The 55,717-nt window shown below is 56.0% G+C and carries 58 protein-coding genes and 1 tRNA gene (1 of these 59 only partly in view); 18 read left to right on the top strand and 41 right to left on the bottom strand.

Going from position 1 to position 55,717, the window contains the following annotated elements; all coding sequences use genetic code 11:
* Positions 1–118: 118 nt before the first annotated feature.
* The gene (locus tag RMR21_RS04545; RefSeq protein ID WP_498669526.1) at positions 119–1,156 is read right to left on the bottom strand and encodes an ABC transporter substrate-binding protein; all 1,038 of its coding nucleotides are present in this window, start codon (positions 1,154–1,156) and stop codon (positions 119–121) included.
* A gap of 281 nt (positions 1,157–1,437) precedes the next feature.
* On the opposite strand from RMR21_RS04545, the gene RMR21_RS04540 reads away from it, so the two are divergent.
* From RMR21_RS04540 to RMR21_RS04520, 5 genes are all read left to right on the top strand, one after another.
* Positions 1,438–3,012 carry a VOC family protein gene (locus RMR21_RS04540; RefSeq protein ID WP_498669525.1) on the top strand — a complete coding sequence of 525 codons (1,575 nt, stop codon included), beginning with the start codon at positions 1,438–1,440 and terminating at the stop codon, positions 3,010–3,012.
* A gap of 45 nt (positions 3,013–3,057) precedes the next feature.
* Positions 3,058–5,841: a DUF2339 domain-containing protein gene (locus RMR21_RS04535; RefSeq protein WP_498669524.1), complete on the top strand. Its 2,784-nt coding sequence runs from the start codon at positions 3,058–3,060 to the stop codon at positions 5,839–5,841.
* A 55-nt stretch (positions 5,842–5,896) separates the two neighbouring features.
* Positions 5,897–6,538, top strand: coding sequence for an HD domain-containing protein (locus tag RMR21_RS04530; protein ID WP_498669523.1), 642 nt, complete (start codon positions 5,897–5,899; stop codon positions 6,536–6,538).
* A 7-nt stretch (positions 6,539–6,545) separates the two neighbouring features.
* Positions 6,546–7,388 carry an MOSC domain-containing protein gene (locus RMR21_RS04525; protein ID WP_498669522.1) on the top strand — a complete coding sequence of 281 codons (843 nt, stop codon included), beginning with the start codon at positions 6,546–6,548 and terminating at the stop codon, positions 7,386–7,388.
* 132 nt (positions 7,389–7,520) lie between these two features.
* Positions 7,521–8,747 carry an MFS transporter gene (locus RMR21_RS04520; protein WP_498669521.1) on the top strand — a complete coding sequence of 409 codons (1,227 nt, stop codon included), beginning with the start codon at positions 7,521–7,523 and terminating at the stop codon, positions 8,745–8,747.
* A gap of 4 nt (positions 8,748–8,751) precedes the next feature.
* On the opposite strand, the gene recO is transcribed toward RMR21_RS04520, so the two are convergent.
* From recO to rpoZ, 11 genes are all read right to left on the bottom strand, one after another.
* Positions 8,752–9,489, bottom strand: coding sequence for a DNA repair protein RecO (gene recO, locus RMR21_RS04515; RefSeq protein WP_498669520.1), 738 nt, complete (start codon positions 9,487–9,489; stop codon positions 8,752–8,754).
* 68 nt (positions 9,490–9,557) lie between these two features.
* On the bottom strand, positions 9,558–9,914 hold the full coding sequence (locus RMR21_RS04510) for a response regulator (protein ID WP_498669519.1): 357 nt from the start codon (positions 9,912–9,914) through the stop codon (positions 9,558–9,560).
* A 150-nt stretch (positions 9,915–10,064) separates the two neighbouring features.
* The gene (locus RMR21_RS04505) at positions 10,065–10,817 is read right to left on the bottom strand and encodes a Crp/Fnr family transcriptional regulator (RefSeq protein ID WP_498669518.1); all 753 of its coding nucleotides are present in this window, start codon (positions 10,815–10,817) and stop codon (positions 10,065–10,067) included.
* A gap of 78 nt (positions 10,818–10,895) precedes the next feature.
* Positions 10,896–11,843 (bottom strand): GTPase Era, encoded by a 948-nt coding sequence (era, locus tag RMR21_RS04500; protein WP_498669517.1) that lies wholly within the window; start codon positions 11,841–11,843, stop codon positions 10,896–10,898.
* Between the two features lie 11 nt (positions 11,844–11,854).
* Positions 11,855–12,574 (bottom strand): ribonuclease III, encoded by a 720-nt coding sequence (gene rnc / locus RMR21_RS04495; RefSeq protein ID WP_498669516.1) that lies wholly within the window; start codon positions 12,572–12,574, stop codon positions 11,855–11,857.
* A complete protein-coding gene (gene lepB / locus RMR21_RS04490; protein WP_498669515.1) occupies positions 12,571–13,317 on the bottom strand; it encodes a signal peptidase I in 747 nt (248 codons plus the stop codon). The genes rnc and lepB overlap by 4 nt, the downstream gene beginning before the upstream one ends.
* Positions 13,318–13,438: 121 nt before the next feature.
* Positions 13,439–13,843 carry a holo-ACP synthase gene (gene acpS, locus RMR21_RS04485; protein ID WP_498669514.1) on the bottom strand — a complete coding sequence of 135 codons (405 nt, stop codon included), beginning with the start codon at positions 13,841–13,843 and terminating at the stop codon, positions 13,439–13,441.
* Positions 13,840–14,439 carry a DUF2062 domain-containing protein gene (locus RMR21_RS04480; protein WP_498669513.1) on the bottom strand — a complete coding sequence of 200 codons (600 nt, stop codon included), beginning with the start codon at positions 14,437–14,439 and terminating at the stop codon, positions 13,840–13,842. The genes acpS and RMR21_RS04480 overlap by 4 nt, the downstream gene beginning before the upstream one ends.
* A 124-nt stretch (positions 14,440–14,563) precedes the next feature.
* Entirely contained in the window at positions 14,564–14,710 is a 147-nt protein-coding gene (locus RMR21_RS04475; protein WP_174152532.1) for a DUF3563 domain-containing protein, read from the bottom strand.
* A 190-nt stretch (positions 14,711–14,900) separates the two neighbouring features.
* Positions 14,901–17,135 (bottom strand): RelA/SpoT family protein, encoded by a 2,235-nt coding sequence (locus RMR21_RS04470; protein ID WP_498669512.1) that lies wholly within the window; start codon positions 17,133–17,135, stop codon positions 14,901–14,903.
* 133 nt (positions 17,136–17,268) lie between these two features.
* Complete coding sequence (gene rpoZ / locus RMR21_RS04465; protein ID WP_045231783.1) at positions 17,269–17,664, bottom strand: DNA-directed RNA polymerase subunit omega; 396 nt, start codon at positions 17,662–17,664, stop codon at positions 17,269–17,271.
* Positions 17,665–17,937: 273 nt separating this feature from the next.
* Between rpoZ and RMR21_RS04460 the strand changes: the two genes are divergently transcribed.
* The 3 genes from RMR21_RS04460 (at position 17,938) to RMR21_RS04450 (ending at position 20,844) form a co-directional block, all read left to right on the top strand.
* Positions 17,938–18,510: a LabA-like NYN domain-containing protein gene (locus RMR21_RS04460; protein WP_498669511.1), complete on the top strand. Its 573-nt coding sequence runs from the start codon at positions 17,938–17,940 to the stop codon at positions 18,508–18,510.
* 38 nt (positions 18,511–18,548) lie between these two features.
* Positions 18,549–18,746 (top strand): hypothetical protein, encoded by a 198-nt coding sequence (locus RMR21_RS04455; RefSeq protein ID WP_498669510.1) that lies wholly within the window; start codon positions 18,549–18,551, stop codon positions 18,744–18,746.
* Between the two features lie 61 nt (positions 18,747–18,807).
* Entirely contained in the window at positions 18,808–20,844 is a 2,037-nt protein-coding gene (locus RMR21_RS04450; protein WP_498669509.1) for an HWE histidine kinase domain-containing protein, read from the top strand.
* Positions 20,845–20,871: 27 nt separating this feature from the next.
* Here the strand turns inward: RMR21_RS04450 and smpB are convergent, their stop codons facing one another.
* The gene (smpB, locus tag RMR21_RS04445) at positions 20,872–21,354 is read right to left on the bottom strand and encodes an SsrA-binding protein SmpB (protein ID WP_174152528.1); all 483 of its coding nucleotides are present in this window, start codon (positions 21,352–21,354) and stop codon (positions 20,872–20,874) included.
* 108 nt (positions 21,355–21,462) lie between these two features.
* A complete protein-coding gene (gene dapA / locus RMR21_RS04440; RefSeq protein WP_498669508.1) occupies positions 21,463–22,347 on the bottom strand; it encodes a 4-hydroxy-tetrahydrodipicolinate synthase in 885 nt (294 codons plus the stop codon).
* 384 nt (positions 22,348–22,731) lie between these two features.
* On the opposite strand from dapA, the gene RMR21_RS04435 reads away from it, so the two are divergent.
* Positions 22,732–24,804 carry a transglycosylase SLT domain-containing protein gene (locus tag RMR21_RS04435; protein ID WP_498669507.1) on the top strand — a complete coding sequence of 691 codons (2,073 nt, stop codon included), beginning with the start codon at positions 22,732–22,734 and terminating at the stop codon, positions 24,802–24,804.
* Positions 24,805–24,951: 147 nt separating this feature from the next.
* Here the strand turns inward: RMR21_RS04435 and RMR21_RS04430 are convergent, their stop codons facing one another.
* The 3 genes from RMR21_RS04430 to RMR21_RS04420 form a co-directional block, all read right to left on the bottom strand.
* Positions 24,952–26,067, bottom strand: coding sequence for a porin (locus RMR21_RS04430; RefSeq protein WP_498669506.1), 1,116 nt, complete (start codon positions 26,065–26,067; stop codon positions 24,952–24,954).
* A gap of 409 nt (positions 26,068–26,476) precedes the next feature.
* Positions 26,477–27,577, bottom strand: coding sequence for a porin (locus tag RMR21_RS04425; protein WP_498669505.1), 1,101 nt, complete (start codon positions 27,575–27,577; stop codon positions 26,477–26,479).
* Between the two features lie 283 nt (positions 27,578–27,860).
* Positions 27,861–28,976 carry a porin gene (locus tag RMR21_RS04420; RefSeq protein WP_498669504.1) on the bottom strand — a complete coding sequence of 372 codons (1,116 nt, stop codon included), beginning with the start codon at positions 28,974–28,976 and terminating at the stop codon, positions 27,861–27,863.
* Between the two features lie 590 nt (positions 28,977–29,566).
* Here RMR21_RS04420 and RMR21_RS04415 point away from each other — a divergent pair.
* Positions 29,567–29,657: transfer RNA gene (locus RMR21_RS04415), tRNA-Ser, on the top strand.
* 187 nt (positions 29,658–29,844) lie between these two features.
* On the opposite strand, the gene RMR21_RS04410 is transcribed toward RMR21_RS04415, so the two are convergent.
* The 17 genes from RMR21_RS04410 to RMR21_RS04330 form a co-directional block, all read right to left on the bottom strand.
* Positions 29,845–30,738: a hypothetical protein gene (locus RMR21_RS04410; protein ID WP_498669503.1), complete on the bottom strand. Its 894-nt coding sequence runs from the start codon at positions 30,736–30,738 to the stop codon at positions 29,845–29,847.
* A gap of 52 nt (positions 30,739–30,790) precedes the next feature.
* Positions 30,791–31,273: a hypothetical protein gene (locus RMR21_RS04405; protein ID WP_498669502.1), complete on the bottom strand. Its 483-nt coding sequence runs from the start codon at positions 31,271–31,273 to the stop codon at positions 30,791–30,793.
* Positions 31,273–32,184 (bottom strand): hypothetical protein, encoded by a 912-nt coding sequence (locus RMR21_RS04400; protein WP_498669501.1) that lies wholly within the window; start codon positions 32,182–32,184, stop codon positions 31,273–31,275. The genes RMR21_RS04405 and RMR21_RS04400 overlap by 1 nt, the downstream gene beginning before the upstream one ends.
* A gap of 121 nt (positions 32,185–32,305) precedes the next feature.
* The gene (locus RMR21_RS04395; protein ID WP_498669500.1) at positions 32,306–32,815 is read right to left on the bottom strand and encodes a thermonuclease family protein; all 510 of its coding nucleotides are present in this window, start codon (positions 32,813–32,815) and stop codon (positions 32,306–32,308) included.
* Entirely contained in the window at positions 32,802–33,452 is a 651-nt protein-coding gene (locus RMR21_RS04390) for a hypothetical protein (protein ID WP_498669499.1), read from the bottom strand. The genes RMR21_RS04395 and RMR21_RS04390 overlap by 14 nt, the downstream gene beginning before the upstream one ends.
* Entirely contained in the window at positions 33,445–35,568 is a 2,124-nt protein-coding gene (locus tag RMR21_RS04385; protein ID WP_498669498.1) for a phage tail tape measure protein, read from the bottom strand. The genes RMR21_RS04390 and RMR21_RS04385 overlap by 8 nt, the downstream gene beginning before the upstream one ends.
* On the bottom strand, positions 35,569–35,751 hold the full coding sequence (locus tag RMR21_RS04380; RefSeq protein ID WP_498669497.1) for a helix-turn-helix transcriptional regulator: 183 nt from the start codon (positions 35,749–35,751) through the stop codon (positions 35,569–35,571).
* Between the two features lie 73 nt (positions 35,752–35,824).
* Positions 35,825–36,079: a helix-turn-helix domain-containing protein gene (locus tag RMR21_RS04375; protein WP_498669496.1), complete on the bottom strand. Its 255-nt coding sequence runs from the start codon at positions 36,077–36,079 to the stop codon at positions 35,825–35,827.
* Entirely contained in the window at positions 36,076–36,600 is a 525-nt protein-coding gene (locus tag RMR21_RS04370; RefSeq protein ID WP_498669495.1) for a hypothetical protein, read from the bottom strand. The genes RMR21_RS04375 and RMR21_RS04370 overlap by 4 nt, the downstream gene beginning before the upstream one ends.
* Positions 36,601–36,815: 215 nt before the next feature.
* Positions 36,816–36,989, bottom strand: a complete 174-nt coding sequence (locus RMR21_RS04365; RefSeq protein WP_498669494.1) for a hypothetical protein — start codon at positions 36,987–36,989, stop codon at positions 36,816–36,818.
* A 200-nt stretch (positions 36,990–37,189) separates the two neighbouring features.
* A complete protein-coding gene (locus tag RMR21_RS04360; protein ID WP_498669493.1) occupies positions 37,190–37,387 on the bottom strand; it encodes a hypothetical protein in 198 nt (65 codons plus the stop codon).
* Position 37,388: 1 nt separating this feature from the next.
* Positions 37,389–37,955, bottom strand: a complete 567-nt coding sequence (locus tag RMR21_RS04355; protein ID WP_498669492.1) for a hypothetical protein — start codon at positions 37,953–37,955, stop codon at positions 37,389–37,391.
* A gap of 2 nt (positions 37,956–37,957) precedes the next feature.
* The gene (locus RMR21_RS04350) at positions 37,958–38,335 is read right to left on the bottom strand and encodes a hypothetical protein (RefSeq protein WP_498669491.1); all 378 of its coding nucleotides are present in this window, start codon (positions 38,333–38,335) and stop codon (positions 37,958–37,960) included.
* A gap of 63 nt (positions 38,336–38,398) precedes the next feature.
* On the bottom strand, positions 38,399–38,857 hold the full coding sequence (locus RMR21_RS04345; protein WP_498669490.1) for a hypothetical protein: 459 nt from the start codon (positions 38,855–38,857) through the stop codon (positions 38,399–38,401).
* Between the two features lie 319 nt (positions 38,858–39,176).
* The gene (locus RMR21_RS04340; RefSeq protein ID WP_498669489.1) at positions 39,177–41,948 is read right to left on the bottom strand and encodes a toprim domain-containing protein; all 2,772 of its coding nucleotides are present in this window, start codon (positions 41,946–41,948) and stop codon (positions 39,177–39,179) included.
* Between the two features lie 165 nt (positions 41,949–42,113).
* Positions 42,114–42,311, bottom strand: a complete 198-nt coding sequence (locus RMR21_RS04335) for a helix-turn-helix transcriptional regulator (RefSeq protein ID WP_498669488.1) — start codon at positions 42,309–42,311, stop codon at positions 42,114–42,116.
* Positions 42,312–42,552: 241 nt separating this feature from the next.
* Entirely contained in the window at positions 42,553–43,851 is a 1,299-nt protein-coding gene (locus RMR21_RS04330) for a tyrosine-type recombinase/integrase (protein ID WP_498669487.1), read from the bottom strand.
* 296 nt (positions 43,852–44,147) lie between these two features.
* On the opposite strand from RMR21_RS04330, the gene RMR21_RS04325 reads away from it, so the two are divergent.
* Both RMR21_RS04325 and RMR21_RS04320 read left to right on the top strand, forming a co-directional pair.
* Positions 44,148–44,498: a hypothetical protein gene (locus RMR21_RS04325; RefSeq protein WP_498669486.1), complete on the top strand. Its 351-nt coding sequence runs from the start codon at positions 44,148–44,150 to the stop codon at positions 44,496–44,498.
* Positions 44,499–44,568: 70 nt separating this feature from the next.
* On the top strand, positions 44,569–44,745 hold the full coding sequence (locus RMR21_RS04320) for a hypothetical protein (protein ID WP_498669485.1): 177 nt from the start codon (positions 44,569–44,571) through the stop codon (positions 44,743–44,745).
* An 8-nt stretch (positions 44,746–44,753) separates the two neighbouring features.
* Here the strand turns inward: RMR21_RS04320 and RMR21_RS04315 are convergent, their stop codons facing one another.
* On the bottom strand, positions 44,754–45,548 hold the full coding sequence (locus RMR21_RS04315; RefSeq protein WP_498669484.1) for an aldolase/citrate lyase family protein: 795 nt from the start codon (positions 45,546–45,548) through the stop codon (positions 44,754–44,756).
* A gap of 10 nt (positions 45,549–45,558) precedes the next feature.
* Positions 45,559–46,776 (bottom strand): NAD(P)/FAD-dependent oxidoreductase, encoded by a 1,218-nt coding sequence (locus RMR21_RS04310; RefSeq protein ID WP_498669483.1) that lies wholly within the window; start codon positions 46,774–46,776, stop codon positions 45,559–45,561.
* 281 nt (positions 46,777–47,057) lie between these two features.
* Here RMR21_RS04310 and RMR21_RS04305 point away from each other — a divergent pair, with 281 nt between their 5' ends.
* Together RMR21_RS04305 and RMR21_RS04300 are read left to right on the top strand one after the other, a co-directional pair.
* The gene (locus RMR21_RS04305) at positions 47,058–47,411 is read left to right on the top strand and encodes a hypothetical protein (RefSeq protein ID WP_498669482.1); all 354 of its coding nucleotides are present in this window, start codon (positions 47,058–47,060) and stop codon (positions 47,409–47,411) included.
* A gap of 124 nt (positions 47,412–47,535) precedes the next feature.
* Positions 47,536–48,648: a pyridoxal phosphate-dependent aminotransferase gene (locus tag RMR21_RS04300; RefSeq protein WP_498669481.1), complete on the top strand. Its 1,113-nt coding sequence runs from the start codon at positions 47,536–47,538 to the stop codon at positions 48,646–48,648.
* 292 nt (positions 48,649–48,940) lie between these two features.
* On the opposite strand, the gene RMR21_RS04295 is transcribed toward RMR21_RS04300, so the two are convergent.
* Positions 48,941–49,207: an SEL1-like repeat protein gene (locus tag RMR21_RS04295; RefSeq protein ID WP_174152515.1), complete on the bottom strand. Its 267-nt coding sequence runs from the start codon at positions 49,205–49,207 to the stop codon at positions 48,941–48,943.
* A gap of 506 nt (positions 49,208–49,713) precedes the next feature.
* Here RMR21_RS04295 and RMR21_RS04290 point away from each other — a divergent pair.
* On the top strand, positions 49,714–50,052 hold the full coding sequence (locus tag RMR21_RS04290) for a DUF2147 domain-containing protein (protein ID WP_174152514.1): 339 nt from the start codon (positions 49,714–49,716) through the stop codon (positions 50,050–50,052).
* A gap of 183 nt (positions 50,053–50,235) precedes the next feature.
* On the opposite strand, the gene RMR21_RS04285 is transcribed toward RMR21_RS04290, so the two are convergent.
* Positions 50,236–50,625, bottom strand: a complete 390-nt coding sequence (locus RMR21_RS04285; RefSeq protein WP_498669480.1) for an ACT domain-containing protein — start codon at positions 50,623–50,625, stop codon at positions 50,236–50,238.
* A gap of 233 nt (positions 50,626–50,858) precedes the next feature.
* Between RMR21_RS04285 and RMR21_RS04280 the strand changes: the two genes are divergently transcribed.
* Positions 50,859–52,769, top strand: coding sequence for a PhoX family protein (locus tag RMR21_RS04280; RefSeq protein WP_498669479.1), 1,911 nt, complete (start codon positions 50,859–50,861; stop codon positions 52,767–52,769).
* Positions 52,770–52,835: 66 nt separating this feature from the next.
* On the opposite strand, the gene RMR21_RS04275 is transcribed toward RMR21_RS04280, so the two are convergent.
* Positions 52,836–53,048 (bottom strand): hypothetical protein, encoded by a 213-nt coding sequence (locus RMR21_RS04275; RefSeq protein ID WP_498670070.1) that lies wholly within the window; start codon positions 53,046–53,048, stop codon positions 52,836–52,838.
* A gap of 292 nt (positions 53,049–53,340) precedes the next feature.
* On the opposite strand from RMR21_RS04275, the gene RMR21_RS04270 reads away from it, so the two are divergent.
* Positions 53,341–54,456 (top strand): esterase, encoded by a 1,116-nt coding sequence (locus tag RMR21_RS04270; RefSeq protein WP_498669478.1) that lies wholly within the window; start codon positions 53,341–53,343, stop codon positions 54,454–54,456.
* A 118-nt stretch (positions 54,457–54,574) separates the two neighbouring features.
* On the opposite strand, the gene RMR21_RS04265 is transcribed toward RMR21_RS04270, so the two are convergent.
* Positions 54,575–54,808: a hypothetical protein gene (locus RMR21_RS04265; RefSeq protein ID WP_498669477.1), complete on the bottom strand. Its 234-nt coding sequence runs from the start codon at positions 54,806–54,808 to the stop codon at positions 54,575–54,577.
* Positions 54,809–55,056: 248 nt separating this feature from the next.
* Between RMR21_RS04265 and RMR21_RS04260 the strand changes: the two genes are divergently transcribed.
* Positions 55,057–55,542: an NUDIX domain-containing protein gene (locus tag RMR21_RS04260; RefSeq protein ID WP_498669476.1), complete on the top strand. Its 486-nt coding sequence runs from the start codon at positions 55,057–55,059 to the stop codon at positions 55,540–55,542.
* A 90-nt stretch (positions 55,543–55,632) separates the two neighbouring features.
* On the opposite strand, the gene RMR21_RS04255 is transcribed toward RMR21_RS04260, so the two are convergent.
* Positions 55,633–55,717, bottom strand: the 3' end of a protein-coding gene (locus RMR21_RS04255) for a DKNYY domain-containing protein (protein ID WP_498669475.1). Its footprint extends 1,355 nt past the window's final position; 85 of the gene's 1,440 nt are visible here — the last part of the coding sequence; its start codon lies off the right edge, out of view — the gene reads right to left on this strand; it ends in the stop codon at positions 55,633–55,635.

The following is a 55,717-nucleotide window of genomic DNA, read 5'->3' as shown; positions in this document are numbered from 1 at the left end:
TCCTGACTCTGAATGTCGCAGTCGCCCCTGCTCGTCAGGCGACCTTATTTCCCGTCATACCGGCCCTAAGCCAGCATCCTTCGGTAACGCCTGTGCGGCGTGAAAGCGTCATGCGCGATCAAGGCAGCAAGCGCTCTTCCTTCGGCGGCAGATAGCTTGCGTCGAAAACCTGTTCTGCCTTCACATTGCCTTTGAGGCCGACGGAAACTTTCAGCGTTTCCATGGAGGCTGCCAGACGCGCCGGATCGACACCGCCCATGCCATTTGCCACGACGTAGGGCGTCTTGATGTTCATGGCGTTGGCCATGGTGAGGCGCTGCAACTCGATATCGCTGTCGAGTATCTCGTTGCGCTTCAACACCGCTGCCACACCCTCTTCGGGGTTCTTGACCGAATCGGCAAAACCTTTTGCCAAAGCCTTCAGGAAACCCTTCACGGCAGCAGGGTTTTCCTTCGCAAAATCAGTGTTTACCAGCACGGCGTTGCCATACAGATTCAAGCCGTGTTCAGCCATGAGGATCGTGGCGATATCGTCATCCGCGATGCCCTGCGCCTTGAGGTTCAAAATGACGGAAAACGCAAAGCCGAAAACGGCGTCCACCTCACCCTTCGCCAGCATGGGTTCGCGCACCGGAAAGCCGATGGACTGGATATCGATCTTGCTATCGTCGATCTTGGCAACCTGCTTGAACGCCTTCCACTGCGCAAAGGCACCATCGGGCGGCGGCGCGCCGAGCTTTTTGCCTTCGAGCGATTTCGGATCGGTCGTCACGCCAAGGGACTTGCGGCCAACAACCGCAAAGGTCGGGCGCTCATAGACCATGTAGACGGCCTTCACCTTCTGGGTCGGGTCCTCGTCTAGAAACTTCATGACGGAATTGATGTCGCCGAAACCCATCTGGTAGGCGCCTGTCGCCACACGCGGTATCGCCTCGACGGATCCATTGCCGCTATCGATGGTGACATCGAGACCTTCAGCCTTGAAGTATCCCTTGTCCAAGGCCAGCAGGAAACCGGCGGACGGACCTTCGAATTTCCAGTCAAGCGTGAATTTTACGGGTGTTTCCGCGAAGGCTGGCAGTGGTGCTGTTGTCATTGCAGACAAAGCAATAGCGGCCAAAGCCGCCGTTTTTGAAAACAGCCTTCGCGTCAACATTCTGATTTTTCCCTCTGGAGATTTTTTATCCCGTTGGAAAACATAAAAGCCAATTTGAACTACGATAGCAAGTACAAATCGCACATATTTTGCTCAAATTTTATATCGGTTAAATTATAATCACTTTTTATCCTTGCCACGTGCAACCGCATATTTCACGGGCATGATCGAGGCCTGTCACACGATTGTTCACAAAATGAACGCATCGTCTTCGATCAGCGCCATTGCCAAATCTTGACTGCCGACGAAGATAGGGCGACCAAGCGACAGAGGAAGCATTCATGACATCTCCAGGTGGCATTCACCACATCACGATGATTACCCGCAAGGTGCAGGCCAATGTGGATTTTTATGTCGGCTTTTTAGGTCTGCGGCTGGTGAAACGAACGGCCGGTTTTGAAGACGCGATGCAGCTTCATCTGTTTTACGGAGATCACGCCGCATCGCCCGGATCTTTGCTGACATTCCTCGTTTGGGAGGACGGCGGGCAAGGCCGTGTCGGTTATGGCCAAACTCTGGACGTATCCCTGGCCATCGATCCCGCCAGCATTGGTTTTTGGCTGACCCGCGCGCTGTCTGCAGGTATTCGCACCGAAGGTCCGATGGAGGAGTTCGGCGAACCCGTCATCCGCCTGAAGGATCCTGATGGCATTATCCTGAAACTCGTCGGCACCCAAGCCTTTGCAGAGGCGGTTCCGCATGAAGCGCCCGGCATTTCCCCCGAACACGCGATTCGCCGCATTCGTGGCGCGACCGTGCTGAGTGAAGTGCCGGAGGAAACCGAAAGCTTTCTGGCGCGGCATTTCGGTTACAGCAGGGTCCGCCAACACGGCTCCATCCGCCGCACCGTGTCCGCCTCGGGTGATATTATCGACGTGCGGGATGCGACCGGATTCTGGTCCAGCGCACCCGGTACCGGCACGGTGGATCACATCGCGTTCCGCGCCGCGGACATGGACGCCTTGAATGACACCTTGCAGGGGCTGAAGTCGCTCAACTCCTCACCCACCAACGCGCATGATCGCAAATATTTTTCGTCGCTCTACGTCCGCGAACCGGGTGACGTTCTGATCGAAATGGCGACGGATGCCCCCGGCATGACGGTGGATGAGCCAGAAGATACATTGGGAGAAAAGCTTTTCATACCGCCATTGTTCATGCGGGATGAAGAGGATGTACGCGTGGCCTTGCCGCAATTTTCGCTGCCGGGTGAAGAGCGCATCATCTACCGCGATCTGCCCTTTGTGCACCGCTTTTACACACCGGCAGAACCGGATGGCAGCACGATCATCCTGCTTCATGGCTCCGGAGGCAGCGAAACCAGCCTGATGTCGCTGGCCCACACGGCCAATCCACGTGCCACGCTGCTCGGCGTGCGCGGGCGCAGCACCGAAGAAGACATCGCCCGCTGGTTCAGGCGCTTTTCCGATCTGCGTTTCGACGAAAAGGACATCGCCTTCGAAGCGGAAGCCTTCGCCACCTTTCTGGAGGAAGCCATCCGCGCCTACGATATCGATCCGGATCAACTGAGCTTTATCGGCCATTCCAACGGCGCCAATTTCATTGCCGTCGTTTGCGCGCTTTACCCAAATTCTGCCAGGGATGCCCTCCTCTTTCGCCCCATGCCTGTGCTGGAGCACTGGCCGCTCGCTGACCTCTCAGGGAGACGCTTTACGCTGGCAGCCGGGGAAACGGATCGACACCGCGAACGCGCCGATGCGCTCAAGCAGCATCTGGTGGACAACGGTGCGGAGGTACAGTTGACGCTTCTGCCCCATGGCCACGAACTGGGAATGGAAGACTTGGAACTGGCCAAACGATGGGTCAACGCGTTGTCCACAGCCAGACTTGCTTAATCATTCCAAAAAGGCTTAAAAAACAGGATCATATTTGGGGTTCTTATGACCGCGTTCCTGTTGCTTCTCATCATCGGCTACATCGTTGCATTCTTCTACACGCTCAATGCCAGCATCAAAAACTCCAGACGGCTTGAGGTTGTCGAGGCGGAGCTGAAAGCGTTGAAAGCGCACGTTGCGGCAGGCGGGTTCATCGTTTCCGAACCTGCGCAAGAGCAGGCCTTGCCGGTCGATGAAGATTTGATCACCGCAGCGACCGCGGTTGACGCTTCGCCAGAGCCAGCGGAAGACCAAACTGCCATTGCTGCACAGGCTGCGGCAGATGAGACCGTACCGAAGGACACAGCGGAAACCTTCACGCTTCCGCCTGCTTTCACAGGCCAGAAAGAGAGTTTCGAGAGCCAGCTCGGTGCACGTTGGGCCGTCTGGGCCGGCGGCCTTGCACTGGCACTCGGCGGTATTTTCCTCGTCAAATACTCCATCGAAAGCGGCTTGCTGAGCCCCGCCGTGCGACTGGCCATGGCCGGTATTTTCGGTCTTCTGCTCGCAGTCGCAGGTGAAGCCATTCGCCGCAAGGCCGTTCCCGGTATCGCCGCAGCCTATTCCAACGCGATGGTTCCCGGCATCCTGACGGCTGCGGCGTCGCTGACGCTGTTCGGCGTGATCTTTGCCGCCTATGGAATCTACGACTATATCGGCCCGACCACAGCATTCGCCGCGCTTGCGCTTGTCGGTTTTGGCACCATTGCCCTATCCATGTTGCATGGACAAGCGCTGGCCGGTCTTGGCCTTCTCGGTTCGATGGTCACGCCGCTCCTGATCTCGACCGAAACTCCGAATATCTGGGCGCTGTTCAGTTTTCTCACGGCTTCATGGCTTGCAACTGCAATAGCATCGCGCCAACAGCACTGGCATGTCGTTCCGGCCCTTGCCAATGCCGGCTTGGGCTTGTGGGCCATCGGTTACATGGTGTTTGCGCCGCTCATCGAGGCGGAACCCATCATCGCCAGCCTGATCGCCATGATTGCCGGTTCGATCTGGATATGGCCCGGCGCATATTCCGGCGAGCAGCACAAGACGACCTTTTACGGCCCCCCCTTGAATCCTTCCCGTTCAGATCGGTATCGGGCTGTTGTGACCGAATTGCTGGGACGTCAACCGACAAGCCTTGGCGTCACGCTGTCGCTCGCCATCGTGCTGCCGGCGCTTGCCTTCTCCGTCATCGAAACCGGCATCACGATCCACCCAGCCTTTGCCATGGCGGTGCTCGTTCTGGGTCTGGCGGCCATCGGCGCCGGACGCAACCATGCCGTCTGGCCCGCCATCTTTGCTTCGCTGGCGGCACTTGGTTGCGCCAATCTTCTGGCAGGCTTCGGTGTCAACTACCTGCCGTCGCTGACTGAAGGCAGCACAACGCTTTCCGCTATCGGCATCAACGATGCGATGCAGGGACCTGTCACCCGGATCATGGGTATCATTTTTCTGCTGTTTTCATGGCAGGCAATCCGGAGCAAGACGTCCCGAGACCCCTCCTTCGGCATTCTTTGGGCTTTCATCGGCAGCGTGGTTCCGCTGGGTCTTGGCATCATAAGCTTCGTGGAATACGGCAACCTCACCCGTGACTGGCTGCATGCCGCCTATGGTCTGTCGATTGCAATCGTGCTGCTGGGAGGAGCCTACCGGCTTGACCGGAGACGAGATGATGCATTTACCGCACCCGTGAATGTCATGGTCATCGGTTCCTTCCTAGCATTTTCCTTTACCGTTCATACGCTGACATCAGGTCTCGCCACCACCCTTCTCATCCCCATCATCGGCTTTACCTATGTGCTTGCCGCGCAGCGCATCTCGTGGGCGGCCTTGCCGTGGACCATGGCCCTTGCGTGCCTCTTCGTGCTCGGCCGCATCGCCTGGGAACCCACCATCGTCGGTCCGCAGAACCTTGGCACGACACCGGTCTTCAACGCGCTGTTGCCCGGTTACGGCATACCGGCCTTGCTGGCCATTGCATCTGCATGGCTGTTACGGAACTGGCCGGGAACGCGGGTCAAGAACTTCCTGCAAGCGATTGCCAGCCTTATGGCGCTTCTCGCCATCGCCATTCTCTTGCGCCATGCCATGAATGGTGGCGTGTTGAACACAGCGACACCGACGCTGGGGGAACAGTCGATCTATACGCTGTTGACCATCGGCATGTCCGGGGTGCTGATGACGCTGGATCTGAAAAGCCCAAGCCCCGTCTTCCGGTATGGCTCGATGGTGGCGGGCGTCGCTGCCATGTTCAACGTGCTGTTTGCGCATTTTTACCGCCTCAACCCTTACATTACCGGCGAAAGCACTGGTCCGTGGCCGTTCTTCAACCTGCTGCTGATCGGATATCTGCTTCCAGCCTTCGCCTATGCTGGACTGACCTGGTATGCGCGCGGGAAGCGTCCAGCCCTCTACGTCACGCTGCTTGCCTTGTCCGGCGCGGCGCTTGGTTTCGCATGGGCCACGCTTTCGGTTCGCCGCTTCTGGCAGGGTGAAAATATCGCCGACTGGAAAGGCTTCCTTCAGGGTGAGACATATACCTATTCGGTCGCCTGGCTCGCCATCGGTGTGCTGCTGCTCGTCCTCGGCTCCCGCTTCGACGCCAAGAGCCTGCGCCTCGCCTCAGCCGCGCTGGTGTTGCTGGCCGTCGCCAAGGCGTTCCTCATCGATATGAGCAACCTTGAAGGCGTGTTGCGGGCCCTGTCCTTCATCGGTCTTGGCGTGGTGCTGATCGGCATCGGCCTCTTCTACCAGAAGATACTGACGTCGCGGTCGAAGCCGGAGGAAGCGCAGGCGTGATTGCGCCTGCCTTCTCTCCTCTTTAGATAGCAAGCGTTCAAACTGGGGGAATCACATGCAGGCGCAGGCTTTCGCACCGTTCGAGGAAATGGCTGAAACGCTGATGCCACACGCTGCCGAAGGTGATGATGGATCGCATGATCTGGCGCATATCCATCGCGTGTTTCGCAATGCCATGCGCATCCATGACCAAGAGGGCGGCAGCGGCATGGTTCTCGCGGCGAGCGTGCTTCTTCATGATTGTGTTGCCGTAGAGAAAAACTCGCCACTGCGCGCGCAAGCCTCACGGCTTGCGGCGGAAAAGGCATGTGGTATTTTGCGCACCATTGGCTGGGATGAGGCAGATATAGGTGCCGTGTCTCACGCCATCCTGACGCACAGTTTTTCAGCCAATATCGCTCCCGAAACGCTGGAGGCCAAAATCCTTCAGGATGCGGACCGGCTGGATGCCATCGGCATGGTGGGTGCGGCGCGCTGTTTCTACATTGCCGGACGCATGGGTTCCGCTCTCTACGACCCCGAAGACCCGTTGGCAAAGCATCGCCCGCTGGATGACCGGCGCTTTGCAATCGACCATTTCGAAAACAAGCTGTTCAAGCTGGCAGACGGTTTCCAGACTGAGACTGGACGCCAGATCGCCAAACAGCGGCACGAACGGCTGCAACAGGTGCTCGACCTGTTTCTGGACGAGATTTGAGGCTTACATGCGCATCACCGAACTCAATATCTACCCGCTGAAAAGTGCCCGTGGCCTCTCGCTTTCCGTAAGCTCTATCACTGCCCATGGATTGCCCGGTGACCGTCGCCTGATGCTGGTCGATCCCTCCGGCCATTTCATCACCCAGCGCGAAATGCCCGCGATCGCCACTCTCTCTGTCGAAGCAAAAGAGGACGGCTATCTCCTTTCCATCGCGGGAACAGGGCAGATCATCGCCAAACCATGGCACAGCCGCATGAACGTGACGGTCTGGAAATCGGTGGTCAATGCGGCTGTTGCTGATGATGATGCCAATACAGCGCTCTCGGGCTGGCTTGGCCGGGATGTCAGGCTGGTGTTCTTCGACGATCAATCCGAGCGCAGTGCCAGTCTCGACTGGACCGGTAACGAGACGCCTGTCACCTTTGCGGATGGATATCAGATCCTTCTGACCACCACTGCATCCCTTGCCGCCCTCAATGATGACATGGAAGCACACGGCGAAGGTCGCGTCGGCATGGAGCGCTTTCGTCCCAACATCGTCCTCGATACCGATCAGGCTTGGGCAGAAGACCGTTGGACGGCCATCGAGATCAACGGCATCCGCTTCGATTTCGTCAAGCCCTGCACCCGCTGCATCATTACTACGCAGGATCAGCAAACCGGGTCGCGTGAAGCGCCCTCCCCGATGAAAGCCATGGGTCGCATTCGCATGTCAGCAGACCGTCGTGTCCCTGGTGTCCTGTTCGGCTGGAACCTGACCCCGCGCGGGCAAGGATCCATTGCCGTGGGTGATGTTGCGAAAATCGTTGATGAACGCGCCGAGACATGGGCATTGAAAAAACGCTGAAGCGGTCGCGTTCGAGGGGTACATCCACATCTCGCCCCACAAACATCAGCTGCACTGATGCACCAGTCAAGAAAAGTCGTTGGCGAAGGGAAGGCGCCGGCGTTAATGTGTCGAAATCGCCGGGGAAAAATCATGCCAACCACTATGCGCTCGCCTATCGCCAATCCCATGCCGTGGCTCATCATCACAGCTGGCTCGCTGATTGCGGTTTTGACCTTCGGGCCACGTTCGGCCATGGGTTTCTTCCAACTTCCGATGCTGGCCGATACGGGTTGGGACCGGTCTACCTTCGGTTTTGCAATGGCGCTGCAAAACCTGTTCTGGGGACTTGGGCAGCCGTTTTTCGGTGCGCTGGCTGACAAATACGGGACTGGCCGGGTGCTGGTACTCTCCGGTTTGATCTATGCTGCGGGCCTTGTCTGCATGTCGATCGGCACGTCACCCTTGTGGCTGCATCTCGGTGGCGGTGTTCTCGTCGGGCTTGGTATTGCAGCAGGCTCGTTCAGCGTTATCCTGTCTGCCTTTGCCCGTCACGTCACGCCGGAACAGCGCAGCATGGCGTTTGGCATCGGCACCGCCGCAGGCTCGGCGGGCATGTTCGTCTTTGCGCCGATCAGTCAGGGATTGATTACCGCCTATGGATGGTCCGACAGTCTCGTCTGGTTGGGCGCCATGATGCTGATCGTGCCGCTTCTGGCATGGCCGCTGCGCGGCAACTCCTCGTCCGGTACGCAGTCCCAGGCGCAGTTTCAGCAGACGGCGAGCCAGGCTTTGAAAGAGGCGCTCGGTCACAAGAGCTATCTGCTTCTCGCCACCGGTTTTCTCGTCTGCGGGTTTCAGGTGGCTTTCATCACCGCTCATTTTCCCGCTTATCTCGGAGACATCGGCATCGCGCCGCGTTACGCCGTCATTGCCATGGCGTTGATCGGCTTTTTCAATATCGCCGGTTCTCTCGCCGCAGGCTATATCGCCCAGCGATATTCCAAACCCTATCTCCTTGCCTACATCTATATCGGCCGCTCGATTGCCGTCACGGCGTTCCTGTTGCTGCCGCAATCACCCACGTCGGTCATCATTTTTGCTGCCGTCATGGGAATTCTCTGGCTGTCCACGGTGCCGCCGACGAATGGCCTTATCGCTATCATGTTCGGCACGCGCCATCTCGGCATGCTGGGTGGCGTGGTGTTCCTGTCGCACCAGATCGGCTCTTTCCTTGGCGTATGGCTGGGCGGCTTTCTTTACGACAAGCTGGGTTCCTACGATCTGGTCTGGTGGCTGGGCGTTGTCATGGGTCTGTTTGCGGCTGTCGTGCATTGGCCGATAGAAGAGCGGGCCGTCATCCGGCCTGCAGTCGCGTAAGTTATCAGCCCGCTTTGTCCAAAGCCTTCAAAGCCGCCTGCACGAAACCGTCGCGGGTGGCATTTTCGTTGAGGCCTCGCGGCTCGTAGACGTGCCTGTGCAGGAAATGTCCGGTCAAGCGGAAAGCCGCTGCGAGGCTTTCGCTATTTGCCGCCTTCGAGTTTTGCTTGCTCAGGAATTCAGGCAACGCCAGCATGCGCGTGGCATAGGGCGCACCGGCGCCTCGCGATACCGCCCTGCCCGTCTTCGGAGAAACATAGATCAGGTCGTTACGAAGACCAGTCGCTGCGCATTCTTCGAGATCGAGCCCGAAACCGAGATCGTTGAGCACGGCCAACTCGAATCGGACGAACAGTTCTCCCGCGTCGGCGGGATCGGAGAGATTATCGAGGATCACATCCAACGCTTCGAACAGATGTGGATGCGGATCCCGTTCCGGTAACAGACGCAGCAGAGCCGCCATAGCCTGGACGCCGTACACAGCGGTCGCTGTTTCCATCAATTGCGCAGCGCGCAATTGCAGCGGTTCGATCCGGTATTCACCCAGATGATCATGCAGCCGCGCGCGCCAGATGACGTCAACGCGGTTCCCAGGCTGAAGAACCGGCTGCATGCTGCGGGAGCGGCCCGAACGGACGAGGCCCAGATGCCGGCCCCGGGTGCGCGTCATAAGCTCGGCGACGACGCTGGTCTCCCCGTGGCGCTTTACACCCAGAATAATCGCGTCGTCCTGCCACTGCATGGATGGTTTGCTCGATCCGCCGGTACAAAGCGCCGTTATAGCCTATCCGGCGCAAAAGCGCTTGGGTTTCACACGCTCATGATGCGTGTGACGAATGTTTTCAGCTCGACCTCACCAAACGGCTTATCGAGAAGGTGGGAATCGGCAAAGTCAGGCGGGAAGCCGCTGGTATCGCCGTAGCCGCTGACGAAGCCGAAGGGAATCGAGTGCTCTCTCAAGTGGCGAGCCAGTTCGTAGCTCATACCATCCGAAAGGCTGACATCCAGAAGGACACAGTCAGGCCGAGCCTGCAGAAGCGACTCCTTGGCCTGATACAAAGTCGTAGCAATATCAATGGTGTTAACGCCCATGGCCTGAAGAGACGTTTCAACGTCCATGGCAACCAGATATTCGTCCTCTACGATGAGAACCCGTTGAGGCAACATTTTTTATCTTTCTCCGGCTGCAAACAATAACACAGCATCAAAAAAATCCGTGAACATTCACAGAACCAATTCCTATGACATCGCAGATCGCCTCTGCCGCGTCATTTAAAAAAGACATATCAAATTGGCCTGAGATTACATCAGGAATTTCTAAATGAACGGTCTGGCATTGCGCGAATCGGCTTCCCAACCGGCGGTTTGCGCCAAACCCGCGTCATCCAGCACGATGCAACCCTTGTCCGTCCAGCGAATCAATTCGCGATCTGCAAGCTTGCGCAACGTCTTGTTGGTGTGAACGATAGACAATCCCAACGTATCGGCCACGTGCTGCTGCGTCACCGGAATAGGCCCGTTCTTTTCCAGAAGCCCGACCCTGACCGCCTTATTGTAAAGGAATGCCAGAAGATAAGCGGCTCGTTCCAACGCAGTGCGTCGTCCGATGCTGAGAAGGTGGTTGTCGAGCATGCGCTCTTCACTGGCGGCAATCCAGGTAATGTCATAGGCAAGCGACGGGTGATCTGAAAACAGGCTATCCAATCGGCCGCGTTCGAAAACGCAAAGGGTGATGGGAGACAGCGCCTCGACGGAGTGCTGCATCTCGCCCATCACCGTCCCCTGCAAGCCAACGAGATCTCCGGGCATCAGATAGTTGAGGATCTGGCGGCGACCGTCTTCCAGCGTTTTGTAGCGAAAGCCCCAGCCTTGCAGAATCGTATAGAGATGCGCGCTGTGAGAGCCTTCCATCAGCACGATCGCGCCCGGCTCCACGGAAAGCTCACCCGTTTTGAAGCGGGACACGAAATCCAGTTCGGGGGCAGAGAAATCTCGAAAATATTTGAGGCCACGCAAGGGACATTGCTCGCAAGGCGTGGTCGACATTCCGTTTGGCTTCCTGGGCGACATGATGATCCATAAACAACAGAAACGATAAGGCTTTCAGAGCATTCACTCGGCAACCGTTATCGGTACCGTCGCAGATCATCAGTGCCTTGGAAACTCCAGACCCATTTCACGGAACCGCTCCGGGTCGTCGCCCCAGTTCTCGCGCACCTTCACAAACAGGAAGAGATGCACCGTCTGTTCGAGAATTGCCGACAGTTCCTTGCGCGAGGATGACGAGATGGCCTTGATGGCATCACCGTTTTTGCCGAGAGCGATCTTCTTCTGGCTGTCACGCTCGACATAGATGACCTGCTCGATACGAACCGAGCCATCCTTACGCTCTTCCCACTTTTCCGTCTCCACGTGCGACGCATAAGGGAGCTCCTGATGCAGGCGCAGAAACAGCTTTTCGCGGGTTATTTCGGCAGCGAGCTGGCGCATCGGCAAATCCGAAATCTGGTCTTCAGGGTAATACCATGGACCCTGCGGCAGCTCATCCGACAGGTAATTCATCAGATCGTCGCAACCGGAACCATTGGTGGCGGAAATCATGAAGGTGCGGTCGAAATTGACGATCTCGTTTGCGGCAGACGCCAGCTTCAGCAAATCCTCACGCTGAACCTGGTCGATCTTGTTCAGGCAGAGAATCTTGGTCTGCTTCACATCCTTCAGACCTTCGAGAATCGTCTGTGCGTCGCCTTTGAGGCCACGCTCGCTGTCGATCAACAGAAGAATGATATCGGCGTCCTTGGCGCCACCCCATGCGGAGGTGACCATAGCGCGGTCCAGCCTGCGACGCGGTTTGAAGATGCCGGGCGTGTCCATGAAGACGATCTGCGCGTTGTTGTGAATCGCGATACCGCGCATCACGGCACGCGTTGTCTGCACCTTGTGGCTGACGATCGAAACCTTGGCGCCCACGAGGTGGTTGACCAGCGTCGATTTGCCCGCGTTTGTCGGGCCGATCAACGCGACAAAGCCGGAATGAGTCGGTCTGGTCTCAACTGTTTCTTCTGACGGCGTTGCGTCAATCTCATGTTCGGTCATGGGGTATCCAATCAATTTGCGGCAGAGGATTTCTGCCAAACGCCTTCGCGTTCCAATAATTTCGTCGCGGCCACCTGTTCGGCGGCCCGCTTGGAGCGATCAACGCCCGTTTCCGGCGCAACGCCGGGCACTTCCACCGTCACCGTGAAGCTTGGATCGTGGTCCGGTCCGGTGCGGTCGTCAATCCTGTAATGCGGGGTCGTCGCAAATTTCGCGTGCGCCCACTCCTGCAGTTCGGTCTTGGCATCCCGGCGTCCGGCATCTACGCGGGTTGCGCGCTCGTTCCAGTATTTCAGAATGAAGCTGCGGCCTGCTTCCAGCCCACCATCGATGTAGATGGCTGCAATCAGGCTTTCCACCACATCGGCGCGCACGTTCAACATCGCCTTGCCAGTCAGTTTCTTGACGTCGGCACCGGTGCGAATGAACAGATGCAGGCCCATTTCATCGGCAATGGCGGCGCAGGATTCGGCACTGACCAGCTGGTTCAGACGCACTGACAGCTCACCCTCGGTCGCTGTGCGAAAGGTTGTAAACAGCAATTCCGCGACGCAAAGCCCCAGCACGCGGTCACCCAGAAACTCCAGGCGTTCATAATTACCGGTTTTTCCAGCACTGGCGCTTGCATGGGTCAAGGCCCGGTCGAGCCGGGCCTTTTCCTTGAATTCATATCCTATCAGGGCTTCCAGCCGGCCGATTTCGTCTGCCGAAAGCGACTTCACCTTGCTCATCGAACAACCTTGAGCAGGCGGTCCCAACGCATGTTGGCGGGCCAATCCCAGACGCGGCTGAACGGTGTGTCGTTGCCGAGCGAGAAGAAGATGACGCTGGCGCGACCAATGAGGTTTTCAGCCGGAACGAAACCGACGTCAAAGCGGCTATCCAGCGAATTATCGCGGTTGTCGCCCATCATGAAATAATGGCCTTCGGGTACGATGAACTCGCGTGTGTTGTCACCACGGGAGTCCGGCGACTGGTCAAGCGTGTCGAAGGTGACACCGTTATCCAGCGTTTCGCGGAAGACAGGAACATTTGCGCCCGGATCGGCACGATAATCCGATGTAAAGACGCCATCCGGCTGCTTTGGAACGGGATTGCCGTTGATGAGAAGCACGCCGTTCGTCACCTGAATACGATCGCCCGGCAGGCCCACAAGGCGCTTGATGTAATCGACTTCGGGGTTGGGCGGCAGGCGGAACACGACGACGTCGCCACGCTTGGGCTCGCTGAACTGAAGGATACGGCCGGAGAAGAGATCGGGAGAAAACGGCAGCGAGTACTTCGAATAGCCATAGGAGAACTTGTTGACGAACAGGTAGTCACCCACCAGAAGCGTCGGCATCATGGACCCGGACGGAATGGTAAAAGGCTGGAAAAGCACCGTGCGGATGACCATTGCCAGGAGCAACGCCTGGACGATGACCTTGACGTTTTCCCATAGGGCGCTTTGCTTCTTTTCAGCTTGTTCGGACACTTAGAGACCTGCCTGCTCGTTCTTCGATTTCGACGGACTTCTCTAGAACCTTTCATGGGCAAAGGGAAGCGTTTCCATGGCCTGTAGCAGGTCTAAACGGGTCTGGCATCGGAATTTGCGGTTATTTGGTTACCGCGACGGCCTCGATGATCACAAACGCCTGAGCATAGGGAAACTCGTCGGTGATGGTGAGGTGGATGACGGCATCATGTCCGGCGGGCAAAAGCTTGGCGAGATGCTCTGCCGCGCCATTGGTCAGCTTCATCGTCGGCTTGCCGCTCGGCAGGTTGACGACACCCATGTCTCTCCAGAATACACCCTGTGCCAGCCCCGTTCCCAAAGCCTTGGAGCAGGCCTCCTTGGCAGCAAACCTTTTGGCGTAGGACGCTGCCCGGTTCTTGCGGCCATCGGACTTTTTCTGCTCGACATCCGTAAAACAGCGATGGGTGAAGCGATCGCCAAAACGCGTGATGGACGTCTCGATGCGCCTGATATCGATGAGGTCGCTGCCCATGCCGATGATCATTCGGTCGTTCCTGTTGCGAGATTGACATCGGATTTGCGCGCGGCGGCATCGGCGATGTGCTGCACAAGCATCTGATCCTTGCGCGTTCTAAAGCCGCGAATGACCATGTAGACGCTGACATAGGCAACCACAGCCGACAAAGCAGCGGGAATCAGCGCACCGACGGTCATCGGTTCCAGAACCGGTTGCCACAGCTGAAGAAAATTCATGTGACTGAAAATCTGCGAGAAATCAACGTGAGACGAGACGTTCTGGTCGCTGCGCCCGAGAAGCAGATGACCGAGCTCCCAGGTCGAGGCCCAGATCAGCGGGAATGTCAGGGGATTGGCGAACGTCGTTCCGAGCGCAGCTGCGACGAGGTTTGCCCTCAGCACGAAAGCGAGCGCCATTGCAATCAGGATGTGAATACCGAGAAATGGCGTCCATGCGACTGCCACGCCCACTGCCACACCCGCCGCCACGGAGTATGGGGACGCCGACAGCCGCACGAGCTTCAGCTTCAAATAACGAAGCGAACGGCGAAAACCCATGCGCGGCCACAGAAGGGCACGCAGTCTTTCGAGATGGCCAGCAGGTTTACGGCGACGAAACGGCATTTGGCGAACCTATTGCATCGTCTCGATCACGCCAAGTGCGAAACCGCGGCTTGCGTCCAAAGAGCGCATTTTCGAATGCGCCCGAACAGACCTTATACCGGCATGGCCGGTATGCATTTTTGCATTAACGGCGGAACATGCCGCGGTCGACTTCGCGCTGGCGGAATTCGAGGTCGATACGCGATACGGAGTCGCTCAAGTAATCGAATTCACGTTCCTGAACAGACTTACCACGAACGGCGCGGGCTAGCTTGCGAATTGGTCCAAACATCTTCGTTTCCTTTTTGAGATAGAGCGGCCCTGCAACTGCATATACTGTCCGGCGGGCCGTATGCTTGCTCTTGATTTCTGATGTGAAGATAGTTCGGAAAACGCTTAATGACTACAGACAGGACAAGGCCGCTGCTATGCGCTATACGCATAACGGCGGCCTCCGTGATGATAAATACAGCAATATTGCCTTAATCGAAGGCACGTTTGACGGTGGAAACACAATCCAGGTCTTTCAGCTGCGAAAGCAACTGGCTCAACTGGCGCAAATCCCAGACCTCTATGTCTATGGCCAATTCGGAGAAGTCAGTGCCGATGCGCACCATGTTCAACCCGCGAATGTTCACATCAACCGTCGCGATGGATTGCGCAACGGATGCCAGCGTCCCCGGCTCATTGAGCGCGTTGATCATGATGCGCGCCATGAACCGCGACTTATTGGCTTCATCCAGATCCCAGCGCACGTCGATCCAGCGCTCCGGCTCGTCATCGAAGTGCTGCAACGCCGGCGACTGGATCGGGTAGATGGTGATACCCTTGCCTTTTTCCATGATACCGACAATGCGGTCTCCCGGAACGGCACCCGCCGCACCGAAATGCACTTCGACATTGTCCGACAATCCGCGAATGGGTAGCGGGTCCGGACCATCGATCACCTCGGCGGCGCCATCGTCCTCCAGCACAGAGCGGGACTTGCCCGGTATCTTGAAGATCATGCCAGAGGCGCTGCGCATATTGAACCAGCCATCGTCGCCGGTCATCTTCACGGTGACGCGTTCGTCCTGATAATCGGGATAGACGGCACGCAGCACATCAAGTGACGAGACTTCGCCACGGCCGACGGCTGCAATCGCGTCTTCCACATCTTTCTGCGCCAAGCGGTGGAGCACGGGCTTCAGCCCTTCGCGCGAAAACGGCTTCCCGGCACGCTCGAAGGTACGCTCCAGTATACGGTAGCCCAGACCGGCATATTGCTTGCGAATGGCCATGCGAGTGGCGCGACGAATGGCGGAGCGCGCCTTCCCGGTGACGACCACCTCTTCCCATGCGGCAGGGGGAACCTGCACGCCGGACCTAATGATCTCGACTTCATCGCCATTGTTCAGACGCGTCACCAGCGGCATGATCCGGCCGTTGATCTTGGCACCAACGGTGGTGTCCCCGATATTGGTGTGGACAGCATAGGCAAAATCGATCGGTGTCGCACCGCGTGGCAGCGCGATGAGCTTGCCCTTGGGCGTAAAGCAGAAGACCTGGTCCTGAAACAGTTCGAGCTTGGTATGCTCGAGAAACTCTTCCGGGCTGTCTCCCTCTGCCAAAGCCTCAATGGTGTGGCGCAGCCAGGAATAGGCATTGGATTCCGACGATAGCACGTCGCCATCGCGGATTTCGCCATCCTTGTAGAGCGAATGCGCCGCGATCCCGAATTCCGCGATCTCATGCATGCGCTTGGTGCGGATTTGCAACTCGATACGTTGACGAGACGGACCGACGATCGTGGTGTGGATGGAGCGATAGTCGTTCTGTTTCGGTGTCGAAATATAGTCCTTGAACCTGCCAGGCACCACGCGCCAGCGCGTGTGTACGATGCCCAGCGCGCGGTAGCATGCGGGCAGATCCTGCACGAGGATCCGGAAACCGTAGACGTCCGAGAGTTGCTCGAAGGAAAGCGACTTCGACTGCATCTTGCGGAACACGGAATGCGGCTTCTTCTGGCGTCCCTTGACGTAAGCGCCTTCGACACCATTGGCGACAAGCAACTCGCGCAACTCGTCTTCGATCTTCTTGACGAGGCCCTGATTCTGTTCTTCCAGACCGAGAAGACGCTTCGTAACTGTCTCGAAGGCTTCCGGGTTCAGGTAGCGGAACGAGAGGTCTTCCAACTCGTCGCGCATGTCCTGCATGCCCATGCGCCCGGCCAGCGGTGCATAGATTTCCATCGTTTCTTCGGAAATGCGGCTGCGCTTGTCCTCCGGCATATGCTCCATGGTGCGCATATTGTGGAGGCGGTCAGCCAGCTTGACCAGGAGAACACGGACATCATCGGAAATTGCCAGCAGAAGCTTGCGCAGGTTTTCGGCCTGTTTGGCCTTTTTGGTAACAAGATCGAGCTTCTTGAGCTTGGTCAGCCCTTCGACCAGACGGCCAATGTCTTCACCGAAAAGATCGTCGATTTCAGCACGCGTGGCACTGGTGTCTTCGATGGTGTCATGCAGCAACGCGACAGCGATGGTCGACTCATCGAGATGCATCTCGGTGAGGATGGCTGCCACTTCCAGCGGATGCGAGATGTAGGGATCGCCGTTGGCGCGTTTTTGCTGGCCATGTTTTTGCATGGCATAGACATAGGCCTTGTTTAGCAAGGCCTCATTTGCGTCAGGCTTGTATTTTTGAACTCGCTCGACGAGTTCGTACTGTCGCATCATGTATAGGATGCCCCGAAAAAGAAAGCGCGCCAATCGTTAGACCGGCGCACACTGTTGCATAATCTACGTTCAGATTATGACGACAAAGCTTTACAGAGCGTAACCGGAGACTTTTCCGGCACACATCCACACATCAATAATCGTCGTTCTTTTCAGGCGGCACAAGACCTTCGATACCGGCCAGAAGATCTTCTTCCGTCATCTGGTCGAAGTTGACCGTCTCTGGCGCGTCGTCGTCTTCTGCATCGCTTGAGGAACCGGCCGCAGCGATCGAAACTGGATCGGGCTCTGGCTCGTCCACTTCCACATGCTTCTGCAGCGAATGGATGAGGTCTTCCTTCAGGTCGTCAGGCGACAATGTTTCATCGGCGATTTCGCGCAGCGCAACAACAGGGTTCTTGTCGTTGTCGCGGTCGATGGTGATCTGCGACCCTTGCGAAATCTGGCGCGCACGATGGCTGGCCAGAAGGACGAGTTCGAAGCGGTTGTCTACTTTATCGATGCAATCTTCTACGGTGACACGGGCCATTGCCTGTCCTTTGCGGTCTTAATGTCGCGGATTACCCGTCCCGATACAGGCATTGAGTACAGATTTCAAGTTTTTCCTGAAAACCACCCTGAAAAGCACATCCAGCCGATTTCAGTCAATTGCGCAAAAATCACACTTAATTCATATAGGGGACTGGACGTATGATCCACGAGCCTTATATGAATCAATAATAATGTACTGCATTAGCGTTTGTTCGGTAAGCAATTATTGTGAGAGTTATCGGCGGCCCGTTGCCAGGAAGGATTTGATTTTATGTTCGACCCACGCGAAAAAATCGCGCTTTTTATTGATGGGGCCAATCTTTACGCTGCGTCCAAGAGCCTTGGATTTGATATTGATTATCGCAAGCTTCTGAAAGCCTTCCAGAAAAGAGGCTATTTGCTGCGCGCGTATTATTACACCGCGCTTATCGAGGACCAGGAATACTCTTCCATTCGCCCCCTGATCGATTGGCTGGATTATAACGGCTACAAGGTCGTGACGAAGCCCGCGAAGGAATTTACCGACGCGATGGGTCGCCGCAAGATCAAAGGCAATATGGATATCGAGCTTGCCGTCGATGCCATGGAACAGTCTGAAACGGTGGATCATCTCGTGCTGTTTTCCGGCGACGGGGATTTCACCACGCTGGTGGAAGCGCTTCAACGTCGTGGTCGCAAGGTCTCCGTCATCTCGACCATGTCGACACAGCCACCGATGATTGCCGACGATTTGCGTCGCCAGGCCGATCACTTCATTGATTTGCTGTCCCTGAAGGCGGAAATCGGTCGCGATCCGAGCGAACGGACACATCGAGTTGTAGAAGTGACCGAATCAGCCGACTAGGTTTCAGAAAAATTCAGTTTCGGGCGTGGGCATTCGAAATGATGCCCGCGCTTTTTGTTTGTGCGGATCGTGGTCGTTCCGTTTCACCACCGCTGGATGAAGTGTTCCATATCATGCTCAATGGCGGTCTATCTTCTCCGCAGTTTGCCAATCCATCATCTCTCAATAACATTCGAAAACATTTTGATTTTTCATCTTTTTATGATGGTAATGGGCACTACTCTTGTATCAAATGAGCGACATGTCCGGCTGCTTTTCTGCCGGCACGGCAACGTGATCAGCAGATAAAAAAGGTCCATGGAAGCTATTACGTCTGAAGAACAGCGTCGCTTGGCAGCGCTTGAGAGCTACAACGTCCTCGACACACCGCGTGAACAGGACTTTGACGACATTGCAGAACTGGCCGCGGCTCTGTGCGATACCCCCATCGCTGTCGTCAATCTCATTGGCGATGGTCGTCAGTTTTTCAAAGCCGAAGTCGGCATGGGTGTTCGGGAAACACCTGTCGATACGTCGTTTTGCGCCAAAGCAATCCTTGAACAGGATTTTCTTGTCGTGCCCGATGCGACCAAGGACGCGCGTTTCAACTGCAATCCCCTTGTGACGGATGCACCCCATATTCGCTTTTACGCCGGCGCCCTGCTGAAATCCGACGACGAATTACCAATCGGAACCGTGTGCGTTCTGGGCTATGAGGCCAAGGAATTGTCGTCCGCGCAAAAAAAAGGATTACAAGCGCTCGCGCGTCAGGTCATGTCGCTGCTGGAGTTGCGCCGCAATCTCCACGCCATGTCCTACGATCTGGCACTGGAGCGACGCCTTTCTGCAAAACGAAGACTGCGCGCCAGCAAGGCGGATGCCAAAGCCGAAGAACTGCTCGTCAATGACGCACGCTCAAAAGCAGCGCATGATGCGGGTCGGATCGGGATATTCGAAGTCGATATTGCCTCAAACGAGATGATCGTCTCGGAAGAGTTCTGTCGCATTTACGGGGTGCCTGTGCAACGCCAATATTCGGCGCCGGTTTTTCAGAACCTCATCATTGATGAGGACAAGAAAATTGAATCCGAAGCGGCAAGTCGGGGCGATAGCACCGCGCCGCTCAGCATTGAATACCGGATCAGGCGCGGCAACGACCAGCGGGTGCGCTGGGTGGCGCGTCGCGCGCAGTTCATCGAAGATGATGCTGGCAAGCCGGAAAAGATGATCGGTATCATTATCGATGTCACCGATTCCAAGCGCAAGGATTCCCGCATTGCCGCGCTTTTGACGCTGGGCGACCGTCTGCGTGTCGGCAAGACGGTCGAAGACATCTCCCGTATCGCCTCAGAAATTCTCTCAGAAGGCCTGGCTGTCAATCGCGCCGGGTATGCGACGGTCAAGAGCGGCACGGGCAGCTTGCTCGTAGAATACAATTGGGTGGCAAACAGCGTTCAGTCCATTGCCGGTCACCACAAGCTGAGCGACTTCACGGCGACGGTCGAACGGCTTGAGCTGGGCGACACGCTGGCCGTGCCGAACATCAACGCGGCAAACTGGCTGGACAATGACGCGGCATCCTATGCGGCCATCGGTGTGCGTTCCTTTGTGAATGTTCCCGTCATAGACAGGGGAAGCCTCGTCGGCGTTCTCTTTGCGCATGACTCCAAGCCGCGTTTCTGGAGCAAGCTGGAGCTCGACTTCGCCTGGGGCGTTGCCGACAGAGCCTATGCCGCGATCGCCAGACTGAATGCGGAGTCCGAGCAGCAGATTCTCAATCAGGAACTCAGCCACCGCCTCAAGAATACATTGTCCATCGTCCAAGCGATTGCCGCGCAAACACTGCGCAACGTCACAGAGAAAGACGCCGTGGCGGCATTCAACGGGCGGCTTCACGCCCTCAGCTCAGCGCATGACGTCCTTTTACAGCAATCATGGTCCACGGCCCGGCTGCGCGATGTCATCCGCAAAGTCATGCATCTTCATGCAGGCCCTGAGAAAGTCCTGATTTCCGGACCCGAAGTGCCACTTGGCCCGAAGGCTGGCCTGTCTCTGTCTTTGCTCCTGCACGAGCTTGGAACAAACGCCGTCAAATATGGTTCGCTTTCCACCGATACAGGCGTGGTCGATATTAGCTGGGACGTTTCGCAGGAAGACGAAAAGCCCGTGCTGACGCTGATATGGGAAGAAAAGGGCGGCCCGCCTGCCCTTGAGCCGGCCCGCAGAGGTTTTGGCTCACGCCTCATCCGCATGGGCATCGCTGGAACCGGCGATGTGGACAAGCGTTTTACAAACAGCGGCTTGATCGCGACGTTTCGCGCACCCTTGTCATTGGTCATGGAACTTGGCGAGTAGTAAACCGTCTCTTCGGACGATGCCGTCCTAGCTGACACTGCCCTTCAGGATACGCGATTTCTGACGGTTCCAGTCACGCTCCTTCTCCGTCTCCCGCTTGTCGTGCAGCTTCTTGCCCTTTGCCAGGGCAAGCTCCAGCTTTGCGCGACCCTTGTCGTTGAAATAGATCTTCAACGGGACCAGCGTCATACCTTCACGATTGATGCCCACGCGCATGCGACCGATTTCCCGCTTGGACAAAAGCAGCTTGCGGCGGCGGCGTGGCTCGTGGTTGAAGCGGTTGGCCTGCAGGTATTCCGGCAGATGTGAGTTGATCAGCCAGATCTCATTGCCCTCATCGGACGCATAGGATTCGGCGATATTCGCCTTTCCCTCACGCAACGATTTGACCTCTGTGCCAGTCAGCACGATGCCTGCCTCGTATGTATCGAGGATTTCATAATTGAAGCGAGCCTTGCGGTTTTCCGCAACGATCTTGTTCACGACACGCTGACTGCCTTTGGGGGCCATTTTTCAATCCGTTTTCATTCACCCGCAAACTGTCTGCGGTTGCGCACTATGTAGGGACAAACACGCCGAAAGTGAAGATGCGCCATTGCGGGCGCACCTTTATGGACATCAGTTGATGAGACCGGCGTGTTTCAGCGCGGCATCGATCGCTGCTTGCGTTGCCGGTTCCAGCGTATCCATCAACGGGGAGCGCACCCTTCGGTTTCCGTTTCGCGTGCGCGACAGCGCGTATTTGGTCCCGCAGACACCAGGCTCGATAAAGATCGCCTTATGCAGCGGCATCAGCTTATCCTGATACTCCAGGGCCATCGCATAATTTCCAGCAAGGGTGGCGGCCTGAAACTCTGCGCACAGACGTGGTGCGACATTGGCTGCAACGGAGATGCAGCCGACGCCACCGTGGGCGTTGAAGCCAAGGGCGGTTGCGTCTTCACCCGACAGCTGGACAAAGTCCTTGCCGCAGGCGATACGCTGCTCGGACACACGATCGATCTTGCCGGTCGCATCTTTCACGCCGACGATATTCTTATGCGCCTTCACCAAAGCACCCATGGTTTCAGGAGACATATCGATTACGGAACGGGGCGGGATATTGTAGATGATGATCGGGAGCGTGACCGCCTCTGCGATAGCGGAAAAATGCGCAAACAGACCCTTTTGTGTCGGCTTGTTATAATAGGGCGTGACGACCAGCAGCGCATCCGCGCCCACTTCTTGGGCATGAAGCGCAAGTTCGATTGCTTCGCGGGTGTTGTTGGAACCGGCACCCGCTATGACGGGAACCCGTTTTGCCGCCGTTTCCACGCACAGTTCAACAACCCGTTTGTGCTCGTCATGGGATAGAGTTGGCGATTCCCCTGTCGTTCCCACGGGGACGAGGCCGCTGCTGCCTTCGGAAATCTGCCATTCTACATGGGCGGCAAACGCCGTTTCGTCCACGGCACCTTCAGCGGTGAACGGCGTGATGAGGGCGGGAATGGATCCCTTGAACATGCAAAACTCCTAGCGGCGAGCCAGTCCATGCTTCAGCCGCATTCCATGATTAAAACGGTGTCACATTAGTGTGGGGCAAAGCTACCGACAAGCTGTTAACAGCGCCTTTTGATGTGTTGAAAGCAAATAGTTTGGGCGAAAAGACGACCAGACGCACGCTACAGCCAAGATGAAGGCGAAAGCTTGTAAAGGCTCGACACTGACCTAAATTTGATCTGAAGCGATGGAGTTCAGTAAGGTTTCGTTAATGCTGAAAGCGGCTAATGGAAGACACGTTGTCCGCCCCGACACCGAGCCGGAAAATTCGGTTCGACGACACGCGCGGCGCCTGAACTTTAACTTTGCGTGGCCAAAATCAGCCACCCTGACATCGCGAGTAGGGGCATGAAGAAAACAGCTTTTGGTCTGTTGGCCGCCGGTCTTGCCGCAACGGTCTGGAGCGCATGGGCGGGTCCGTCACCCGATGGCATGGAACCCCTGCCCTACATGAAACCCAATACTCCCGCAGTTCCTGCCTTCCTGCCAGCCACCCCCGACGTGACCGGGTCAATCATCCGGCCCAACAGGCCGCTCGATGTGTCGGATCTGAAAGCCGGGCTTGACGCCTTGTCGAGCCGCGATGCCACGCGGGCGATGACCATCCGCAACGCTCTCCCCATGACCAGCCTGGACCGGCATATCCTGACATGGGCGATTGCGATTTCCGGACAAAGAGACGTGCCTTCGAGCGAGATCATCGCTGCCCAGAGCGTGCTGAAGGGTTGGCCGGGGATTACCACCCTTCGTGCCAATTCGGAACGCGCGATGCTGCGCGAAAACCCTGAGACTTCCGAGGTTATCGCCTATTTCGCAACGACCGCGCCGGAAACGCCAGAGGGGACATTGGCGCTCGCCAACGCCTTCGACGGCTCTGGCCATGCTGATCAGGCACAAACGCTCATTCGCCGTCTCTGGACAAGTGAAACCATGAACACGGGTCTTGAAGACCGTGTCATGGGCCAGTTTTCCGCGCTTCTTTCGGTTGCCGATCACAAGGCGCGAATGGACTACCTGATGTACCGCGACCGTGTAGACCAGGCAAAACGCTTTGGTGATCTGGGCAAGGTGCAACCGCTTTATACGGCCTGGTCGGCCGTTCTGCAAAGGTCGAAGACTGCGACTGTGGCGCTTAACGCGGTTCCGACCGCGCTTCGCCAAGACCCTGCCTACCTGTTCGCACGTATCGAAAATCTTCGCCTTCAACAAAAATACAAGGAGGCCGCTGCCCTCTTTGAGCAGGCGCCGAAGGACGCAGCCAAGCTAGGCGACCCTGGGGAGTGGTGGAACGAGCGGCGCATCGTTGCGCGCGGCGTCGCAGACCTCGGGGATTTCAAACAGGCGTACCGTATCGTCGCCAATCACAATGCGACATCACCGGTGGATATTGCCGATGCTGAATTTCATGCGGGTTGGTACGCATTGCGCGCGCTGCAAGATCCCGCGTCTGCGGCCAAACACTTCAACGCGCTTTTGCAGGCCTCCAACCGCCCGCTCTCGGCATCACGCGCCTATTATTGGCTTGGTCGCGCCGCTGAAGCTGGCGGACCGGGCGACGCGCGGGACTATTTCACCAAGGCATCGGCCAATCCGGGCACATTTTATGGCCAACTCGCGGCGGCCCGAATCGGCAAGACGACGATCAACGTCACCTACCCCTCCCCGACAGATAGCGACCGGCAGACCTTTGCCGATCGTGAAGCCGTGCGCGCCATCGAGCGCTTGGAGGCGGCGGGTTACAGCTGGCGCGCCGATAGTCTCTACCGGGCTCTGGCCGAACAGATGGACAGTCCGGGCGAATTGGCGATCCTTGCGACGCGCGCGGAAGCCAACAACAACCACCAGGTTTCGCTCCAGATCGGCAAGACAGCCTTCAGCCGCGGCATCGATGCGGCCGCCCTTGCCTACCCGATCGGCGTTATTCCGGGCAGCGCCAACATTTCCGGCTCCGGTAAAGCCTTGGCTTACGCCATCGCCAGACAGGAAAGCGCCTTCAATCCCGCAGCCGTCTCCCCTGCCAATGCACGCGGACTTCTGCAACTCCTACCGGGGACTGCGAAAGGCGTGGCCAGCCGCCATGGAATGGATTTCACACAGGCGAAGCTCACCACGGATGCCGGTTACAACGCCACACTCGGCGCACATTATCTGGGCGAGCAAATCGACAGCTTCGGCGGCTCCTACATTCTGACCTTCATTGCCTATAATGCAGGCCCAAAGCGTGTTCCCGAATGGATTGCCCGGTATGGTGACCCGCGCGGCAAGCCCATCGACGATGTGGTGGACTGGATCGAGCGTATCCCCTTCCCCGAAACCCGCAACTATGTTCAGCGGGTGATGGAGAACTATCAAGTCTACAAGACACGGCTGGGCCAGAAAGCAGATATCATCAGCGATCTGCGGAACGGCAGATCCGGTTAAACCTTCAAGCAAGATTAACAACGAATAAAGCGCCGGTCTGCCGGCGCTTTTTTTGTGTCCTGCGTGACCAGCTGCCACAAATCACAAAAACAAAAAACCCGGCTCGAAAGCCGGGTTTTCCTGAATGACTTGGAAAGTCAGATCAGATTAGAAGTCGCGCTGAAGGCGAACGAAGCCGGTGACCTGATCGTCTTGGTCGTCTTCGTCGTAGTAATTTGCAGTCACCTTCGTTGTCAGGCCGTCGGTGATTTTGTAATCAACCGTTACGCCAGCCGTCCAAGCATCGCGGCTCGACCAGTCGTCGCCACGAGTAACTGTGGATCCTGCTACGAATGCGCCGTTGGTGACAGTGCCGAGAACGACGTCGTCAGAAACGTTGGCAAGGTACTGAGCAGCTGGTGTGATTGTCAGCTTGTCGGTTGCCTTGATGGCGTATTCAGCAGCAACAGTCCACTCAGACAGTGCGTAGTAAGCGTTACCGCCGGATGCGTAAACGCCAGCCAGGCCGAGTGTGCCAGGACCGATGTCAGCAAACATCATAGCGCGGATAGCGCCTTCTTCCTGGTCTACGTCGTAAGAGCCGATGACCTGAAGAGTAGCTGCGCCGAACTTTGCGCCAACGCCAGCTGTGATACCAACGTTGTTGTCGGCTTCCTGGGAGTAGATGTCGATGCCTGGGAGACCAGATGGACCAACGCGACGAGCGAGCTGACCGTTCAGGCCTTCAAGTTCGTCAACCGAAACGCCAGCCCAGAAAGAGCCTGCATCGTAGGTGTAACGGATGGAGTTGAACAGGGTGTTGGAAGACAGAAGGTCTGTTTCGCCGTTCAGATCGTCGTCCCACCAGCTGTAGAACTTACCAACGCGCAGGCCACCGAGTTCGATGAATGCCTGACGAGCTTCAACACCGGAAGAAGCTGCGCTGCCGCCGTCTGCATCGGCGCGGAACTCGATGAAGCCACGCAGTGCGCCGAGTTCGGTGTCTGTGCGTGTGTCAACGTTGAACTGAGCGCGTGTGAAGGAATCCCAATCAGATGTGCCGGATTCGTCGCGACCGAAATCTGTCTGGAAACGAATGTAACCAGAGAACTTCAAGCAGGTTTCAGTGCCTGGAATGTAGAAGAAGCCTGTGCCGAAAGCGTCGCAAACGCGAACGTACTCAAGTGGCTCAGGTTCTGCAGCGACGATGGCGTCTGCTGCCTGTGCGCCGGATACTGCTGCGAGTGCTGCAGCGGAGCCGATCAGAAAGCTCTTAATGTTCATGGTGACCTCCAAGTCAATTCGGTAAAGCAGCGGGTGGGAATGTTGCTGCTCTTGAACTGGATTAAAACCATTCACGCAGAGTCGCGCAATCTTGATGCGAGTGATTTAGCACTTCAACCGCATCGTTGCCCTCATGCTGTTGCAAGTTCGACACAAATCAACCGCACGACGGTCAAAGTGTTAATCAGCTCTTAAGAGACCGCTGACGTATCTGGACGAAAAATGGGCGGGACTCACAGCTGCGACCGGTCGAAGTGGGCCGAGATCGTCGACTGATGGCAGTGATTCGCGGACCACTAGAATCAGTTCTCAGAAAATATTCTCACGATCTGAAGTGACTTGGTGGCGGACAAACGAAAAAACCCGGCTCGAAAGCCGGGTTTTCGCTCAAGAACAGACGTAGATCAGATCAGAATGAACGCTGAAGGCGAACGAGACCGTTGACCTGATCGTCACGATTGTCTTCGTCGTAATAGTTGACGGCAACCTTTGTAGAGAGACCCTGCGTGATCTGGTAATCGAAGGTCACACCAGCCTGCCAAGCGTCACGGTTGGAAAAGTCGTCGCCGCGGCGAATGGAACCACCGGAGATCGCCGTGCCGACGCCAACGCCATTTGCAGAAACGATGGCCGAGTCTGCCACGCTGCCGAAGTACTGGCCGCCAGGCGTGATCGTCAGCTTCTCGGTTGCCTTGATCGCGTATTCGGCTGCAACAGCCCATTCGGACTGGTTGTAGTAAGCGTTGCCGCCGGATGCCCAGACGCCAGCCAGGCCAAGTGTGCCAGGACCGATTTCGGCAGTGCCGATCAGACGAACAGCGCCTTCTTCCTGGTCGACATCATAGCCGCCGATCAGCTGAAGGCTCGCACCGCCGAGCTTTGTGCCGAGGCCAGCGGAAATACCGACGTTGTTGTCAGCTTCCTGCGTCACAGCATTGCCCTCAACACGGGCGATACCAGAATTCGTGCCTTCGAGCTCGTCAGCCGAAACGCCAGCCCAGAAGGAGCCTGCGTCGTATGTGTAACGAACGGAGTTGAAGAGTGCGTTCTGCGACAGAACGTCGGCTTCGCCAGAGAGACCATCGTCCCACCAGTTGTAGAACTTACCGACCTTCAGGCCGCCGAGCTCGATGAACGCCTGATCAACGAACACGGAAGACGAGCTTGCCAGGCCATTGTCGGCATTGCCACGAAAACCGATGAAGCCGCGCAGTGCGCCGAGTTCGGTGTCTGTGCGTGTGTCGACTTCGAACTGGGCGCGTGTGAACGAATCCCAATCGGACGTGCCGGACAGGTCACGGCCGAAATCGCGCTGGAAACGGATGTAACCACCAAACTTCAGGCAGGTTTCAGTGCCTGGAATGTAGAAGAAGCCTGTGCCGAAAGCGTCGCAAACGCGAACGTATTCAAGTGGCTCTGGCTCTGCTGCAACGATAGCGTCGGCAGCCTGGGCGCCAGATACTGCTGCGAGCGCTGCAGCGGAACCGATCAGAAGGCTCTTGATGTTCATTGTGTTTCCCGTCTCGAATTCGATATGGCAGCGTTCTTCCTGAATGCTGCGCTTGGACCTAATTAAAACGAAGCGGGGGATTCGCGCAAACACTGAACGGTTAATTTAGCCGATATGCATATCCTTGATGTCAGCATGTTGCCCGTTGGTCACAGGCCGCATCACCCAAAGACCTTGCGACGCATCAGAAGAAAGGCATTTTAATTGCTCTTCGTCCCGTCCACAAACGAAAAAACCCGGCTCGAAAGCCGGGTTTTCCATCACTAACCGAAGTTAGATCAGATTAGAAGTTACGCTGAAGACGAACGAAGCCAGAAACCTGGTCGTCACGGTTGTCTTCGTCGTTGTAGTTAACTGCAACCTTGGTGGTCAGGCCGTCTGTGATTTTGTAATCAACAGTTACGCCAGCTGTCCATGCGTCGCGGCTGGAGAAATCGTCGCCACGGCGAGCTGTGCCGGTCTGCGTGAATACGCCGAGCGGGCTAACTGTGCCGAGAGCAATCGTGTCAGACACGTTGCCGTAGTACTGGCCGCCTGGAGTGATTGTCAGCTTGTCGGTTGCCTTGATTGCGTATTCAGCTGCAACGGCCCACTCAGATTCAGAGTAGTAAGCGTTACCGCCGGATGCCCAAACGCCAGCCAGGCCGAGTGTGCCAGGACCGATTTCAGCAGTAGCGATCAGACGAACAGCGCCTTCTTCCTGGTCAACGTCATAGCCGCCGATCAGCTGAAGTGTTGCTGCACCGAGCTTCGCACCAACGCCAGCAGAGATACCAACGTTGTTGTCAGCTTCCTGAGACAATGGGAAAATGCCGCCGACTGAAGGACCAGTGACGTTAACGAGCTGCGAGTTCAAGCCTTCGAGTTCGTCAACCGAAACGCCAGCCCAGAAAGAGCCTGCGTCGTATGTGTAACGAATGGAGTTGAAGAGTGCGTTTGTGGACAGTTCGTCAGATTCGCCAGAGAGACCATCGTCCCACCAGTTGTAGAACTTACCGACCTTCAGGCCGCCGAGTTCGATGAACGCCTGGTCAACGAATACGGAAGAAGAAGTGGAAGCGCCGTTGTCAGCATTGCCACGGAAGCCGATGAAGCCGCGCAGTGCGCCGAGTTCGGTGTCTGTGCGTGTGTCAACTTCGAACTGGGCGCGTGTGAACGAATCCCAATCAGACGTACCCGAACGGTCACGGCCGAAGTCGGTCTGGAAACGAACGTAACCTGTGAACTTCAGGCAGGTTTCGGTGCCAGGAATGTAGAAGAAGCCTGTGCCGAAAGCGTCGCAAACGCGAACGTATTCAAGTGGCTCTGGCTCAGCAGCGACGATAGCGTCGGCAGCCTGTGCGCCAGATACTGCTGCGAGAGCGGCAGCGGAGCCGATCAAAAGGCTCTTAATGTTCATGTTGACCTCCAGTCAAGTTTCAAAAGGGTCTGGGTTCTTAAGCTGAAGGACAGCATTCCCTGCCCCATTCCCGTGTTCTCGAAAACGGACGATCCACCGCCTCGCTTCCGTTGCTGAAAATACGGAAGGTTGGCGCGCTTGCAATCGGCAAACGCTGATATGACGCTTTTCCCCACCCGCTTCATTTTAAGATGTTGCTGAAAAAACACATTACGGTCTGTGAAGATGGGTAAAAGTTTACAGAGTGTTAAAAAACGCCTTTCGAATCCGCCACTTACAGTCGTCCAGCGGTAACGGCCAGAGGCGGCTTCACCAAGCGCGCAGACTGTATAGAGATGCCTGGGCGCTCATACGGGCTCCACTCAACAACGCTTGGCACCACCCCGCGACCCGATCCATGACCGCAGCCGCACCGTCCAACGGCAGAATCGGCAGATTGGATTGGCCCTGCCCGACTCGCTGGAATCGACGTCTTCCAGCTTGTGCGCGCATCTCGCTGTCATAAACACCGTGCGGAAAGCGGTCTTTTTCACCTCTTTATAGAATAAGGCCTTGCATTCGATTTTTTTACGCAATAATCAGGCGGCACCGGAGAGGTGGCCGAGTGGTCGAAGGCGCTCCCCTGCTAAGGGAGTATACGTCAAAAGCGTATCGTGGGTTCGAATCCCATCCTCTCCGCCATTACCCCTTGATATTTCATCGTTTTTTGGCTTGCGGCACCCCGCACCCCACCCATTACCCCACCGCATCCTGTTTATTCGTATTCACAGTGTTTTACACACGCTCCTAGAATCGTGGCTGATTTTCGAATTGGTACTGTCAAATCATCAAAGGGGTTTATGAGCGGGTACAGCCCTTTCGGAGGGACTCAGGATTGTCCGGCACGTCGTCCAGAAGGCAAACCGGGCAATGCCGGTTTCCCTTGGAGCGTTCGTAGCGCTCCCTCTATGCTTATATTCTGGGCTTCTATTTCGAAACAGCCGCTTAGGTCACCTTCAACATCACGCGCTTTTACGTGGTCTAAAAACTGGCCTAGAGACCTTGGATCAACCACTTTCCCAACCATCTCTGGAGAAACAGATAATCCTTTGGCCGCCGTCATACTCAGCAGATTCATTCTAGTGATTGATTGTCGATGTTTCATCGGCAAATCTACGACGTCAAAAGCCAACGCCATGAGGTGTGGTCCGTCGAAAATAAAGCCAGTTGGGGTCTTGAGAATCGCTTTTGCTGGATTTTTTGCGACTCGAAGAACCTGTTGACGTGATCCTTCGTTCAGCAAACTAACCCGTGGCAGACCGACAGCCTTCATGAATCTGTCTGTCACGGCCATTGGCGGGGGAAGAAAAAACCTGTCTTGGCCATAGGTTTTGATTAGGTGACTCGACATCTCCCATGCACCTTGATCAAACACCTCATCAAAAAATCGCCTCGAAATCGCAATCGTAGAAGGTTTGGGATGGTGTAGCGTGGAAAATAGGGCTCGCCCATCTAGGCGACGGCGAAGTTCGTGCATTGCGCGAATCGCATAAGCGCCGAATTCTGGTCGGGCCAATAGACTGACATTTGCAGCCGAATCGTCAATCGTTACGATAGCATCTGCCATAGCCACGATCCTATGGTCCAACTTAGCAATTACGACACGCTCTGGTGTCCACTTTTTGAAATTAGCAAAACGCTCTCGCTGTATTTTTGGAGGCAGGCTGAGGACAAACTTTTTCGCAAGGTCATAATCATCGTGGATGAACTCGACTTGTTTCATATTGACACCTTAAAGAAGGCCTAACTTTTCGGCCTCTTGCCTTGGCTCGGAGTTAATCGCATTGGGAATTGCTTGATCGCGCCCGGCGGGCTTTAACTTCCTCACGCATTCGCTCTTTTTGCAAAGCCATCAAGCTGTAGGGCAGCGGCGCAGATAGCAAGATTCCAAACGCTGAAAAGAATGTCATCAGGTGGTAGATAAAATCGACGTTGGTCAGCTTAGCGTCTTTCACGATCATTGCGACGACGAGCAACAAAAGCGAAACTATGTAGACGAAAAACAAGTGCGAAAAATTTGCAATCTTGTTCTGCATAACTTCGGCATGGACGTAGGCTACCCTCCAATTGCCTGGCAGCAACATTGAAGGATCACCTACGATAGATATCACCGCTACCAGTACACCAGCCAAAATCGCGAAAACGTTTATCAACGCGTTCATTGCGTTGTCGCTGTCCTTCAGAAGGTTTCCTCCGAAGTAGGCGGCAGCAATTGAAACGATAAAAGCAAAAATTATGTAATAGCCGCGCGTCCCCATTATTCTTCCATGATGCCAGTAGCACGCCAGCCAGAGAGGGATTCTCGAAGGGCCGCAAATGCACTTTGATGGTCCAATGCTATCTCATCGCCTTCGATATTCACATCCCGTTTTATGACCAACTTGTCGCGTGTGATGACGGTGTCGTCCGTTGTGATGATCTTAAATTCGTCCGGGCCTTGCGTGACCTGAGTCGCCAGATCACCGAGAATTTGTGGCACAAGATAACTTGCGCTCCGACCATCATAGCCCAAATGCAGCTTAGCCTGGATATCGCTCGCGGCCTCAATCTCTTCTGGCGTACGGTCCTCGCCGAAAAGCCCTCGGACCGCATTCATGAACGCGTCACCGCGTTGCGCAAGATTGTTTCGAGGGTTTGCTGCAGCCATTTCCTCTGCTGCAACAAGGAAAGAAGTGACACCCAAGTCAATGGATTTTACCCCAACGCTTAGAAGCCGTTCTAACTCCCGCCGGTTTGAACGAGGCATGTAGACAAACTGCGTGTCGGCACCCTCGATTCCCTTAGAATTTAGGAACTGAGCTAGGAGGCGGGTGATTTGACCGTCATTGGTTTGGCCATTTGCGACGAATGCAAGATGGTTTCCCTCAAGGATCATATGTATCCCAGTTTTCAAAAACTCAGTTCCCGCTGGAGCATTAGCTCGACCGATGCGGGACCCACCGTTCTCGACGGTTCCCGTCGCGCCGCCCTCAGAGAATAAGGTGAAGTATAGACCTAATCCACGCCCTTGCGGGTCACGCATTGTAATTTGCGCGGTAACGTCGCCTTGATAGATGAATTTGGTATCGGATACATTTGGCGCGTTATCAAGCGCCCGCTTTATAAACTGCTCCACTGAGCGGCCTTCTAGCGGCCACATAGCGCGACGATAGTGTGAAACCTTTTGCATTACCCAACCCATGACTGACCCTACTAAACTAGGAAGATCATCGGCTGAGCAATTTTGCAACTTAGGTGGGCCACAACCCCTGACTTTTTTAGGTTATTCACAGTCAATCTGTGTTTGTGTTTCAACAGTTCGGTTGCCTGCCAGCTTTAAGAGCGCGATATACACATGGCGTCTCAAACTGACCGGACCATATACCGAGCCGCCCTTTTTGGGCGGCTTGTTGGTCTACGCGATATTTTCCTTTTGAGTACCGCTCCCAATCAACCGCCCATCCTTGGCGAACCAGCCACGAATTTACATCGGTCCCGTCTGCTCGATGACACACGGCAACAACACGCTTGTAACGATCCCGGTCCATTTCAACACACCGCGTGGGACGTGAAGCCGCAAGGAAGTCGTCCAGTGCAAAAGCTGCCTTCTTTCCGCATCGGTACGTTGCGCCATCGCTATCCTGGCAAGTCTGCGCACTTTCCGGCGCATCGATTCCATTGAGACGGATGCGTTGACCTCCGATATCAAGTGTATCGCCATCGACAACGCTTGCGCGGCCTGTGATTTCTGCGGCCTCAACCGAAATGCCTGATGCAATAGCGGTCAGAATTGCGACAAATAAAGCTCTACGAATTTGCAAAGTGGTTTCCCCTGAGTGGCTGCAGCGTTCCGGTGTAAAGCGGCACGCCGGTTTTTCGATGTTGGCAACCTATACGACGCTGTAACCAGACGACGAGCGGACGATGCGCGACTTTTGCTGCATCAATCTCGCCCTGCACCTGAAACGGTTGCCCCGGTACAACAACGCAACGGACATCGTCCGGACCGTGGCCTATTCTAGCCGTGACACACGTCCAATCTTTTCCTTCCATGAAAGCCATGGCTTCGCGGGCATGCTCGATGCGCATAACGCTCCACACAAATGCAACGGATTCGTGCCCCGGAATTATCTCCGGATCAAGATCATCCAGCAATGGTGGATTCCATTTCAAGTTGATAGCCGCGATTTCTTTGGGAGTGCCGATGAAACCAGAACGTACGGGACCGCCAGTGTGAGGGCACACGCCAAAGCAGGGTGCAGTGATAATGGCTAGCGGCCCACTCTGGTGTATCGTCTCAATTTTCTCCATTGCGTTTTGATACAGCATGCCGATGACGACAGTGGCGACCTCATCAACAGAGCGGAATTGAATAGCCGTGGCCTCACCATTGCCGGAAGCAACGTCGTCAATCCGTAAGATAGATGGTGCGATGTAGATGCGTTTTTGATCAGTCATTGAGGTGGCTTCCTCTGGAAGACGCGGCGCGCTTAGCCACACCATCAAGCTCGCGGCGGACGGCGGCTGCGATGTCGCCAGGGGCCGCGTCGGTTTTCACGGTGATCGAGATGGGAGCCGTGATGCTAGTTGTCACGTTGGTATCCCCAGCAACAATTTCGGCACCATTGTTGTCGCCCCAAGAGCCATTCGGGACGCCATTGTCCTTTGGTGGGGCCGGGGTGAACATTGACCCCATTTTAGAACCGGCCTCTGTAGCTGTTTTCGCGGCTGAAGCGGCGGCATCCGTGGCTTTTGCCGCAGCGGCAACGGCATCCTTGATAGGCGACCCAGAAGACGAGTACGAGCTTGCGCCTGGCGGGGCCGGTTTGTTGTCATTGCCAGGCGGCGGGAGACCGTCACCAGGCCTAGGCGCGTTGTCGCCCCAAGAGCCATTCGGGACGCCGTTGTCGTTTTGCGGCTCCGGTGGCTTCGGGGCGCTGATATCAAAGCCCATCTTCGAACGCACGGATTCAGGGAGGAATGACAAAAGATCATTGATAGATGTCCGGAACCAAGACACCACGTCCGCCCACTTTTCTTTCAGGCCGTCCCACAATGAATTCACAATCGCCGAACCGGCTTGATAAGCGATGGTCGAAAAACCGGAAATCGATTCCGTTATCGACTTCATCTTTTCAGATATCCATTCACTTACCGCAGCCCAACCGGCCTCCAACCCGCGAGCCAAGCTCTCAATCATCACTTTTGCATAAACGGATAGGTCAATACTGGTGAAGTATTTGATGACCTCATTGATGCCACGCGCGATGTGGGTGACCGGGTTGAATTCCGTCAAAGCCGTGATGATGCCTTGGATGAATCCCTTATCAAACGCAGCTTTTACGCGCGTCCAAATATCCCCCCAATAGGCAACGAATTCATCCCAACGCTGATACAGCACATAGGCGGCGGCACCCAATGCTGCTACGGCGGCCAGTATCCAGCCAAACGGAGTGGACAGGATGGCGAAGCCAAGCTTCACAAAGGCAACGCCAAGCACGGCAAGGGCAGCGAGAAGCGGCCCCGTGATCCACAAGGCAATGGTTGCCAGAGCCGTATTCATCGCGCCGAAGCGGTCAATAAGCGGTTTGATGTAACCAGCCACATTTGAGAGCGTTTTAGAAAGATCGGCGAAAGCTACCCGGACATCAGAAGTAGGATCAATGAGGTCGCGGACGAGGCGACTTAGTTTTCCAACCCATTCGGTAATGGTGGAGCGGATCAACCCAATATTGGCTTTTGCCCACTCGTTGATTCCGACGATGGCTTCGTTGAAGACCGGAATAAGGTTGTTTCCGATCAAGTATCGGAGACCCTCGAACCGGATTTTGAGACGGTCGATGTTGTCGCCGAATTCTCCACCGGCTTTAGTGGCGGCGTCTGAAAACACAAAGCCGAGTTCGCGGGCTTCTTCCCGCAATTCCCTGACGCCAGTCGCGCCGTCTGCAAGGATTTTAGTGAGCTCGACGCCAGATTTGCCGAAAAGCTTGAAGGCCAAAGCGTTGCGCTTCAACGGGTCTTTGATCTTGGTCAGGGCCAACATGGTGTCATCGAGGATGTCTTCGGTAGACCGCATCTCTCCTTTGGCACCCTTGACTTCAACGCCGAGGTCTTTGAAGGCCGCCGCCATTTGCTTGTTGCCCTTCGCAGCTTCCACCGCGTTGATGCCAAGCTTCTCGACGCCTTTATCAAAGGCCGCCGTTTCCACGCCACTCATTTTGGCGGCGTACCGATATTCCTGCAGCGCTTCGACACCGATGCCAAGCTTTCCAGCGGTCTCGCCGATTTCAGCGCCGATGTCTGCCGTGCTCTTCGCCAACCCGTATGCCGACGCAATCGCCCCAGCACCACCAGCACCGAGAAGACCAAGGAAGGCGGCCAGCCGTCCGGAGGTCCGGGCGAGACCATCCCCCAAACCAACAATGGACTTCCCGAAGCTGGAAGCCGCTTTGCTGATACGTTGAAATCCAAGCTTGTTTGTGAGGGCGGAGAGACGAGCACCAAGCCGCTTTATTGGACCGGTGACCTTGTCTATAAGGCTAAGTGTAACTGTGGCTTCGGCGTTCGCTGCCATTTATTTCCCGCCTCTTTGACGCAGGCGACGCTCGACATAGGCGGTCAACTCGTCAGCATCGAAGCGCTTTGCGCGTCCAACTTTTATGGGACTGGGAAACCCCTGCCCCTCACGCACCCATCTCCTGAGAGTCCGGTTTGAAACCGAAAAGACCTCCGCGACTTCCTCATATTTCAAGAGCATTTTTTGCATCCGGCTCGACCCCATTTCCGTGAAGTCTAGCTGGTCAAAACCGGCCAGTCATTCACGGATCCCGCTAAAGTGGGGTCTTCCGACGCATCACAACTTCGAACCCGAAGGTTTCGGCGATGGCGACGATATTACAGAGGTGGGGCGAACGTTGGCAGTTCCGCCAAGCATAAACGGAGTTGACGGACACCCCCGATTTTTCCTCCATATCTCCCAAGCTCATTCCGTGCGTTACCCGCTCCCGGTCCAGCGCGGCCATTGCTGTCCGCTGGTCGCTCAAATTATATTCATTTTTGGCGGGCTCCGATGGCGGCTTCGTCATTTCCTGTCCTCAAAAACGCCTGGCTTATCGGCGGCTTCATTCAACGCGGTTCGTATGTGGGTTTCTAAGATGCCGATGAAGGTGCCGGGGTCCACTCCGATTTCCCCGGCGATTTCGGCACCGTGGCGCGAAGAAAAATTGATAAACATGTCGCGAGTCGTCCGGGATGCCGCGCGCATGGCCTTCTTTACTTCCTCGACCGGCACCAACTCTCCACGAAGCTTGGCGTTATCGAGCCGCGCTCTTTCGCTCTGGAGTTGGACGAGCTCGACGCGGGCCGTTTCAAGATCGATGCCGGTACCGTTTGATCCTTTAGGTCGGCCTGGCGCGGCAGCGGTATTTTCCCGCATCCATTTCTGGGCGGATTCGATTGGGACTTTCCCGTCAACAATCGGCAAGCCTCGTCCAACCAATTTGGAGACATAAGCCGGGGTGACATTTAACCTTCTAGCGAAATCGCTTTTCGATTCCGTAAGACTGATTTTCTTTTTTGAATCAGTGGCTTGCATTGCAGTGCTCATTCCAGTTTCGCTCAGCGAATTAACCATTAAGTCTCAGGGCGCTACCGCTAACGAAAGCTTGCGCGGCCACGTCCCCCGCATAGGTTGGTACGTCAGGAAGGACCCATGACTTTTTATGTAAGTAAATCAATCGATTGAGAAAGAAGACGCCGCCAGGGGCAAGGGCATACACCTGGCGGCGCGTGGGGTGCCAAGGAACGACACCCCGAACTTTGTCAGTCGCCCTCGACTCTCACACGTGGGCCTGAGGCGGCTACTTTCATCGCCTTCGTCCATAGGGCAGAACGGCTGATCTTGGCTTCCGTCTTGATTGCAACGGGAGACGTTTTCCCATGCGCGCGAACGCTTTTCATGAACTCTCGGCGCTGCGTTTCGGTGGTTTCAGTCATGTGCAGATGCCTTTTTGGTAACATTGGTGAAGCCTGGCATCTCCCACAACGAAGACGGGAGTGCCGGTGACCTTACAATTGGATGGCGCTTTCGCTTATTGCTGACGCGGAGCCGCGACCGAGGCTCGACTTGGGCAGGGCTGCGGTGCATCGCCACAGCGTTGGCGAGCATCACACCCGCCAAAAGGATCAGAATAACCTCAGCCATTTGAGGCCTCCGCTATTTCTTTGAAGGCCAGGTTTTGCGCGGCAAAAGCTTTAGCGATCAAATTGCGGGTGATGTTGATGTCCAACGGATGGCTAATGCCGTGCTGCAAGCGCTTGATTTCACGATGGGCGGTGCGAACTGCCCATCGTACCCGTGGCTTAGCCGCCATGAGGTAATTCACGTCCTCCATGTCAAACCTCCCCATCCGGAGCCAGCAGGGCGGCGGGGTCAGCGAATTCGCTGCGGTGAACCGTTAGCCCGTGTTTTTCTGCTTCACGTGAGATGGATTCCCGAATGCGCTCCAACTTAGAAAGTTCAACCTTCAGGCGTTCGGTCTGGTCCTCACGCTCCGCGAACGATATCGGCTTGCCGGGGGCGGCTTCGATGGCTTCGGCGATGATGCGCTCGCGGATTTGCTCCCGAAAACCGAGCACGATGAGACCGCCGAAAGCTATGTCCGTTCGGCTGGAAGATACCACGGCTGCAATCCCAGATGCCGCCACCGAGCCTGAAGCCAGAGAGATGGAACCGAATGAAACGTTGAGGCGCGCATTGGTTTCCGCTTCGAGAAGAAATGCGTCAACGCGCTGCTCGATTTCGGCGCGGTCGACAGGCGCGTCTCGAAGAGAGGCCAATTGGTTTGATGTCGCGATGATTTCCGCGTCCAACTGGTCGAGATCAGACCGAAGGGCTGCAGATGCTTTGGCCTGCGCGGAGAATGCAGCTGAAACGCGGTCCAAGATAGTAGATTTCGCCATTTTCAAATCTCCAAGAGGTCAGCGGGGAGCGCGTCATGAGCGCGGGCATAATTGGCCACGCTTGTTTTCAAACGCGACGCGTGGTGCCAGCGGTCTTCGAGACTTTCACGTGCAGCCTCGGCACGGGCAACGCGGTCCAGCGCAATTTTCAGGGCTTTTTTCGCCGCTTGAACAGTGTCAGGTCGCGGGTCTGCCGATTCGGCGCGTTTTTCGGGCTCGATGTGCCGGGCACCATCGACAGTACGCTGCAACGCGAGTTCCGCATCCTGTGCCTCGCGGCGGAGAGTTCTGACGTTTTCCCATGCGCGCATGAGTGAAGCGTGGGCGGATTCTGCGTCGGCGAAGTATTTCCGCAATCGGTCTTGATCAATTTTTGGCATTTTTATCTCGCTTTCAATAAAAACAAGATAGCGGTTCGAATGCGACTAAGTCCCTTTCAAATTTTAGTCATCGGAAAGATCAATATTCTCCAAATCCTTTTTGATCGTTCCTTCCGAGGGCGCTTTACCGTTCAACTGTACGATACGTGAAATTGATCTTTTTGGTTCCGCCCGGTATTCTGCCCCGGCTTTCATGCCTGCCAAATTTTCTAAGATGTCCCTCGCGGCGGCCCTGACGCCATACCCTCGCGGTCGATAGAAGTTGGCATAGAGGAAGCGAACCGCTTCGGCTCGGCCAGCAGCGCGGGCCTGGCTTTGTTTTTTGAGTTCGGTAGAGAGCAAAGCCCGGAGACGGACCAGAACAAAAACCGCCTCCGGGTTAGCGTGCTGAGCCAACATGTCCAAACCACGCGTCGCCTCTTCCACGCCCGCCAAGGTCATGGGCGCTGGCCTGCTGGGCCTCCGTTTCCGCGCCGTCTTCGCGGCTGCTCTCGCCAATTCGGTGGCTTCGTCTTCCGTCATCGCTGCATTCCTCTCATATGACACCGGACTGTTGAGGGTGGGTCAGCCAAATTTGTTGACCCACCCCTTGACCCACCCGTTTGACCCACCTTTTGACCCACCCCTAAGTTATTGTTATTTATATATAATATAAGAATAATAATAAGGGTGGGTCAAAAAAAAGGAGAAGATAAGCTTATAAGAAAACTGAACTCTAATTTTTGTGGTCACTACCAACAAAATTCGAAATGCTCTATGTATAAGCCTTTATACGCCCGAAAATCTGACCCACCTGACCCACCCTCGATATTACCTTTTTGAATCAGTGGCTTAGGGTGGGTCAAAGGCTATTGAAGAATTGACCCATCTCGTCGGTTTTGACCCGCTTTTCTGACCCACCCCGTGCCGAAATGTCGATTTCGAGCGCCCAGAGCTTCGCGCCGCCTAAAAAGCGGATGGGATTTTTTGACCGTTTCGCCCCTGGAATTTGGCCCAACGTCTTCAACGTAAACGGCTGACCACGAAAAAATTCGTCAAGAGTTGGATGGCGGCTAGCTACGATCAGAAGCGTGCGGTCGTCCGCACCGTCTGGTTTGTGAAGGCGGATCCCGTTGCGGTTCAGCGCTTCTTCCCATCGACCATCGAGGGCGGTTTGACTGCTTTCCAGTACGCCGAAAAGCAGTTCGTCAATGGTGCGCATGACACCACCGTCGAGGCGCAAGCTGCACTGAAAGAGATGGGAGAGGGCTGCCTCGTGGTCGGCCTCTGTGGCTCCACGCTCCAAAGCTCCGCCAAGCCACGTCCATGATTTTAGCTTTTCGGCGGCCAATTCCGGGGTTATCACGCGGCTCGTTTGCAGTGACATCCATCCCGCCAATGGCTGTGCAAGCGTGTCACCGAGGCGACGTGAACCGGTCAATTTGGCAATCGCGGAAGCAAATGTTTCTGCATTGGCGTTGATCGTTTTCGTGAGCGCGAGCGACCGGAGAAACAACCTGGAACCGAAGTTTTCAGCCAAGAGATTTGCGGTGTCATCGCGGAGGCGCTCAAACGCGTGGGTGCGCGCGAATTTCCCCTCCGGCGTCTCGAACGGTCCAGGATGTGTTAGGTTTAGTGTAACGATGCGGCTTTCGTCGGCGGCGTGTGTGCCTGATTTTTCAATCGACGCGAAAATAAAAGACGAACGGACCCGGAAGGACCTAGCGTTACCGCCAACGGTGCCCTTTACAATTGCGGCTCCGTTCGCAGATGACGCCTGACGTGCGAGCGCTAAAACCTTCGATACCCTACGACGATCATCCTCGGTCCCCTTGCCTTCAATTTCATCAAACACGACCGGAAGGATATCCGTGTGCAACGCCTGCCGCACACCGGCCTCGGTTGTCTCGCCCTGCACCACCACAGACAAACCATCTAGGATCCGACCCACGACGCTTTCCATAACCCACGACTTTCCGGAGCCGCGCTCGCCATTAATCCAGACGTGGGACCGCCACTTCAATGCCCCGCAAATCGGCGCAACAGCTATCGCCCCGGCGAGAAGCTTTCCCATATCAGGGGCCGCCCAAGGCAGCCGGGTCAAGAGGTCACAAAGTGCTCTTCCCTCGTCGTCTGACAAGGCGGACGCTTTTCCCAAGTCAATTTGCGAGCGGCGTGTGTAGAGCCAGCTACTTTTGGGCAGCGCGAGATCATTTTCGATGCCGTCTACAAGCAGCCTGTCCCCAAGGTGGGCGACTACGCGGTTTTTATCGATAAGCACTCCCCGTCCAACCTGCCTAGACGGATCAAAAACCCCACGCCGTTCGCATTCACGCATCAATGAACTCGCAGCCGCTGCCCAATCCACGCCACCCTTGTTTCGGCCCGGAAATTCGAATTCCCAGTAATGGAGGGGGGCCAATCCGACCAGCGCTGTGGTCGTGTGACCGGAGGCGCTCAAGGTGGCAATTTGCCCCCGTGCTGGCACCCAATAGAAAAATGTGCCGTCGTCGTGGCCGAGCGCAACGGGCGCTCCCCCGTTTAAAGACTGGTCGGGCGATGCATCAACCTCGACTTTAGGCTGTTTCTCCGCGTTGTCTGGCTTCGGGTTTATCGTCTCTTCAATCGTATCCATGACGGCATCCAAGCCAAATTGCTGGCCTAAGTCATCGAAATCAGTCCGAGTGATGTCCCCATCTTCAAACTGTGGAATGGACACCCGACCGGACACCGCATCGGCGGCTTCACGGGCTTTGGTGACCCCCGGATTTTCGATGGGGGTCATCGTCATTCTGTCGTTATCAGCGGCAAAGACGATACGCGCCTTCGGATACTTTTTCCGGATCGCTTTGCCGACCGGCATCAGGTTGCCAGCATCAAACGCAGATATAACGAGGTAGCCGGTTGCCTCATGGATTCGCGCGGCGGTGGCGTAACCTTCGGCAATGATGATGACCCCGTTGGGGTCGTCTGAAGGCTTGCCGATGCTGTGATAATTGCCTTCTTTGCGCATCCCTTTTAAGAAGAGTTTCCGCCCATCCGGGCCAATGAACTGAACACCGGCGATGTCCCCCGTGGGGGAGAAGATGGGGACCGCCAGGTTACCGGCCCTTGCCTGCTTCGCCTCTTCCTCATCAAACACGGTGTATTTTGTATTCTGTTTGACGATCCGCAAGCCGGGAAACACCGGCAAACCCTTCTTCGCCAGATATGGATGGTCCGCCGGAGCTTTGCCGGTGGCCTTAAGCACCGCCGTTGCCTGGTCAGCGGCGTGGGCGTGCATCTTGGCTGTGGCCTCGGCCTTGGCTGCAGCCGCCTTCTTCATCTTGTCTTTGAGGTCGCGCTTTTCTTCCGCCGTCATCGTGGTCGGCTTCTTCGCGCACCACGTATCTTCGATACCGGCTTGAAGGTCACCAAAGGCACCCGCCGGGATGTTGTCCATATGGAGGATGTAGAAGACATGGGAATTGCGCTTCTGCTTCTTCCCCAACGCATCGGCGCGGTGCATCCGTCCGTCTGCTATGGGGTGCGGCCCACCCTTTGACGTGGTGTCGATATCAACACCCGCGCTCCGCATCGCCGCCAAGAAATCTTGCTTGACGGATTGCTCGCTCGCTGAAAACGTGTTATGCATCTTGCATACTTTCTTGGAAAACCTCGCTTGTGACTTGCCGGTCGGGCGGGGTTTTTCTTTGCCTGTCAGGCAGCGCGTAAGCCGCGTCACCCGTTGGGAGTTGTGTTTATTAGGCGGCGTTGAGCCCGGCGAATTCGCGCAGGTCGCAACCCGGCGGCTTCGCCTTTAGGCCGCATGGCTGGGCTCGACTTTTTCGAATGTCTGAACCCAAGCGTCGAGGTCTTCGCTCAACACAACGGTACGCCCTCCCGCCTTTCGAAGCGTGAGTTTCCCTCGCGCACTTTCATTGTAGAAATGCTGGCGCGTGAAACCGGTAATTTTTGTCAATTGTTGCAATGTGTAGAAACGTTGATTTTCCAGCATGGCCAACTCCTATGGGTTGGCAGTAATTTACGCCCTCCGACATCAGTAGGCATTATCGGAAACCGTTATTCCCTCAAATAAGATAATCATTTCAATTGTATGGATGTAACGCCGTTAAGAGGAGTCCGTATGATAGCTAGTGATAAAGCATGATAAGATGACTGAAATAAAATTCCATCTCTTACATGGAAAACCCAAAAAGCCTACGTAGATGACAGGTAGGCTTCCTAAGGCTAGTGACTCATGCAGTTGCCCGCTCTGCAATCGGTACGACATTACATGCGGGCGCTGCCACCACGAAGTTTGCCCAATCTCGCATCAGCGCCCTGCGTTTTTCTAGTGCGGTTCCACGACGGTAAGCACCTTCGACACCTCCAACTATGTGAGCCAAGGCCTGTTCAACGAGCTCGCGCGCATATGGGGTGGCATCCCCAGCCCAATCCCGGAAAGTCGAACGAAAGCCGTGGACCGTCACGCCATCTTGAATGCCACGCAAGCACATGGACAGCGCCATGTCAGAAAGGGCAGTCCGGTTTCTGACCGATGGAAACACAAATTCGTCAGACATATCGGTTACGCGCTCTTTGAGCATCCTGTCGAGAATAGCCAGCGCTGGGTCAGACAGTGGCACCACGTGTTCTTTTCCCGCCTTCATTCGGACCGCTGGAACAGTCCATGTGCGTGCGACACGGTCTATCTCTGACCATTTCGCATTGCGGCTTTCGCCCGAGCGAGCAGCTGTCAAGATTGTAAAAGCTAGAGCGGATGCGGAGACACTGTCCAGTGCTTCGAGTTTCTTCCAAAACAGCGAAATGTCAGCCCACGGCAACGCCGGATGATGTCCACGTTGCAGCTTGGTTCGTCTTGGTAAAAGCTCTTTTAGATTGCCCTGCCACGTCGCTGGATTGGGACCGCGTCGCATCTTGCGCACTGTTGCTGCGGCTAAAACTTTCTCGATGCGGCCTCTCAAACGAGATGCAGTTTCGTTCTTTGTTAGCCAAATCGGCTGAAGACACCCCAAAACGTCCTCAACTTCGATTTCGTCAAGTTTCAGTTTCCAGATCGGTACACAATAATCAGTGAGCGTCGTTTCCCATTGCGCGATATGTTTTTCGTTCCGGAAACCGTCAGCCCAACCTGGCATCCGCACGGATTTACCCTTGGCGTCGGTATCAACAAAACCGTGCAAAAGTTTAAGAGCGAACACGCCGAATGTGTCTTTCTCAGATTCAGCTTTCGCCTCTGCTTTCTCGGCCTCTACAGCCGCCGCCGCCGACCGCCGTTGTTCGATAGGATCCAAGCCTCTACCAAGAAGCTCACGAGCATCTGACGCCAGTTGCCTCGCAGATTTGAGAGAAACCTGTGCTGCACTGCCCAACCCCATCTCTGTGCGTTTTCCGTCTTTCTTGTAGAAGAACTGCCAGCTTTTCGCGCCGGTTTTGGAGACGATCAAATATAGATTGCTTCCATCCGCATAGCGTCCTGGCAATAAATTTCCGGCAACTGTTCTTGCCGTGAGTACTTCGGTTTGTTTTGCCATTTCCGCTGCTGATGCCTCCGCCAAAGTGAACGACCCCACCGCTGACCCCACCCAAAGGCGTTGTTTCGCGATTACGATTGATTACTCTCATTTACAGAAAATGACAATAAGGCGTTATATTTCAGATAGTTATTTCTGTGTACATTGACAGTTGTTGACGGTATTGGACACATAAATGGCGGACATCCTCTCCGCCATTTCAGCCCAATTTCAAAAATCATCGATATTGCATCAGCGCGGAACATTCGTGCGGATACTGCGTTACCACCTCGACCAACAGCAAGAGGTGATCTCAAATGGCTCAGACAAAATTGAACGTTGTGGAAGACACAGTCGAGAATCAGATTGCAGAACTGCGTTCGCAGATTTCTTCGCTCTCCAAATCCGTATCGGCCCGCGCAGGCGTGCTTTCCGAAGATGCTTCGGAATTCGTCGATGAAGCACGCGGTCGCGTACAGCGCGTTGCACAGTCAGCTGCACAGACCGTCAAGGCACAGGGCCAGAACGTGGTTGAAGCCGTGAAGGAAAATCCAGGCACAGCTACATCGCTGCTGACAGTAGTCGGCGCGCTTGGCTTTGCAGTCGGCTATTTCGTTGCAACAGCGGCGCAGGAACAGAAGAGTAGCAGCATCTATCGCTGGCGCTAAGCTTTCAGCCCATCAGATTTGAGGCAAGGAGTGTCCCGCTCCTTGCCTTTTTTGTTATATGGAGGACGGAATGAACTTTAACGAAGACCTGGAATCAGCCCTTGCACTATTTGCGCGCGACAATGGTTTGCAGCGCGATGCGGCCATCGAACGGATTCTGAAAGACCGACTGCTACGCGACGGGCTCACCACATCCAGGCAGAAGGGCATTCCGCCGGAAAAGCTGAACGCCAGCAATGATGATTGACCAGCGGTTTAGTAGCTGGAGGGCTTGTGGGATGCACCGCCCTTGTAACGGTTCGCCAGCGATTTCAACGCGCTCGAAAACTCCGTCACATCAGCGCCCACTGCCACGAAGGACGCGCCGAGTTCGATATAGCGCTTATTGAATGCTTCATTGAACGTCAGAATGCCGGCCGCCTTGCCTGCACCGACGATCTTCCTGATCGCCGATTCGATGGTGTCCTGCACCTCAGGCTCGTCTATTCGGCCCAGAAAGCCCATGTCGGCGGCGAGATCGGCAGGACCGATGAAGATTCCGTCGATGCCGTCCACCTTCAAAATGTTGTCGAGATCGGCAATGGCGGCGCGGGTCTCGACCTGCACCAGAAGGCACAATCCCTCCGCAGCGGTTTCAGCGTAATTCTCAATCGTATTGAAGGCCGATGCCCGTGCAACCGCGGCACCCATGCCACGGATGCCGCGTGGCGGATAATGCATGGCTGACACCAGTGCTTCCGCTTGACGTGCCGAATCGACCATCGGCACAAGCAGCGTCCGTGCACCGGCATCCAGAAACTGCTTGATGATCCAGCTTTCACCGGTGGGCACGCGCACCACAGGCTCCGCTGGAGATGTAGAAAGAGCGCGCAACTGGTCGATAATGCTGCGCAAATCGTTGGGGCCGTGCTCGCCGTCGATCACCAGCCAGTCGAAACCGGCCGTTCCGGCGATTTCGGCCGTGATCGCCTCCCCCATATCCAGCCACAGACCGATCTGCTGTCGTCCCTGGTGGATAGCTGTCTTGAAACGATTTTCCGGCACGGGCATGGAGCAGTCCTTAAGCGAGCAGCAGTTTTAGGTCGGCGGTGTGGTCGGTCAGAACAGCGCGGCTGGGCTCTTTGCCGATATCGAGCAATTTCTTGCCGCTGACATAGGCCTTAGCGTCGTTGATCGCATCGACGGCAACGAATCGGCCCTGCTTGAAATACCAGACCGAATGGCTGCCCTCACGCTGGCTAGGCCGCACCAGTGTCTCGTCATAACCCTGGTTGAAACCGGCGATTTGCAGCTTCACGTCATACTGATCCGACCAGAACCACGGCTTTGGCTGATAAGGCTTCTCCTCACCCGCCAGAATAATGGCTGCGGCCTCGGCCTGATCGACGGCATTCTGGACCGATTCGAGCCGCACATCAGCACCATTCAAAGGCAGCAACGCGCAGTCTCCCATGGCGTGAATATCAGGGTCGGAGGTGCGGGTGAATTGGTCGACCAGAACGCCGTTACCGACATCGAGGCCGGATTCGCGTGCCAGCCGATCGTTGGGCGTGACGCCGATGCCCGCAATCACGAAATCCACATCCAGCACCGAGCCATCCGAGAGCTCGGCAGCGCTGACATGCCCGTCGGTGCCGATCAACCTGGTCAGGCCGGTTTTTTCGCGGATAGAGACGCCGTGGGACACGTGAATATCGCGGATGATATCAGCTGTTTCCGGAGCGGCCACGCGCTGGAGAATACGGTCAGCCATTTCGATCAGCGTGACCTCAAGGCCGAGTTTTCGGGCAACGGCCGCAGCCTCCAGCCCGATATATCCGCCGCCGATGACCAGCAACCGGCGACCGGGCTGCATGTCATCCATCAGCCTGTCGGCGTCACGCTTGTCGCGCACCGTCAACACGCCGTCCAGATCTCCGCCAACACCGGCGGGCAAGAGCCGCGGGGCAGCGCCTGTCGCCAGCGCCAGCTTGTCGTACACGAGCGTGCTGCCATCCTGCATGCGCACGGTTTTGGCTTGACGGTCTATCTCTTCCACCCAGGTGGACAGGCGCAGCTCGACATTGTTTTCGGCAAACCATTCGACCGGGCGGAATTGCAAACGGTCGAAACTCATCTCGCCCATCAGGTATTTCTTCGAAAGCGGCGGTCTCTGGTACGGCGGAACATCTTCGGAACCGATGATGACGATCGGCCGCTCGTCCTTCAGCGCCCGCAATTTGGCGGCAAGGGCAAAGCCGGCCTGCCCCGCACCGACGATGACGAGTGTGCCTGCCATATGCTGCTCCATCAGTCCCAAGAATAGGCTTCAAGGCCTAAAGCGTGGAGCGCAGCACGTCAACCGGATTGGCAGATGGACGCCGGCCCTTCCCCGCCAGCCCAGCCCGGCGCAACCTTCTGCCGCTAAACACGTTTCTGGATCGGAGTTTGTCGTCGCAACCCGGAATGCTGTGGCAAAACAGGCCAGGAACGAGAAAAATCGATGGGTTCTGTTCAGTGTTTGGCAAGGAAGCAGGCGTAGGATTGTGTTCAACCCAAAAGACAATCGGGGAGGTTGTCATGGCGCTTAACGTGAATATCAATGTTAACGATGCTGTCCCTCAGGACGAAATGTATGAGAAATTCGCCGTCGATCGTCCCGGCAAGATCACGTTCATCGGTCACCATCTCAGCAGCGGAAACACCATGCGCTGCCTTATCCGCAAGATTTCGCTCTATGGCGCAGATATCGAGGTGAACCCGCATCTGGAGCTGCCGACAAATTTCTATCTCGAAGTTCTCGGTATCAGGGACGAGATCGGCTGCACGCTCATCCGGCGCGAAGGCGAGCAGGTCACGGTTGGCTTCAACATGCTGATTGATGCCGAATTCCTCCACCATGTCCGCAGGTTGAGTTTCGAGACGGCGCTCTGAGCGCCGATCAGGCTTGAGAAAAACCTTTTCACAACCAAAGCATTTCCGATGGCCCGCCTTGCGCGGGCCAATTTTGATTCTATGGTGAAGCCGTTTCTTGCAACGGATAACGGAACTTCCTGAAATGTCCGCATTTTCACGCTTCACCTCGCTCGCCGCGTCGCTGCCCTCCTCCGTCCCCTTCGTCGGCCCGGAGGCGATAGAGCGCAACCGCAAGCTTGCCGTCACAGCGCGCATCGGGGCCAATGAAAGCGGCTTCGGCCCGGCACCATCGGTCGTCGACGCCATGCGCAAGGCGGCAACCGAAACATGGATGTATTCAGACCCCGAAAATTTCGAGCTGCGGGAAGCGCTTGCCATTTATCACGGCATTTCCCGCGGAAATATCGCCATCGGCAATGGCGTGGACGGCCTTTTGGGCGAAATCGTCCGGCTGGTGGTCGAACCGGGAACGCCGGTCGTCACATCCTTTGGCGGTTATCCGACCTTCAATTATCATGTGAACGGTTACGGCGGACGTCTGGTGACGACGCCCTATCTGGACGATCACGAAAACCTGGACGGCTTGCTCGATCTCGTCAAAAAGGAAAACGCGCCGCTGGTTTATTTCGCCAACCCCGATAACCCGATGGGAAGCTGGTGGGATGCGAGTGAAGTGCTGACATTCGCCAAGGCGCTGCCGGAAACCTGCCTGCTGGTGCTGGACGAAGCCTATTGCGAGACAGCCCCGGAAAGTGCCGTTCCCAGCGTTCGCGCCATGATCGGCATGCCCAATGTGCTGCGCATGCGCACCTTCTCCAAGGCCTACGGCCTGGCCGGCGCACGTGTCGGCTATGCCATCGGTACGCTAGGCAATGCCCAGGCCTTCGATAAGATCCGCAACCACTTCGGCATGCCCCGCATATCGGTCGCGGCAGCATTGGCGGCGCTGAAAGATCAGGCTTACCTGCGCGATGTCGTCAAGCGCATCGCCAACGCCCGCGAACGCATCTCGACCATCGCCCGCCAGAACGGCCTGTCGCCGCTTCCTTCCGCCACAAACTTCGTCGCCATCGATTGCCACAAGGATGCAGCTTACGCCAAATCCGTCGTCGATGGCCTGATGGAACACGGCGTTTTCGTCCGCATGCCCGGCGTCGAACCCCTCAACCGCTGCATCCGTGTGAGCGCTGCGCCGAATGAAACGCTGGATCTGTTTGCGCAGGCGTTGCCGAAGGTGCTGGAAAGGCTGGGTTGATCCCTCCGTGCTCGAACAGCAATGCCTTCGGATAGGGAAGCACCAGATCCAAAATATCTGAGCCCTATATCTCGCCCCAAGCTTTGAGATCACATCACCCAAATAAAAAACCGTGCCGGCCTTGTTTCTGCCGGTCACGGTTTGATGTTTCAGCGTGGATCAAGCTGAGGCCCTTGCGGGTTATGTCGTCTTTTTCTGGCCGGCCAGGACTGGAGGAAACAAGCCGGGGGAAATGGCGGTCTTTTGACCGCTCTGTCTTTTTGTTGGCGCCGGTTGGTCCGGTGCTCGATTGTTAGTGCGTGGTCATCCAGTCGCGGGCGGCGCGGAGCGCCGTTGCGAGGTCTGCCTTGTTCATGTTGCGGGCCAGATCGGCGCGCAGCGAGGCTGCCCGTTCCGACCCCTTGATGGCGGCGATGTTGAGCCACTTGTGGGCAGCGATGAGGTCCGGTGCGCAGCCACGGCCTGTCGCGTAGATCAGCCCGAGGTTGCAGAAGACGTCCGCGCGGCTTTGGCCACCGGCAACTGCCATTTCAATATCGCGAACTTCAAAGCGTGCCATTTTTTCTATCCTGTTTGCCCGTTTGTTCTCTCTGTCGTCGCCCCTCTGTGGGAGCTCTGGGGAATGAGGCCTTACCGTCTTCTGCGGCTTGTTCTGGCTCTTTCCCTTGGCAGGTTTGCCCTGCTCTTTCGATGTCCCCACTATGCCAAACGGGCTTCAACAGGCGCTTAAAATCCATGATTAACGGGGGACAAACAAAGTCCAAACGATTGGTAAAGTTGGGTTTTTGTTAAATATCACGAGGCCCGGAAATTAAGGACTTTGCAGACAATTTTACGAAAAATTTACAGATGAAATTCAACCCTTTCGTAACCACGTCGAAACTTGCGATTTTTCGACACGTTTTTTTCGAGCCGCAAGCGGGCGAAAAGCGGCGAATTTCACAAGCGCCCATATTTCCTTTTACGTTCACGTCAACTATAAATCCCGTTATCGCATCAGGAGTTGCGAGTACCGGACCTTGGATCGTTTTCGAGGTCCAGTCGAAGCTGGATTGGGAGGTCCCTATGAAGAGAATGACGATACTTGCCGCCGCCGCCTTTTTGATGGGTAGCAGCGCCTTTGCCGCAGAGGCCATCGAGGGCAACTGGAAAACGGCCAGTGGCGAGACAGCGGCGATTACCCAGTGCGGCTCAGCTTATTGCGTGACTTTGAAGACCGGCAAACACGCCGGAAAGCAGATCGGCAAGATGAGTGGAAAAGGCAACAGCTATTCCGGCGAGATCACCGACCCCGAAAATGACAAGACCTATGCGGGCACCGGCACCGTTTCCGGCAGTTCGCTTGCCATGAAAGGCTGCGTGCTGAAAGTGCTGTGCAAGTCGCAGACCTGGACGCGGCTGTAATCAAGCCGATTGCAGTCTGACGGTTACGCTTCATGTGGTGAGCTGCGCCACATGAAGCACCATCCTCGGCAGATCACCCTCTTCATTACCACTGCATGACGTCATCAATGTCACGCCTGCTATAGGCGTCAATCCGGCGCTGAACGATGCTACCAGGTGTCAGGATCAACCATCGGTCCATATTCACGATCCAATGACGACGTGTCCCGCCCCCGCCAGCAGCAGGCATGCTTTCTCCAAATCCGTCGCCTTGACGAGAAGATGATCGCCGTCGAAGGTCGAAACCAAGAAAATGCCGATGCCGTTTTCCGAAAGAGGCCGGATGACGGAGAGCACGATGCCCGTTTCTCCGAATTCGAAGGGACCGAGCAGCTTGAAGCATGACCATCCGCCATCCTTGCGGAGACCATCCGGTATCCTTGCCTCCTTACAGACGATCGACAATTCGTCATCCGTGCGGCTGATGCTGACGAAGCCCGGCCCGTCTGCCCAATCAGGCAGCGCTGCATTCGGCTCCAATCGCGCTATGGCATAGATATCGGGAAGAATTTTCAGCTTGATGGACGTCGTCACGATTGCGCATGCCTTGAACAGAATCGGTATCGTCACTGCCTAACAAAAACAGCGGCATAACGAAATGACGCGTCTCCCTGATCTTGAAATGAATGTCCAAGAGGAAACCGACGCAACATCGAAATACAATTCATGATTGTTTTTACGAAATCTATCCGTCATATCGCTGTAATAAACCCTCTTTAGTTGCCCTCTCTGGAAGTGTTCCAAACTGCGAGCCGATGGAGAGCGCCATGACAAAGATCGACACGAGCAAACTGAGCTGGGATGAGTGGGACGAGCTTCAGAACCCGCCCCCAGCCGTGACCGATTTCGACCGCGTGGTCGAATCGGCGATTTCGCGTCGCGGTTTTCTCGGCAGCGTTCTGGCGTTTGGCTCTGCTGCGGCCGCTCTGGGCACGTTCGGCAATCTGGCCTCCTCCACATCCGCGCAGGCACAGGAAGCGGCATCGCGTTTTCCGTTCAAGCCCGTGGCTGCCACGACCGATAACACCATTCATGTGCCGGAAGGTTATAGCTGGAAGCCGGTTGCCAAATGGGGCCAGCCGCTGTTTCCCAATGTGCCGGATATCGATCCGGTCAAGGGTGTCAACCTTGAAAACTCGGACAAGGTTTTCGGTGAAAACACCGATGGCATGGAGCTCTTCGTGGTCGGCAGCCATCAGCTGATTGCCGTCAACCATGAATATGTGAACAACGAGACCAACCTGCCGCATCGCGAAAAGGGCATGCCCGCCAATCTGGACGAAGTGAAAATCCTCCAGCACATGCAGGGCGTGACCGTCATGGAAGTGGCGGAAGGTGATGATGGCTGGCAGATCGTCGTCGGCAGCCCGTTTAATCGCCGCATCCATCACAACACAGCGATGAAGCTGTCCGGTCCCGCTGCGGGTTCCGAACTGGTCAAGACCAAAGCCGATCCAAACGGTATCGACTGTCTCGGCACCTTCAACAATTGCGGCGCGGGCCGCACGCCGTGGGGCACTTATCTAACCTGCGAGGAAAACTTCAACGGCTATTTCGGCTCCACGGATGCCGCCTTCAAGATGCCGGACGATTACAAGCGCTACGGAATCGCTGCCGAAACCCGTTACGGTTATGAGCTGTTCGACGAGCGTTTCGATGTGTCCAAGCACCCCAGCGAGCCGCGCCGTGCCGGTTACGTCGTGGAAATCGATCCGTCCAATGCCTCCTCGACACCCATCAAGCGTACAGCCCTTGGCCGCATCAAGCATGAAAATGCCGCCGTCGTCATCGCGCGCGACGGCCGTGTCGTCGTTTATATGGGCGATGATGAACGTGGAGAGTTTCTCTACAAGTATATCTCCAACGGCATCTATGTGCCGGGCGGCGATACATCCAAGCTTTTGGACGAAGGCACGCTTCACGTTGCCAGGTTCAATGATGACGGCAATGGCGAGTGGGTGGCGCTGACACCTGAATCCACCGGCATGAAAATGGACGAGATCTGCGTCTTCACGCGTCAGGCCGCGTCCAAGATGGGTGCCACCACCATGGACCGCCCGGAATGGGTGGCCATCAACCCCGTTGCCATCGAAGCCTATTGCGCGCTGACCAACAACACCAATCGCGGTGTCACGAAAGACGGCAAGCTGCGCGCCAATGGTGGCGGCGATGCCATGGTTCTCAACGCCGCAAACCCGCGCGAAAAGAACGAGTACGGCCAGATCGTGCGCTGGTATCCTGACAATGACGACCATGCGGATGGCAAGTTCAAATGGGACCTGTTCTGCATGGCTGGCAACCCCGATGTTCACAAGGACGCTTATGCGGGCTCCTCCAACATCAACGCTGGCAACATGTTCAACTCGCCCGATGGCATGATGTTCGACTCGACCGGTCTGCTCTGGATCCAGACCGATGGCGAAGACAGCAATGACGGCCAATATGCCGGACAGGGCAACAACCAGATGCTGGCAGGCGACCCCGTCACCGGTCGCATCGAGCGGTTCCTGACGGCGCCGAAGGGTTCCGAAGTCACAGGCCAAACATGGTCTGCGGACAAGCGCACCCACTTTGTCGGCATCCAGCATCCCGACGCGCCCTTCCCGGATGGCGAAGGCAAGCTGCCGCGCTCTGCCCTCATCGCCGTCAAGCGTGATGACAACGCCATGATCGGCTGATCACTCCGCCGCCACTAAAAAAGGCGCCGTTCAACCGGCGCCTTTTTTTGATTCGGGTTGAAAGCCTCAGAGCCACTGTGTTCCATCAGCCGACTGGCAGCCGTAAGGTGGCAGAACATTGCCGAATGTCTGATGCAGCTTGTCGCAACCCCATTTGTTGATCGGGCCCGGCATGCGGCTGTTCAGCTCGATACCGACTTCGTTGTATGGGCTCTCGGTGTTGGTCACGTAGCTGTACCAACGGTAACCGAAGATCACGACAGCGAAGATGATAACCATCGTCAGCACTTTTATAATTTTCACAGTATGTCCTTACACGTCACATGAATGTCGACCCGCGTTGCTGCTCCCGCGCAATATGTGCGTATCCGAGCCACCCTCACGCGGGCCAACAGGGGTCCTAACCGGGAAAGCTGGTTTCAGCAAGAAGCGTCATCTTTAGAGGTGCTTGGCCAGTGCGCGGTTGAAAAGGTGGAGGCCATCTGTCAGTTTCGCGCCGGGAGTAACGTCATTTGGAGGAAATATTGATATGCGTCTGCTTTTGCCTTGTGTCCTTTTGGCCAGCTGCATCATGACAGCACCCGCACTCGCGGCAGAACCGCCCGCTTCGCCACCGGCTGACCGACCGCTGAACGAGTTCGTCACCGGCGTGGAGAAGGACGGCTCGATCACATTCCGGCTGTTTGCGCCATCGGCCAAAGCCGTTTCCGTCACTGTCGGCAGCAATGCGCCGCTGGAAATGAAGCGCGCTGAAAACGGCGTCTGGAGCGTCAAGAGCGATGTGATGAAGCCGAACCTCTATGAGTATTATTTCAACATAGACGGTTTCCGCAGCATCGACACCGGCACGAACTACCCCAAGCCACAGCGGCAGGTGAACACCAGCCTCATTCTGGTACCCGGCAGCATTCTCGACACGCGCGATGTGCCGCACGGCGAGCTTCGCCTCGTCACCATATCGTCGAAAGCGTTGAAATCGCAGCGCCCGACCTATGTCTACACGCCGCCGGGCTATAGCGATTCGTCCAAGCCGCTGCCGGTCATGTATCTCTACCATGGCTTTGGCGATACCGTCGCCTCATGGGTGACGCAGGGCCGCGCACCTGAAATCCTCGACAACCTTCTGGCTGAAAAGAAAATCGAGCCGATGATCGTGGTCATTCCCGATACGGAAGCCGATATTCCCGAAGCGATTGCTGAAAACTTCCCCGGCGCCGATCGCCGCAAGAATTTCTACCCGATCAACGCCGATGCCATCGACCGCGAACTGGTGGAAGACCTCATCCCCTATATGAAAAAGCACTACAAGGTGCGTGACGACGCCAACAGCCGCGCCATCGTCGGCCTGTCGCAGGGCGGCTATCAGGCTCTCGTCTCCGGCTTCACCCATCTGGGCACCTTCGGCTGGATCGCCAATTTCAGCGGCGTCTCCACCACGACCGTGCCGAACAAGGCAGTCGAGGCTGCGCTGAACGAGCCCCAGAAAGTCAACAAGGCACTGCGCAACTTCACCGTCACCGTCGGCACCAAGGATGTCGTGACCGGCAAGGACATCGCCGGTCTCAAAACGATCCTCGATGAAAAGAAGATCAAGTATGACTACGTCGAATACAAAGACCTCGGCCACGAAATGGACGTCTGGCGCCCATCATTCCAGGCATTTTTGCAGAAAGTGTTCAAGAAGTAGAGCCTGAACCGCACTTGCCGCCCTGTCTGGAAACGATGGGGCGGCGCTGTTCACCTCCGAACGATGCCGTCCCTCATTTGCCATCGTTGAGGGTGATCCGCAACCGCTCAGACAGGCATCACGCCTCCTTGTATTTCACCGTCACGCCACGCTGGCGGAAGTAGGCCTGCATGAGTTTTCTGCCTGAGCGGTTGTTCTGCACCAGCTTGGCAGGGTCGAACAGCGCTTCCTTCAAGCCTTCTTTCGCCAAGGCTGCCTTGAGATTGGCGATATGCGCATCGATGTCAGCATTGTCTGCCTGGAGCGATTCATAAATTCGGCTTGTCGCATCTGCTACGGTTAGTTCGCTCACTGGTGCACTCCTGTCATTGTCTGGCTGGCGCTTACCACATTTTTTGCCGTGTCCCAATTTTTATCAGGGTTGCAGCGCCAGAAGGTGATGGTGAATGACGGCAAGGAGTCAGCTTTCGCCCAGGGTATCCGCTATCACGGTTTGCCTGGGTCCATGACGAAACGTTGTTTCCACTCCAAATTCCATTAGGATCGCCGTCCAGCCACCAGTGTCCACAAGACCAGTGACCGGAAAAGGAGCATGCGACATTGAGCTTTTCAGACAGCTATCTTGGGAAACTGCGTCAGAAGATCGGGTCGGGCATCATCCTTGTTCCCGGCGCTCGCGTTATTGTCAAACGCGAAGACGGCTGGCTGCTCATGCAGCACAGAAGCGACTTCGATGTCTGGGGAATCCCCGGTGGAAACGCCGAAGACGGCGAAGATCTTCAATCCGTCGCCATTCGAGAAACACTGGAGGAGACGGGCATACGTATCTGGAACCTCGTGCCTTTCGGGTTTGGTAGCAATCCTGAATTCGAAACCATCACCTTTCCCAACGGCGATATCTGCCAGTTTTTTGCTATGATGTTTTACACGACGCATTATGACGGCACGCCAATGGTTGCGGATGACGAGTCCAAAGCGGTGGATTGGATCAACCCCGACGCTCTGCCCCCTATGCTTCCCAACATGCGTCGTAGCGTCGAGGCGTTTCAACGGTTTGAGAAGACCGGCATTTTTCAGATGATTTAGAGCGCTTGTGGGTCGCAAGGCTTCCGCGTTTGGATGGATCCACGTCAAATCGGCATGATCTGTAGAACGCCTGCGGTTCCCGAAAATCGCTCAGAGTTTGGTTTTTCGGATGCTGCCATTATGGATTCGATAGGTGAATGTAGCGTCTCTTGCACCGCCGTTGTCATCGATCACC

It is taken from the genome of Agrobacterium sp. rho-8.1 (assembly GCF_033957725.1).
GTDB lineage: Bacteria > Pseudomonadota > Alphaproteobacteria > Rhizobiales > Rhizobiaceae > Agrobacterium.
This window is presented reverse-complemented; position numbering and strand designations above follow the sequence as displayed.

What these genes read in the sequence shown, in the direction of transcription:
- RMR21_RS04360 (WP_498669493.1), bottom strand. Translation starts at nt 37,387, where the DNA reads ATGGAGGACGTGAATTACCTCATGGCGGCTAAGCCACGGGTACGATGG.
- RMR21_RS04480 (WP_498669513.1), bottom strand. Translation starts at nt 14,439, where the DNA reads ATGCCGTTTCGTCGCCGTAAACCTGCTGGCCATCTCGAAAGACTGCGT.
- era (WP_498669517.1), bottom strand. Translation starts at nt 11,843, where the DNA reads ATGACCGAACATGAGATTGACGCAACGCCGTCAGAAGAAACAGTTGAG.
- RMR21_RS04380 (WP_498669497.1), bottom strand. Translation starts at nt 35,751, where the DNA reads ATGCTCTTGAAATATGAGGAAGTCGCGGAGGTCTTTTCGGTTTCAAAC.
- RMR21_RS04450 (WP_498669509.1), top strand. Translation starts at nt 18,808, where the DNA reads ATGGAAGCTATTACGTCTGAAGAACAGCGTCGCTTGGCAGCGCTTGAG.
- rpoZ (WP_045231783.1), bottom strand. Translation starts at nt 17,664, where the DNA reads ATGGCCCGTGTCACCGTAGAAGATTGCATCGATAAAGTAGACAACCGC.
- RMR21_RS04545 (WP_498669526.1), bottom strand. Translation starts at nt 1,156, where the DNA reads ATGTTGACGCGAAGGCTGTTTTCAAAAACGGCGGCTTTGGCCGCTATT.
- RMR21_RS04375 (WP_498669496.1), bottom strand. Translation starts at nt 36,079, where the DNA reads ATGACGAAGCCGCCATCGGAGCCCGCCAAAAATGAATATAATTTGAGC.
- smpB (WP_174152528.1), bottom strand. Translation starts at nt 21,354, where the DNA reads ATGGCCCCCAAAGGCAGTCAGCGTGTCGTGAACAAGATCGTTGCGGAA.
- RMR21_RS04530 (WP_498669523.1), top strand. Translation starts at nt 5,897, where the DNA reads ATGCAGGCGCAGGCTTTCGCACCGTTCGAGGAAATGGCTGAAACGCTG.
- RMR21_RS04325 (WP_498669486.1), top strand. Translation starts at nt 44,148, where the DNA reads ATGGCTCAGACAAAATTGAACGTTGTGGAAGACACAGTCGAGAATCAG.
- RMR21_RS04385 (WP_498669498.1), bottom strand. Translation starts at nt 35,568, where the DNA reads ATGGCAGCGAACGCCGAAGCCACAGTTACACTTAGCCTTATAGACAAG.
- RMR21_RS04320 (WP_498669485.1), top strand. Translation starts at nt 44,569, where the DNA reads ATGAACTTTAACGAAGACCTGGAATCAGCCCTTGCACTATTTGCGCGC.
- RMR21_RS04355 (WP_498669492.1), bottom strand. Translation starts at nt 37,955, where the DNA reads ATGGCGAAATCTACTATCTTGGACCGCGTTTCAGCTGCATTCTCCGCG.
- RMR21_RS04335 (WP_498669488.1), bottom strand. Translation starts at nt 42,311, where the DNA reads ATGCTGGAAAATCAACGTTTCTACACATTGCAACAATTGACAAAAATT.
- rnc (WP_498669516.1), bottom strand. Translation starts at nt 12,574, where the DNA reads ATGAGCAAGGTGAAGTCGCTTTCGGCAGACGAAATCGGCCGGCTGGAA.
- RMR21_RS04430 (WP_498669506.1), bottom strand. Translation starts at nt 26,067, where the DNA reads ATGAACATTAAGAGCTTTCTGATCGGCTCCGCTGCAGCACTCGCAGCA.
- dapA (WP_498669508.1), bottom strand. Translation starts at nt 22,347, where the DNA reads ATGTTCAAGGGATCCATTCCCGCCCTCATCACGCCGTTCACCGCTGAA.
- RMR21_RS04470 (WP_498669512.1), bottom strand. Translation starts at nt 17,135, where the DNA reads ATGATGCGACAGTACGAACTCGTCGAGCGAGTTCAAAAATACAAGCCT.
- RMR21_RS04295 (WP_174152515.1), bottom strand. Translation starts at nt 49,207, where the DNA reads ATGGCACGCTTTGAAGTTCGCGATATTGAAATGGCAGTTGCCGGTGGC.
- RMR21_RS04340 (WP_498669489.1), bottom strand. Translation starts at nt 41,948, where the DNA reads ATGCATAACACGTTTTCAGCGAGCGAGCAATCCGTCAAGCAAGATTTC.
- RMR21_RS04390 (WP_498669499.1), bottom strand. Translation starts at nt 33,452, where the DNA reads ATGACTGATCAAAAACGCATCTACATCGCACCATCTATCTTACGGATT.
- recO (WP_498669520.1), bottom strand. Translation starts at nt 9,489, where the DNA reads ATGCAGTGGCAGGACGACGCGATTATTCTGGGTGTAAAGCGCCACGGG.
- RMR21_RS04455 (WP_498669510.1), top strand. Translation starts at nt 18,549, where the DNA reads ATGATGCCCGCGCTTTTTGTTTGTGCGGATCGTGGTCGTTCCGTTTCA.
- RMR21_RS04435 (WP_498669507.1), top strand. Translation starts at nt 22,732, where the DNA reads ATGAAGAAAACAGCTTTTGGTCTGTTGGCCGCCGGTCTTGCCGCAACG.
- RMR21_RS04280 (WP_498669479.1), top strand. Translation starts at nt 50,859, where the DNA reads ATGACAAAGATCGACACGAGCAAACTGAGCTGGGATGAGTGGGACGAG.
- RMR21_RS04505 (WP_498669518.1), bottom strand. Translation starts at nt 10,817, where the DNA reads ATGTCGCCCAGGAAGCCAAACGGAATGTCGACCACGCCTTGCGAGCAA.
- RMR21_RS04525 (WP_498669522.1), top strand. Translation starts at nt 6,546, where the DNA reads ATGCGCATCACCGAACTCAATATCTACCCGCTGAAAAGTGCCCGTGGC.
- RMR21_RS04420 (WP_498669504.1), bottom strand. Translation starts at nt 28,976, where the DNA reads ATGAACATTAAGAGCCTTTTGATCGGCTCCGCTGCCGCTCTCGCAGCA.
- RMR21_RS04310 (WP_498669483.1), bottom strand. Translation starts at nt 46,776, where the DNA reads ATGGCAGGCACACTCGTCATCGTCGGTGCGGGGCAGGCCGGCTTTGCC.
- RMR21_RS04405 (WP_498669502.1), bottom strand. Translation starts at nt 31,273, where the DNA reads ATGGGGACGCGCGGCTATTACATAATTTTTGCTTTTATCGTTTCAATT.
- RMR21_RS04425 (WP_498669505.1), bottom strand. Translation starts at nt 27,577, where the DNA reads ATGAACATCAAGAGCCTTCTGATCGGTTCCGCTGCAGCGCTCGCAGCA.
- RMR21_RS04410 (WP_498669503.1), bottom strand. Translation starts at nt 30,738, where the DNA reads ATGAAACAAGTCGAGTTCATCCACGATGATTATGACCTTGCGAAAAAG.
- RMR21_RS04345 (WP_498669490.1), bottom strand. Translation starts at nt 38,857, where the DNA reads ATGACGGAAGACGAAGCCACCGAATTGGCGAGAGCAGCCGCGAAGACG.
- RMR21_RS04290 (WP_174152514.1), top strand. Translation starts at nt 49,714, where the DNA reads ATGAAGAGAATGACGATACTTGCCGCCGCCGCCTTTTTGATGGGTAGC.
- RMR21_RS04370 (WP_498669495.1), bottom strand. Translation starts at nt 36,600, where the DNA reads ATGAGCACTGCAATGCAAGCCACTGATTCAAAAAAGAAAATCAGTCTT.
- RMR21_RS04315 (WP_498669484.1), bottom strand. Translation starts at nt 45,548, where the DNA reads ATGCCCGTGCCGGAAAATCGTTTCAAGACAGCTATCCACCAGGGACGA.
- RMR21_RS04535 (WP_498669524.1), top strand. Translation starts at nt 3,058, where the DNA reads ATGACCGCGTTCCTGTTGCTTCTCATCATCGGCTACATCGTTGCATTC.
- RMR21_RS04305 (WP_498669482.1), top strand. Translation starts at nt 47,058, where the DNA reads ATGGCGCTTAACGTGAATATCAATGTTAACGATGCTGTCCCTCAGGAC.
- RMR21_RS04520 (WP_498669521.1), top strand. Translation starts at nt 7,521, where the DNA reads ATGCCAACCACTATGCGCTCGCCTATCGCCAATCCCATGCCGTGGCTC.
- RMR21_RS04365 (WP_498669494.1), bottom strand. Translation starts at nt 36,989, where the DNA reads ATGACTGAAACCACCGAAACGCAGCGCCGAGAGTTCATGAAAAGCGTT.
- RMR21_RS04510 (WP_498669519.1), bottom strand. Translation starts at nt 9,914, where the DNA reads ATGTTGCCTCAACGGGTTCTCATCGTAGAGGACGAATATCTGGTTGCC.
- acpS (WP_498669514.1), bottom strand. Translation starts at nt 13,843, where the DNA reads ATGATCATCGGCATGGGCAGCGACCTCATCGATATCAGGCGCATCGAG.
- RMR21_RS04270 (WP_498669478.1), top strand. Translation starts at nt 53,341, where the DNA reads ATGACAGCACCCGCACTCGCGGCAGAACCGCCCGCTTCGCCACCGGCT.
- RMR21_RS04330 (WP_498669487.1), bottom strand. Translation starts at nt 43,851, where the DNA reads ATGGCAAAACAAACCGAAGTACTCACGGCAAGAACAGTTGCCGGAAAT.
- RMR21_RS04475 (WP_174152532.1), bottom strand. Translation starts at nt 14,710, where the DNA reads ATGTTTGGACCAATTCGCAAGCTAGCCCGCGCCGTTCGTGGTAAGTCT.
- RMR21_RS04400 (WP_498669501.1), bottom strand. Translation starts at nt 32,184, where the DNA reads ATGCAAAAGGTTTCACACTATCGTCGCGCTATGTGGCCGCTAGAAGGC.
- RMR21_RS04540 (WP_498669525.1), top strand. Translation starts at nt 1,438, where the DNA reads ATGACATCTCCAGGTGGCATTCACCACATCACGATGATTACCCGCAAG.
- RMR21_RS04300 (WP_498669481.1), top strand. Translation starts at nt 47,536, where the DNA reads ATGTCCGCATTTTCACGCTTCACCTCGCTCGCCGCGTCGCTGCCCTCC.
- RMR21_RS04460 (WP_498669511.1), top strand. Translation starts at nt 17,938, where the DNA reads ATGTTCGACCCACGCGAAAAAATCGCGCTTTTTATTGATGGGGCCAAT.
- RMR21_RS04350 (WP_498669491.1), bottom strand. Translation starts at nt 38,335, where the DNA reads ATGCCAAAAATTGATCAAGACCGATTGCGGAAATACTTCGCCGACGCA.
- RMR21_RS04275 (WP_498670070.1), bottom strand. Translation starts at nt 53,048, where the DNA reads ATGGTTATCATCTTCGCTGTCGTGATCTTCGGTTACCGTTGGTACAGC.